The sequence below is a fragment of the Streptomyces sp. NPDC058231 genome (assembly GCF_042882275.1).
In the GTDB taxonomy this organism is placed as follows: Bacteria; Actinomycetota; Actinomycetes; order Streptomycetales; family Streptomycetaceae; genus Streptomyces.
On record NZ_JBHVWN010000060.1, the window covers coordinates 1 to 44,776 of the forward strand.

The window sequence follows — 44,776 nt, forward strand, 5'->3', positions numbered from 1 at the left end:
GAGTTGGTCACGGGTCTCGTCCGGGATGCGCATACCAGACCAACGAGCCCCAGGTCGGGAAGCAACACCTTGATGATCTGCAATCCCTTAGGCCTTGGCCGCCTCGTCCAGCAGGAAGTACAGCAGGCCGATCAGGGAGCCGCTGGAGACGATCTCACGCCGGTCGATCATGCCCCGGATTTCCGCGATCGGGATCCACTCGATCCGGTCGGTCTCATTGACCTCCGTCGGCGGGCCCCCATAGATGCCTGCCTCAGCGCGGAACACGTAGTGCTCGGAGTCGGTGATGCCGTTCGCCGGCTGCCCGTAGATCAGTGGCTCCACGGCCTTGACCTGCCAGCCGGTCTCCTCTTCCACCTCGCGGATCGCGGCCTGCTCCGGCGTCTCCCCAGCCCCGTCCTCGATCAGGCCCATGGGCAGTTCCCATGCCCACGTGTCGGTAATGAACCGGTGCCGCCACATCATCAGCACCCTCTTTTGGTCATCAACCACGACGGCGACCGCCAGGTGCCGAAGCTTGACCACATGGTGCTCCCAGCGGCGGCCATCCGGCTGCTGCACATCCGTCAGCCAGAGGCTGACCCACGGGTTCTCGTAGATCGGCCGTTCACCGTGGATCTGCCACTGCATGATGCTGCCCCTCTCGCGCCCTGTGATCGACCCCCAGCATGTCAGCCGAGCATGGCCGCTGCCCCAACTCCAGCATGCAGGAGCCGGATCAGGCCCGTGTCGCCTCCTGCGCATCTGGGCGGGGCCCGAACGCCCGCCCGCACCGCGGGTGGGAGATCGGCCACGCCGCGGCGTCCTCGACGGTGCGCAGCGTGCCTGTCGCCTTGTCGGGGTCCTTGTGGCTGGTCCAGCCGCACCCGACGCCGTCGAAGACCTCCATGTACTGCACGCCAGCCTCCCGCGCCCGGTTCAGGGTCCCCGAGTTGTAGGCCACCGCCGACTTGGCGAGGACCGCCGACTCCGCCCACGCCTGCACCGGCATCCGGGCGCCGCCCCGGTAGATGACGTACAGCAGCTGGTGCTCGGCGGCCAGCCGGTCGGCCAGCGACCTGGCGGCCTGCAGCGCCGTGGTGTTCCCTGCCGCGAGCAGCGGCACCTCACGGCGCGCCGCCTCGCGCACCGCCCGGTAGAACGCGGCCGCCATGCGCTGCTCCTCCTGTGAGCGGCGCAGGAAGTCGGCGTACGAGTCGGCGGCGAGCGACTGCAGGGCCTCGGTGTGGAGCAGCGTCCACGTGAACCGGCCACCCACCGTCTTAGCGGCCTGCTGCGCCCCCTGCTCGTACAGCAGCGGCAGCTGGCGGGTGACGAACGCGCGGGCTTCGGCGTCCACACGCTGCTGGAAGTCGACGATGGCGGCCTGGAACTCCGCGAGGCGGGCCACAACGTGAGGGGCGCGGCCCGACTCCGACAGGGCTGCCAGGACGGCGGCCTGCTGGTCGGCGAGGCGCTGCCAGGCGTCCTGCAGGACGGCGGCGACCCGGGCCGCAACGGTCTTCGCATCACCGGGTGTCAGTGGCGGGAACTCGTAGGCCACGGCTTACCGGTGCCAGCGGTGGGCGCGGCGCAGCGGCGCAATGACCAGTTCGGTGCCTCCGGTGGGGTCGTCCGGGGCGGTGGCAGCCTCGACGGATGCGATCTGCCGTTCCAGGCCGGTGAGGTTGTTGCTCTGGTCGAGGGTGACGACACCGTTGACGGTCAGCTGCAGCGGGTCGGCGAGCAGCCTGGCACGCCGCTCGCCCAGCACCTCCAGGGCGACGGCCTTCGCCGCACCGAGGCGGGTGTACCGGGCCTGCAGGTCGGCCGGGTCGGTGGCTGTGCCGAGCTGTGCTTGGAGCCAGGCGAGGACTGCGGGGTCCACGGGTGTCCTTCCGGGTAGCAGGACCGGCCCGGCACCCCGCAGCGGGCGCCGGGCCGGACCTGGCTCTGGGTTACTGCTCTCCGGTGGCCTTGCGGACCCGGGCCTTGGCGGCCGGCTTGGCCGGGGCCTCCGGCTCGCCCTCGGGCTCCGGCTCGGGGGCCGGTTCCGGTGCGGGCTCCGGGTCCGGTACCGGGTCGGGGGTCCGGCCGGCGTCCGGGTCCTGGTCGCCGCCGCCGTCCTCCTCCGCGTCGTCTTCCCACGCGTCGGGGTTGGTGATGGCCGCGGCCACGTCCTCGTCCGGCTCGTCGCCGGGCTGCAGGATCAGCAGCTCGTGCGTCTTGGGGTGCTCCAGGTGCACCGCTGTTGCCAGTCGCCGCCCCATGTCACAGCACCTTCGCGACGATGTGGCAGTCCGGCGCGAGGAGCACCGGCATGGCGACGGCCGCGCCCTTGGTCCACACCTGCGGCGGGTCGTCCTGCGAGCCCTTGGTGATGATCAGGCCGGGCGCGTCCTCGCGGATGATCTCCGGGTTGCTGCCGCGGGACAGCACGAGGGACTCCGCCGTGGTGCCGTACATGGTCTGGCCCCACTTCGTGCGGTCCGGCGGCACCATCACCCACCGGTCGTCCGGCAGCGGGCGCACCGTGGAGCCGTCGACGCGGACCTGCCCCTTGTACAGCTCGATCGGCGGCAGGCTGTAGTTGCCGCGCACCACGTTGACCTGCTGCGGTGTCAGGGTCGCCGTTGGCGTGGTCGACGGGTTCACCGACCCGTAGTAAGCGGCCCGGTAGGCGTTGTTCCTCCCCAGGTAGGAGAAGGCGCGGCGGCTGGTGACGACGAGCTCGGGGAACGGGGCGCTGATGGAGTCGAGGTAGTCCAGCCACCCCAGCTCGTCCTTGATCGGGTCCGACGTGGGGTCGGACCAAAGGACGGGTGCGGTCGGCATGTTCGCCGCCGGCACGAGGAAGTCGACGTCCGTGGTGAGGGCGTTCTCCGCCGCCAGGGAGAACTTGCCGTCGGTGAGAACGTCACCGGCGGCCAGCTCCAGGCGGGAGTTGACGGCCTCCACGTGCCGCTCGACGTCGTCGTACAGCAGCTCGATCAGTCGGTCCTGGTCGGCGCCGCGGGACGCCTCCTGCAGCAGGATCTCCATTTCGCCGACCAGCAGCTTCTGCCCCAGCGCGGGCAGCATGCCCTGGGTGCTGGTCGTCCACGCCTGGCGGTCGGCCAGTACGACGCTGGCGTCGTAGCTGCGGTACTTCGCGGCGTTGACGTAGCGGCCCTGGTTCTTGATCCGCCACATCACGTCGTGGACCTCCACCTTCGGGAAGATCGACTGCGTGAGCAGGAAGTCAGCCGGGGTGGGGATCTCGCGGGCGAACGTGGTCAGGTCCTGAACGGTGACGCCCTTGATGAGGTCTGCAATGGTCATGTTCGGGCCTCCTTCCTTAGACGAAGCGGATCTGGCAGGTGGCGGACGGCACGACCGGGGCGACGACGACGGGGAGCTTCGCGGTCTTCACCGAGCCGTGCCACAGCAGCGCGGCCGGAACCTTGGTCTGGGTGGGGTTGAACAGCACCTCGGCGAACACGAACCCGGCGAGGTTCTGCCGGCCGTCGGTGGCCCCCGTGGCGTACAGGCCATACAGCCCCGAGGCGGTGATCTTGCCGACGGGCACACCGGACAGAAACCGGCTGTACGGCACGGTGCTGTCCGTCGACGCGAAGAAGTGCGTGCCAGCGGCGAACGTCGTCATATCGAGGGTGATGGAGTCGGTCTGGTCGGTGCCGTGCAGCGACGCCAGCCAGGACCGGTCGGCGGTCAGGCTCTGGGTCGTGGTGACCGGCTGAAGCATGAGTCCTCCGTGGACGCGATCAGGCGGATGATCGTCCGCTCACCAGGTGGTGGCGTCGTCCACGGAAAGGGGCGTGGTCCCCTCAGTCCGGCCTTGTCCCGCCGGTGGGAAGTTCAGGTGGTGGGCTTGGTGTAGCCGCGTCGGCGGGCCATCTCCGCGCCGGCCGCGCCCCGCTTGGGGACGTTGCTACCGCGCTGCGGGGGCCCACCTGCAGGTGAACCACCGGGCGCAGGCGCCGGGGTGACTGTTTTGCCGAACAGCTCCGGGCGCCGGGCCTTGAGTGCGGTGGCCGCACCGGTGACGGCCTGCTCGTCGGCGTCGTCGTCGACGGTCAGCAGACGTTCGGCGTCGGCAAGGTCCACACCGGTGGCACCAAGCGCGACGAGGGCAGCACGGCGCACCGCGGCCTTCTCGCGGGCGGCAGCAGAAGCCTCACGGGCGGCAGCTGCAGCAGCAGCGTCGTCGGCGGCCTTCTCCCGGCGCTGCACCTCCGTCAGCTGCGCGTCCTGCGCGTCCTGCTGCGCCTTGACGAACGCGGCCAGGTCGTCAGTCTTGGCGAACCCCAGCTGCTCCACGAGCTTGCGCACCGCAGCACGTTCGCCCTGCTGCTTCTCGCGGGCCAGCAGCCTGGTCAGCGTCTCCTGGTCCAGCGTCTGCCCCGTCTGGGGAGCAGGCTGGTCGGGGTCGGGCAGCTGGTCGTTGGACGGGTCGGTGGGATCCGCGCCCACGATCGGGAAGATCGGGCGGCCATCACGCCGGCGACCGATGGGGGTGTGGGGGTCGGGCAGCGGGCGGGCCATCACGGTGTCGTCCTCCAGCAGCAGCGCCCCCGCGCCGTCGATCAGTGTAACTGCGTCGCCCGACGCTCTACCGGTGAGAACATGGGCAGTTGTCGATGAAGGCACTTCGGCCGCGCTCACTGGCCGCCGACCGGAACCTGAAAGGCACGAACATGGCCATTTCCGACCGGACGCGAAAGATCATCTGGATCGAGGCCGGTGGCCGTTGTGCCATCTGCAAGGAACAGGTGATGACCCCCGGGACCGACAGCGACGATCCCTCCATATTCGGCGAAGAGGCGCACATCGTGGGGCGGTCGAAGAGCGGCCCCAGGGGAGGCGGTCTCGACGAGGATCTTCTCGACGGTCATGCCAACTTGCTTCTCTTGTGCAGCAAAGATCACAAACGAGTTGACGACCAGACCAGCCACTTCACGGTGGAGCGGCTTCGAAGCATCAAAGCGGAGCACGCAGCATGGGTCAGATCTACGGGTGATCAAGAAGGCGGCCGGCTGAGACTCGTACCGGATCCGACCTTCCCGCAGCCCTTGGTCTTGCAGGTCATCACGCGCGGTAACCCCCTGTGGAACATGATCAAAGAGAGCATGGCGTTTGAGTACGCCCTCCCTGATCATCTTCCTGACGGCGACGAAGACGCCATCGTCGAGTTTCTGGACCTACTGCGGGATTACCTGGACATCGCGTCGGAGCTGGACAGCGTCCGAGACAACCGTGATGCCGAGAAGGCGATCCAGAGGTACGTTGGCCAACTTGCCGAAAGAGGGTTCGTCGTGGGTGCGTATGTGCGCCACTTGCTTCTGAGCGGTGGCGCTCGCCAGGAGGCCACTCCATGGCCAATGCTGCGAGTCGAGGTTCAGCACCACTCAGAGGCCGTCCTTGCCGATAGCAACGGCAAGCCGTACCCAGGCGCGGCTGAGAGCAGCAACGACGGCTCGGCGGACCACCCCATGCCTTAACGGGGCACCTGCCTCGTGCTGCCGGGCGGCAACAGCACCGACGCCTTAGAGGTGCTGGCGGGAATGAGCGGCACCGGCGGCACACCGGGGTCGGCCTTCGGTAGCCCCAGGTACTCGCGGACCACCGCGTTGTCGCCGGTGGCGTCCGCGAGGCGCGCGGCCTGCTCGAACGCCCGCTTTTGGATGCGCTCGACCTCCTCGGCGACGTCCTCGACGGGATATCCGGCTTCCTGCAGCATCCGCACAGCCGTCTCCAGTGAGAACACACCCGCCCCGTAACCGGCCACCACGTCAGCGAGGACGGTGGTGCGGTCGGTCGGGGTGTGCGCACCCCACACCAGGCGTGCGGGCAGCGACTCGCCGGCGGGCCATACCTGTCCGGCCTGGTGCAGGCGCTGCACCATGCGCAGCATCAGCACGTACTTGTGGGTGCGGGCCAGACGCATCGCGGCGATCAGCGAGTCCAGCGGCCCCAAGGCCAGCTGCAGCGCATATCCCGACGGCACCGACGACGGGTCGAGGCTGCCCAATCCAGCTGTGGTCAGGCGGGTGTTCGAGGCCAGCCGGTCAAGCATGTGGTCGATGCGCTGGCGCAGTTCGGCGAGCTGCGCCGAGGTGTCCAAAGCGTCCATGCGCCCGCTGTCGGACAGCTGCCACACCGTCCCGGCTTCGACGCGCACCGGCAGCGGCTGCCCGGTGGTGCGGTCAATGGGAAGGCGGGCCCCGGACAGGGCAACGATCGGGGTACCGGTCGTCGCCGACGCGGACGCACTGTCGGTGTCGGTGGCGGCCAGCTCGTCCAGCAGCTGCAGCACGGTACCCAGCGACGACTTGCCCCAGTGCTCGCCGCCGTCGGGGATGGTGTTGGGGACGTGCACGACCGGGATGAAGTCACACATCAGGTCGAGGCGGTCCAGGACCTGCGCGTCGGAGCGAACCCTGTAGGACGCCTTGTCGGCGGGCAGGGAGTACAGGTCGTGGGCTGCGCCGAGGTCTTCCAGCAGCCATTCGGCATCTGTCAGGTAGCACGTGGTGCCCGAGGGGCGGCCCGGAGCCCACGGGTAGGTGCGCTGCACCATGCCGGTCACCGGATGCAGGGTGTCGCCGACGGTCAGCGCGGGGTCGCCGTCAGCGCCTGCGACCTGCTCACGGATGGTGCGGCCGTCCTCGGTGATGCCGGGCGCAGTCGCCGCACCGATCGGCCCCAGCTCGTAAGTGATGCGTCGCACCCGGGCTTTCAGCCCGCGCACCGGGTCGGCGGGCAGCTCCCACGCGAAGTGCACCCGTGAGGGGTATTCGGAGCTGTCCTGCTCGCCGTCGTCCCACTCGGGGAAGTAGAACCCGGGGTCGTAGGTGCGCAGCAGCACGCGTTGCTTGGCCGGTTCCCACGCCAGGGTGTACACGGCGTCGCCGCAGCGCACCGCGCACCGTTCGGCCTGCTGGATCCGCAGCGGCCAAAGCTCCTTGTCCGCCCAGGCCCGCAGCCGCTCCTGCACGTCGGCGGCCTGAACAGCACCGGGCGGCGGGGCGCCACCCTCGTCACGCCCGGCCCGATCGGCGCCGGCGGACCCGTGGTGCTGCTCGGCGTGCTCGGCACCGGGCACCACGATGGTCTGCTCCGCGCCCAGCAGATAGCCCAGCGTGGTGTCGATGAGCTTGGCCGGGTCGCCCAACTCGCGGCGCTCCAGGCCGTGATGGTCGCCGGTGGCGGCGGCGAGCTGCCCGGCCTGGTTGTTGTCGTACGCGGCCAAAAGTTTGTACACGGCCAAACGCCGCCGGTCCGGCTCGGGCACCCACGAGTGGTTGATCTCGGGGAAGGCACGGTGGCCGGGGCGTTGCGGGTCGGCCATGGCCGGTTTGTAGTTGATCCACGACCAGGCGTCGATGACCAGTTCGCGCAGCCTCAACGGATGCCTCCAGGCATGCAAGGCCCCGCGCCTGCGCCGCCCAGGATACGGGCAGGACCGTTCCCAGGGTCTTCGGGACACCGAGGGGCCACGTGTACGAGCCGGGCCAGACCAGCCACGTGATCCGCATGGTGCTGCGGGGCCCGGACTCGGTGCGCGTTGTGAAGCGCGAGGACCGCATTAGCCTGCGCAGATATCAGGTCTGCTTCCACAGGGTCGCAGAGAACTCGATGCGCTCGGGGGGAGCCGTGCGGCGGTCCCTGTCGCCGCCCACCAGACGGGAGATCTTCAGGCGTACAACGCTGCCTTGGTCAGTGACGAGACAGAATCCGCTTCCCACTTTGAGGGGCCACTCCGCCATCTCCACTCCAGTGAAAGCGCCCAGCTTGGCATCAGTGGCGCACTCCTCCGGCGTATCGGGCAACGTGTCGAGCTGAGCCACAGGGCGGTCCTTACCGATGAAGAGGTTGCCCCAAATGTCATTGGAATAGCCCAAGTCGGGTGCGTAGGGCACGCCCTGTTCCTCCGCGTCCTGCTTGAGAGCCGCCCAATCGTCCTCTGTGTAGATCTTCGAGATCGGTTCATCGAAGTCCAGAGAGCCGACGCTGGGGAAGGCTGGCAGCCCCACGCTCATCTTCTGATCGTCGTAGAACACGACGTACGTCTTCGTCGCCGAACTGGTCTCTGGGCTGGAGGGAGCCGAGGCGGAGGGGCCAGGCGCGCCGTCGTTAGGGGCCCGGCTGGGGCTCGGCGACGAGACCGCCGGATTCGGTGCTGCCGGGGTCTTGGGCTCATCGTCGTTGACGAAAAGCGCGGCGAGTGCCACAACTGCAGCAAAAATCGCGGGGATGGCCGTGATCACCGCTGCAATCACGCCTCCCCTGCCCTCCCCCAACCCCCGGTAGTGCCTGCGGGCACGTTGCGTAAGGGATAGGCCACCTGCGGGCGGTGGGGGAGGAGTCGGAGTGGGATTACCCGGAGTGGGGGGTGGTGGCGGGTTGGGATTACCCGAAGTGGGGGGTGGTGTCGTAGACACGCTCGGCGCCTCTCTTTGTCTCGGCCCGGAAGTGATAGAGCGCCCCCGCCTACGAAGTAGGGCCGGCGGCCTTGCGCTTATCGTCCTCGATGTCGAGACGGCGCATGAGGAAGCTGGCGAAGATCAGCATCTCTTCGGCCTCGTCGCGGTCGTCCTTCTCGTCCGGCCCGTGACTGCGAGGGTTGCGTAGCGCGCCCATCGCACCCTTGAACAGGAACTGCATGCCGGTCTGCTCGCTCTCCAGGGAGCCGCCCGTGGACCGGGTCACTGTCAGCATCGGGGGTCCTGGTTTGGTGTTGAAGGCAATGCCCATGAGCCTGTCGCCGACCGCGCTACTGTGGCCGACCAGTGTGTCTACCCGGTGCTCCACCGCCTGGAACGCACTCCTTACCGCGTCGTTGTAGGCGCCGCGGTTGTACCTCTCCTCAGCAACCTCCGCGATCAGCGGATGCAGATTGCAGGTGACAGACATGGGCTCCGGAGATCCCGCGGCGGGGGCGGGCTCGGCGAACAGCGGTGGCTGCAGCATCACCTCCGGCTCACGCTTGGAGAACGGGCGCAGATCGGCCTCAGTGCGCTCGGTCCCCAGGGCTTGTGTGCGAACCCACCAGTACTGCTGAAGGTTCGTAACGGCGGCGAACGGCCGGATGTCGCGGTTGAAGTACAGGCGCGCCGCTTCCAGCCTGTCCGGGTTGCTGCCGCCTCCCTGAAAGCACGGCTCTTGAACGGCGAGCCGCATGACCGCGAAGATAGAGCGCACGGCATTTGGGTGACTGTCGCCGGGCGCCGCTCCCAGGTCTTTGTTCGTGAGCTGCGGCATCTCTCCAGGGTTCGGGGGACGCCAGGTCCTCTCGATCAACGCCGCTTTGCGCACCATGACTAGAAACGCCGCGAGGATTGGGCCTGCCCCGGTGCAGTTCGCCGCGCCGGCGACGGTGAGCGAGAGCTGCTGGTCGGGCTGCGGGGTGTGCAGCACATTCGGGTCCAGGCCACGTAGAAGCGCAGGACACAGCTGCTGCACCGCGCTCTCCCACTCCCACCCCTGCCCGTACAGTGCGCGGTCGATGTCGTCGAAGACGGGCCACACCAAACGCTCAGTGAACAGTGACCAGATGGCGTCGAGGAGGACTTGGCCTGCTTCTCCCGTGGGGCGCGGCAATCCCTCTGGCGCGATGGTCCGTTCAATCACGTGCTGCCCCCGGCGTCTGACCCTGAACGATGCCCGCAGGCTACTACTGGGCAGGGCTACGGGGTGGCGGGGTCAGTGCAGGCGTGCATCCACGTCCCGTGCAGCAGGCCCTTCTGCTCCGAGTCGAGCAGGTTGTCCCACGCGGACTGGCACGACTCGTCGTCGGGCGTCTTGGCGGTGGCCCGCAGGTTCGCCCGGGCGTAGCGCCCAGCCTCCACTGAGGCATCCTCATGGGCCTGCGCGGAGGCTTTGATCTGCTTCGAGATCTGCTCATGCGTCGGTGCTGCGGGCGTGGGCCACAGCATGACGGCGGCGGCAACAGCGCCCGCCAACACCACGGTTGCGGCACCGATTCGGACGTCGGTTCTCCCCCAGATTGTCATGGCCGGGAGGCTAGCAGTCCGATACGGCCAGGGGCGTTTCCCCTTATGGGGCCGTTTCCGGAGGTCTAACGGCGTCCGCCGAGGCGGTCGTCGTGGATGTGTCCGGCCACTGCGGCGAGCTGGTCGGGGTCGGCGAGTTCGGTCAGTCCGTGGACGGCGGCGTCCATGCGGTCGGGGGAGTCCATGCCGACGACCCAGGTGGCCATCTGCTCTTCGAGGCGGACGTGGGCGCCGACGTGGTGGATGAGGCCCTGCTCGTAGAGCTGGGCGATGGGTTCGGCGCGCAGGCGTTTGCCGACCTTCGCGGTGACTTCGAGGACTCTGGGCATGAGCTGTCCGGCGGTCGTGCCGTCGCGGCGCAGCTGCTCCCATGCCTGGGAGAGGACCTGTCGGGCCATGTCGCCGCCGTAGTTGGACTCCACGACGATCGCGTCGGCTTTGAGGGCGAGGGCGAGGCGGCACGCGCTGAGGCCCCAGTCGTTGGCGCCCATGGAAGCGGAGCGGTCCTCGAGGACGTACAGGTGACCGTCGAAGCCGCGTGCGGCGCCGATGATGCCGGTCTCGTCGCCGACTGAGGACTCTCCGCCGGCGGGGTCGACGGCGACGATGACGCGGGCCAGGTCGAGGCCGCCGAACTCGACGGTGGTGATGCGGTTGTCCGTGATCCAGGCGCGCTGCCACACACCGCCCTCCGGGGGGCGGGGCTTTTGCTGGTAGAGGGCGGCCCATACGCGTTCGCCGACGCGGCGGCGGGTCGTGGCGTGGTGGTCGGCGTCGAAGCGTTCGGGCCACAGGGGTTCACCGTTCGCGCGGCCCAGGGGGTCGTCGGGGGAGTCGGCGAGGGCGGGCAGGTCGATGACGTGCCACTCGTTGGCCTGTGCGTCGGCGAGGATGCGGCCGGCGAGGTCGTCTTCGTTCCATCGGGTCTGGATGACGCAGATCGCCCCGTCGGGTTCGAGGCGGGTCTGCAGGACGGACTGCCACCACTCCCACGTCTTGCGGCGCATGCTGGGCGAGTCGGCGGAGGCCATGTCCTGCACGGGGTCGTCGACCAGGGCGATGGTGGCGCCCTTGCCGGTGAGGCTGCCGCCGATGCCCGCGGCGACGAGGCCCCCTTGGTGGCCTGCGATGTCGAAGCGCATTGCGGCCCGCGAGCTGGGGTTGAGGTGGATGCCGAGCTCGTCGCCCCACGTTTCGATGGCGTCGCGGATCCACCGGGAGTGTTCCTCGGCGAGGTCACCGGAGTAGGAGGTGATCATGATGCGGCGTTCGGGGTGCTGGCGCAGGTACCACAGGGGTGCCCAGCGCGAGGCCCGGCGGGACTTGCCGTGACGTGGCGGCATGGTGATCATCACGCGGTCGGCGCGGCCCTCGGCCATGTCGATCCACGCCTGGTCGATGAGGTGGAGGTGGCGGGCCTGCATCTCGCGGCGTTCGGTGAGGACGGCGGCCATCGCACCGGGTGAGGCGTCCATGGCGATGTGGCGTTCGATGCGGGCGAGCTGGACGCGCAGCTCCGGGGAGGCCTTCGCAGCCATGGCGCGTCGCAGTGCCGGCGGCCTGGTGCGGTATGCGGTCAGCAGCTTGGTTTCGCGGTCGCTGCTAGTCATCAGAGCCATGTGCGGCCTCCTCGGATATGCCGATCAGGGCTTCGAGTTCGTCGAGAGCGATGGCGGTCAGGTCGCTGCCCGAAGCGGCCGGGGTGACGATCTCCGTCTTGTTCGGCTTGTCGAGGCCGTTCATGCGGGCGCGGCGCTCCATGATGCGAAGGGCCCGGTCGATGGCGGGCAGGTCGCCGTCCTTGACGGCTTGGCGGTACGCGACGAAGAACAGCCGGTCCAGGCGCAGGTTCTCCACGGCGCGCAGCTCGTCGGCCTTCTCGTCCTGCTCGGTCGTGCGCTCCTTGAGCGCCTGGCGCACGTCTTTGCAGGCGGCGTTGATGAGCTGGTCGTCGGCCGGTGGCTCCAGGCCCTTCTTGTACCGGTCGATGCCGTAGCCCTGCGGGTAGGCGATGCGGTCGGAGTTGATGGCCGGGTCGGCGGCGAGTTTCCGGCCGACGGTGAGCCAGTCCACACCGGCGAGGCGTAGGTCGATGGCGTCCGCTCGCCGCTGCGCGATAGCGGCGCGCGCGGCCTTGTCGGGGCGTCCCACCAGCCGTGGTCCTCTCGCTGCTGCGCGCCCCCGCGCCAGGAAACATGATGGCATTACGGCCCGGCGACCTGGTGTGGCCGCCGGGCCGTAGTGCAGGTGGTGCTACAGGAAGGTCAGCTGCTCGGGTGCGTCAGGGTCGTGCGGCAGCTGGCCGGGTGGTGGTGCGTCGGGTGCGTTGCGGTTGGCGCGCAGCCACCATGCGAACTGCCAGTTGCGGCAGGTGCGGTACAGGTACTGGTGGCGGCGCGGTGCGGTGGCGGGGATGGAGTGCTCGCCCCATCCGGTGATGGGGCGGGCGTTGTCGAGCGTCACGTGCAGGCCCGGCACCAGGGCCGGGCCTTCCCAGTGGTGGCCTTCGGCGTAGTCGAAGGCCAGGTGTGCGTTGGAAGCCCAGTCCCACGGGTGGGGCAGGGCGCACAGGTACCAGGCCAGCGGCCGGTTCTCCGCCGGCAGCGTGACTTTCTGTTGAGGTGCCCGCGGGTTGAGCGGCGCCCGGTCGGCTTCCCCGAAGGTTTCCAGGCAGTGCTTGTCCAGGTTGATGTGACGGACCCCGGCCAACCACATGATCAGGTACGGTGCGGCGGCGGTGATCCCAACCCGTACGGGCGGTTGCGGCATTACGGTATTTCCCCCTCTGAATAGGGCCGTGAATTACTCGGCCCGGTTATTCCTTTCTTTAACCAATTTTACCAAAATTTCCACAAGTCGCTTATGGCGCCCGTGTCTGAAATCGTTCGGATAGGGCATGTTGAATTCCTCGTCGAGAGCTCTCTCGTAATCGAGGTCGGAAAGCGGCAGAGGGTCCTTGCAGATGGCCCGCAGCGTCGCGTTGGAGCGGCCGGCGACCGTCACGTCACCGAAGTAAGCCCCCAGCAGCTCGGCCAGCGACTCGGGGGTGTGGTACCGGATTCGCATCCACTTGCCCTGCATGAACCGCATGTCGACGTTCTCGCTGTCGAGGAATGACAGCCGGGTGGCGTCATTGGCGCTGGTGGCGTGCTGCTTGTTCTCAAAAGCCTGCTCGGCCAGCAGGTTGCGGGTGCCGATGCACACCGTTCCGTCGGCGGCGACGAGCGCGTTGACGGTGGTCAGTACCCAGTGCTGGTAATCCAGCGACGTCGTCGCGTTGATGACGGAGTCGAGGACGACCATTTCGTACAGGCCGTGCTGCGCCACCCGCTTCTCGACGGTGCGGATCATGGACACGACGCCCCTGATGTCCACCGCGTACTTGCCGGGGGTGGTGCGGAACGGCTCGTAGTCGTCGATCTGGTAGCCCTCGGGGCGCAGCTTCTTCGCGTAGTCGCCGTGGCCCGCACCGAAGTCCACCACCCGCGTCTCGGGGCGCTTGCGCAGCCGGGGCAGCGCCAGCTTCTCCCACACCTCCGACTTGTAGGCGAGCTTCCCGGCCTTCTTCAGCGAGGTGTACTGGCGCAGCCGCTTGGGCTGGATGATGTGCTGGTTGTAGACCGGCGCCTGGTCCTCCAGGCCGGTCCAGTCGTACACGCCGTACTCGCCGGTGAGGTCGGCGACCAGCACCGCGGCGTCCGAGGACGCGCAGGTCCATGCGAGGACGTCGAAGTGGTTCGCGGCCGCGACCACCGCGTACTCGGCGTTGAGCGCGATCTGCCCCTGGTCGTCGATGACGACGGACCCCCACGGGCCGTGACCGCCGGTCATGTAGTTGATGGCCTGCTGGAACGGCTTGTTGCGGGAGACAGCCACTTCGATGGTCTGCCACGGGATGTACGACCAGGCGCCGATGGGGCCGGGCTGCGCGTACACCACCGACGCCTCGGTCTCGACGCGGTTGTGCAGAAGGTTGAACTGGATCTCGTCGGTGAGGCGGACCTTCGTGCCGAGCATGACCGCTGGCGTGTGCGTCATCCCCAGCGCGGTCATGGCCTTGGTTCTCTGGTGGCCTGCGACCAACGTGCCGTCCGCGTTGAGGATGACCGGCTTGACGACGCCGTGGCGGCCAATGGACTCCTGCAGCCGGGCGAACGCCTCGTCACTCAAGTGCCGCGGGTTGTAGTCGGCCGGGCGCAAGTCCTTGAGCGGGTACGCCTCGTGGAACGTCGTGGTGGGGGCGCTGCTCATGCGTCGTCCCCGTCCTCGTCCTCGGTGTCGCCGGCGTCGGCGTCGGCCTCTTCGGCCTGGTCCTCGTCGTCGGCGCTGGGCGCTTCGGCGGTGTCGGAGTGGGCCTCCTGCAGCAGGTGCCAGCCGAAACCGAGATCGGAGCGGGCCTCGGTGAGGAACTGCTCGTAGATGCGGTTCAGGGTTTCCACCTCGGCGGCCGTGATTTGCACGCGGGTGGTGGACCACTGCAGGTAGCCCCACTGCAGGTACTCCAGCTTGGCCATCGCCCCGGTGCCTGCACCGTCGGAGGGCAGGTCGATCGTGTCGGGCAGGGACCGGTGGTCCAGCAGCTTGTCCAGGGCGCCCTGGTCGTAGCCGGTGCCGTCCAGGTCGGGCAGCTCTTCGAGGATGTCGGCCAGGAGCTCGCTGTCGTAGCCGGCCAGGTCCGAGGTGCGGTTGTCGACGACGACGATGCGGGCCGCGTCCTCGTCGTGGACGTCGACGAACGTGGCGGCGATCTGGTCCCAGCCGAGCTGCTGGGCGGCGGCCCAGGTGTGATTGCCCGCCAGGATCTCGTTGGGCCGCCCGGTATGGGTGCCGCGGTTGACGACGATGGCCTTGTACTGGCCGTTGACGCGCAGCGACTCGGCGATGGCGTCGACGTCGCCGGTGCGCGGGTTGCGGTAGTACGCCACCAGGTCGTCGACCGGGACCGCAAGCGGCAGCAGCGACTCGGGAATGCGGGCGGGCGCAGCACTCACAGGAGGAGTCCTTCGTGTAGGAGCGTGCCCCCGCGCCCTACGCCCGCCCACGATAGAGGATCAAGCCCGCGCAAGCTCCAGCTGTGCCTCGGCGGCGGCCGGCTTGCGGGCCGCGCGCAGCAGCACCCGGGCCCGCGTTTCGCCCTTGCCGATGTCCACCGCCCACTGGGGTGCTGTCAGCTTGCGCCGGTCTGCGAGCGCACCGCGCGTCAGGTCGATCCGCTCGTCCTCGGTGATGCACTCCTCGTACAGCACCGCCCAGGCCCTGCTGCTGTCCGGCTGCAGCGGCGGCCGCTGTCGCTGCTGGCGCTGCTCCTCGCCGCCGCCGCCCTGCTGCTCCTGCTGTTCCTCCTGCTGCTCCTCGCCGCCGCGCTGCTGCTCCTGCTGCTGCTCCTCCTGCTGCTCCGGCTCCTCGGACTGCTGCTCCTGCTGCTGTTCGGTGCTGGCTGCCGCTGGAGCAGCAGCAGCGACGGCAGCCGGTACGGCGGGGGCAGGCAGCACTGCGGCAGGTGCCGGTGCAGCAGCCGACAGCACCGGCGGGGGTGCTGCTGCTGGTGCTGGACCAGCGGCAGCAGGCTCGGCCGGGGCGGGCAGCACTGCTGCAGCAGCCGCCAGCACCGGCAGCGGGGGTGCTGGTGCTGGTGCTGGGGTGGGCTCCTCGTCGGTGTCGGCCTGCGGCAGCAGCAGGGCGCGCAGCTCCTGCATGCCCATCTCCAGGGCGACCATCTGCGCGAGCGGCGCAACGGTGGCCACCGCCCACCCACCGGCCGTGCGGGGGGCGTTGGACACGTTGAAGGCCCAGGAGACCAGGGTGAAGCCGAACGTCACGGTCCAGTACGGCCTGGTGGAGCGGCGGGCGGCCAGGGCACGGACGACGCCGATGGAGCCCATGACGATGCCGCCGTCGACGAGGACGGGGAACATCCACGCGGAGCCGTCGGTGACACCGTTCTCGACCGCGACGGTGTGCAGGGCCTCGTACGACAGGCGGAAGCCGACGGACTCGAACGCGGCGACTGCGGCGAGGAATACGGCGGTGACCAGCACTCTGGTCACCCTTGTACGGCCGCCGCCGACGGCCGCGATACGGTACGGATCAGGCACGGGAGGTCACTCTCCTGCTGCTTAGGCCCGCGGTCGGTGTTGCATCACCAGCCGTGGGCCGCCTCGTTTTTGGGGTTGTGCTGCCCACCGTAGTCGCTGCTGCTCAGGTGCTGCAGCAGCAACAGCAGCACCCCCGACAGGAGTTGACTGCTGCCCGGGGTGCTGCTGGTAGGTGCTGGCCGCTGCTGGTGGCGGGTCAGGTGCTGCTGCTGACGCGTGCTGGTTGCTGCTGGCGTGTGCTGGCCGGCGCTGGGCTCCGCTCGTTGGTGTCGGCGGCCGCGGTGAGGCGCGGGCGGTGGAAGCCCTGCATGGGCTGGCCGTAGCGGCGGGTGCAGGGGGATCCGGCGGCGGCCTGGCAGGTGGCGCAGCCGAAGTCGAGGGCCGGGCGGGTACCGGCGGCGAGTCGGCGGTTGAGGTCGTCGACCTTGGCCTGCTGGCCAGCCTGGCTGGCCACCAGATGCTCGAAGCCCGCGCGTAGCCGTGCGTGCTCGGCGGCGCTGAGGACCCGGTGGTCGGTGTGGCCGATCAGGTGCCGCATCTGTTCCACGGTCGGCCGCTCGGAGCGGGGAACGTTCACCGGCCTGCCTCCCGGTCGGCCTGGGCCCAGCGGCGAATCAGGCGGTTGCGCTGGCCGGGGTTGAGCTGAACGGCCCGGTCGTAGACGGAGATCACGCGGGCCTCGGGGGTGCACCAGGAGGGGAACGGGTCCTCGTTCGAGGGCTCCGGCTCGCCGACCGGTTCGACGGTGTACAGGTCGCCGTACCAGCAGAGGGAGGCGTAGAAGCGTGCGTACTCGCGGTCGGTGGTGATGTACACGCGATCGGCACGGCGGGTGGGCGGGTCGACGGGGTGGCCGCCGAGGGTGGCGGTCAGGCCCCGTGCGCGGGCGGCGCAGACGGGGCAGCCGTCGAGGACCCTCGGAGGGTGCGGGATGACGAGGTCCCCGGGCCGCAGCCCGGGGACACCGCCGTGGAAGTAGCGCAACTTTCCCTCGCTTACCGGTTGTTGCAGCGGCACATGCCTTGCGACGTGCACCAGCTGTCGCAGGACTTGCACCAGGTCGCGCCGGGGAACGGCGGGGTGCGCTCCGCCTTCGCGATGCGGGGGCGGCCGATCCCGGCCTCCTCGATCCCGGCCGCCAGCTCGGCGTAGTGCTCGTCGGCCTTCGGGTCGGGGTTGGGCTCATGGATGGTCGGTGACAGCGCGGGCATCTTCGTTCTTCTCCGGACGGGTGGTTCGGGCCTGGGCCGGGTCAGTTCGGCCAGGAGCTTCGGCAGCGGTCCATAGCGTTCGCGCATGAGCCGCTCGTACAGCTCAGGGTCGGCGGCATCGTGGGTGCGATAGGTCGCAGTCGTCACGATGTCTCTCCTGAGTACGCGGCGACCCGCCCGGCCTGGAGGGCCGGGCGGGTCCAATCGCGGGTGCGTGGTGCGGCGTCCCCGTGTGGCTCCGCATGGGCGGCGCCGGCGTCTGGCGGGTAGGGCGCGGGGGGGTTGCCACCCGCCAGACACCGAGGGGGGATGCCGCATGCCACGGCGTTGTTGATGGGCCGGTCCCGCGGCTGCAGCCGTTCCCGATCAACGCGCAGAACGTACCACGATCCAGTGTTGTGGCACATCTAGGCGTCTGGGCTGGTCGGAGGGGTGTCGGGCTGCTCGGCCCACAGGGCGGCGCCGAAGCCGAGGCCGGCCAGGGCCTCGGTGCCGCAGGCGTCGGGCTCGTCGACGAGGAACAGGGCGTCCTGGTTGGTCTTGGTGCGGCCGGTGAAGTCGCCGCGCTTCATGCTCAGCCAGTCGCGGCCTTCGATGCTGTCGCTCACGGGGTTCTCCTCGGTTGGGTACGGGCGGGCAGCCCGCCCCCGGGGCGGGGGCGGGCCGTGGCGGGTCAGGCGGTGGGCACGAGCTCCGGCTTGGCCGGGGGAGCGGGCTTGGCGGCGGCGCGCTTGACCGGCGGAGCGGGCTTGGGCTTGGCCGGGGCCTTCGGCTTGGGTGCGGCGGGCTTGGCCTGGGCGGCGGGCTCGACCGGGGCCTGCGGCTCGGCGGGGGCCTTGGGCTTGGCCGGGGCGGCGAGGCTCTGGTGTTCGACGTCCGGGTTCAGGCGGGCGATCTCGCGGGCCTCGGCGTGCGCCTTGGCCTGCCGCATGTTGAAGCGGGCCTTGGCGACCGCGTCGGCCACGCGGTCCATCTGGTCCAGGCGCTTTTGGACCTCGCCCTCCAGGGCCAGGGCCAGCTTCATCGGGTCGGCCTTGGCCAGCTCCTCAAGCAGGCCCATGACCTGCTCGATCCGGTCGATGCTGTTGCGGGTCTTGGTGCGCTCGCGCTGCCGCTCCGTGCGCTCCTCGGGGCTCATGTCCTCGATGAGCATCGCGACGACCTGGCCCTGCTGCTGCTTGAGCGCGTACGCAAAGTGGACGAGCTCGTTGTCGCCGGCGAAGGCGCCCTTGGCCCACTTGGCCATGACCGCTCGCTGGTTGCCGGGGGTCAGGGCCGCGATCTGCACGGCGGCCTGGGTGCCGATCGCGCCCGAGTTGACGTGCTGCTGCACTTCCTCGGTCAGGTCGAGGAGCGCGAGGCGCAGCATCACGTACTGCGAGGACTTGCCGAACTCCTTGGCGACGTCCTTGGCTACGGCGCCCTCCTGCTCGTCGAGGATCCGGCGGAACGCCCTGGCCTCCTCCATCGGCGTCATGTCGGCCCGGTTGATGTTCTCGGCGACCGACCGCTTGAAACGCTCCATCTCGCTGAGGTCGTCGTCGGTGATGATGCACTTGATCTGGGAGATCTCGGCGAGCTGGTGGGCGCGCCAACGGCGCTCGCCCGCGACGATCTCGAAGCCGCCGGCGTCCTTGTCGCGACGGACCTCGATCGGCTGCATGAGGCCGAACCGCTTGATGGAGTCGGCGAGTTCCTGCAGGGCCACCGGCTCAAAGAACTCGCGGGGCTGACGCTCGTTGCGGTGGATCTTGTCGATTGCGATGGTCCGGATCGCCACGACTTACTCCAAGAGGCCGATCGGGAGGGGGGCCACCCCCCTCCTCATGCCTTTATTCTACCGCTTTTCCGGGTTAAGGCCACAAAAATTTGGGCCATAACCCCAGGTCAGAGCATGCGTTGGGGCGGGCACCAGCAGATGCCCGCCCCAACGCATGTGCGGGCCGATCAGCTCGCCTGCACCAGCGGCGCCGCCCTGCAGCTGCACGGTTCTTCATGCGGCCCCCCGTCCACCACCACGGCCAGCACGCACAACGCTGCGCGAGCCTCCTCGCTCCCCAGAGCGCGTCGGCCGGACTCCTCGGCCTCCACCATGCGCCTGCGGATGCGTGCCGGATCGATCGCCACTTAGATCCTCCCCCTGGGGCAGGGTCCCCGCCCCAATCGCCGTCCCCTGACACCTCGCCGCGCGTAGACGCCTAGCGCGGCAAGGCCGTGCAACTTCCCCCGAGGGTGGCCGACTTGACCCCTCCCGGGCGCCCATAGGTCCCCCTGTGGCGCCCGGTCGGCCACCGCCGTTGGGCTACCAGCCCCAGGTCGTGTCATTCGGGGTGATCGGAATCGGGCCGCCGCCGAGCCCGCCGTCGACAGGGGGCTTCGAGGTGGTGCCATCCGGAGCCGGGGCGGTGTCCGCCGAAACCGACCAGGTGGTGTCATCCGGCGCCGGGGTGGCGTCCGCCGGAACCGACCAGGTGGTGTCATTCGGAGCCGGGGTGGTCTCCGCCGGCGGAGCCGGGATGGTGTCCACGGGGGCGGACCAGGTGGCGTCCCCGGCAACGATGTCGCCCTGCGCGTGAACCTGCCCGGCCGCGAAGAATCCGGCCAGTACGGCCAGCCCACCAGCAGCCACGATGCGGACAGTTCTGGAAATATCCATTTGGGAACCCCTACTTAGCAATGATGAGAGCAAAGCGGGCGCGCGACGGCAGTAGCGACAGCAACTGGGCTGCCCAACCCCCCGGTTGGCTACGTGCGACGTATAACGGGCGCCTACGTCGACACTTTGTAGTGGACTTGTGAAAAGATCAAGAACAGCCAGCGCGGTATTTTCACCAGTCGCACAAATCAGGGGTCGTTAGGTGCCACATGCTCCCCACCTGCCGGATCTGTCCGAACCCGCGGTCACCACGTACCAGCGAATACTCAACGGCGAGACAATCCCCCCTGAAACTCCGGGACTTGAGTCTCTTGTGACCGCCGGCCTGGCGGTCGCCTATCCGTTCACGCCTGACACCTACACTCCCGTCCAACCGCGCCACGCCGCAATGCAGATGATGCAGATCATGCACACACACCTGTCGGCGCTGACCGCGTACACGGGCGCGATGCCGGAATTCCTGGCGGCCCTCCGGGACCGCTACCAGCAGACCCGGTCGCCCGACGACTTGGTGCAGCACCTGGTCGGCCGCAAGCTCATCAACGAGCGCATCGCCGCCGAACACAGCGCCGCCCGCAAGGAGATCGCAGCTGCCCAACCCGGCTCCCGCAAACCCGCGGACCTGGCGCTCTCATTCGAACGCGACGCCGGCGGCCTGCGCCGTGGCCTGACGATGCGCACGATCTACAACGACTCCGTACGCCGTGTGCCCGCCATCGGCAGCTGGGCGAAGGACATGGCCGCCCTCGGCGGCGAAATCCGCACCTTCCAGGGCCGGTACCCGCGCAGCATCATCTTCGACCGCCGCGTGGCGTTCATCCCCGTGTACACCGACGAGGGCGAAGGGTCCCCCGACGAAGCCGTAATGATCACCGATCCGCTGGTGGTCGGGCGGATCGCGCACGTCTTCGACCTGCTCTGGGAGCGCGCCGATCTGTGGCTGGGCCCCCGTGCGAGCTGCCGGGATCAGGGCCTGACCACCAACCCCACCCAGCGGTCGATCCTGCGCGAACTGTGCCTGGGCCGCAACCAGAAGCGGGCGGCGAAGAACGTCGGTATCAGTGCGGCCTGGCTCAACACCCAGCTGCGCGAACTGCGCATGAAACTAGGCGTCGAGACGCTGAACGAGGTCATCTACTGGTGGGCCGGGTCCCCGGACCACGACGTGCACGACTGACCGTCAGGCGCACCGTCTACGAGGCAAGGGCGGTGCGCCAGATCAGCGTCACCCGGTCGTCCACAGCCCGCACACCCCGGGCACGCGCCGGGTGCACCTGGATCTTCTCCACCAGCAGCATCACCAGGCCCCGCTTGGAGGCGAACGGCGCATGCTCCCACCAGCGGGCCAGATCCTCGACCCCGCCCAACGGCACTTCGGCGGCCTGTTCCAGGTAGCGCAGCCGCGCCCGCTCGGCCTTCAAGTCCCGGCCGATGAGCCGGTCTGCTGCGACAAATGAGTCCCGCGAGAGATGCCCCTCTGCGTAGGGCGCGGCCAGCTCGGTGCGCTTCCCCTCCAAAGCAGCGATCCGCACGACCGCCTGCTGCGCCTCCGCAGCCATCGACTTGCGGGCCGCCTCCAGCGCGGCCTGCGCGCCAGGCCGCGACAGTTCACCGAGCACGTACTCGGCGACGTAGTCCTCGAGGCGCGGCGCGTTGATGCGGACCTTCCCGCACCCGCCGCGCCCCTCGAAGTTGGACTGGCACCGGTACGACGGCGTCCCCGCCCCCGTACGGCTGCCCGCCATGCGCTGCCCGCAGTCGGCGCACACGGTCAGCCCCTCGCTGAGCAGGTACTGATAGTCACCCTCACGCGGCTCGACGCTGCGGATGCTGCCGCGCCGGCCGGGGCGCTCCTGCAGCCACCGGAACTCCTCCGACGTGATCAGCGCCTCGCGGCCGGTCTCGACCAGCTCGCCAGTGTCGGGAATGCGCTCAAGCCCGGCGATCGCCGGGTTGTCCAGCAGGCGGCCGAGCGTCATGGAGGTCCACTCGCCGCCCATGGTCCCGCGGTGGCCCTCGGCCGTCATCCAGGCTGCGACCTCCGCCTGCGACTGGCCGGCGCGGATACGGCCGACGGCTTCGCGCACGACCTGCCGCTCCTGGGCGCGAACACGCGTCAGCGCCTGGTTGTCGAAGCCGTACAAGCGCGGCATGCCACCGATCCCAACTCAACTCAGCGGCCCTGCAGACGTCAACGTCTCAGCGGGCCGACACCCAGCGCCTCCCACAGGGCTGCCGTGGGAATGCGCACTCTGCCACCCATTGACAGCGTACGCACAGGAAACTGTCCGGCTTTGATCAGGTCGTACGCCTTGTTGTGCCCGATGCCCAGTGCGCGGGCCGCGGTCACGACGTTGACCGTCGCGGGCAGTGCCAGAACCTCGTCGAGGCTCATCCCACGCTGATCGGCGTCCGGAGTGCTTGTCGTCGCCATTTCGTTGTCGCGATCTCCCCCGCGCCAACATGTGCCACACCATACACGGGACGTCTCGTAAGGAGCAGCCCTCATCTGCCCCGTTAGGGAAGAATGTGCGCTGATAGTGACAACCCGGTATTGGGGTGGGGGGACTGGACGGTGTTTGAAGACAAGACGTACAAACGGTGCTCTTGTAAGGGCCCGATGGTGGACAAGGATGGCAGACCGGTCCTGGACAGTGACGGCAACCAGAAGATCGGCTACCTGGAGAAGACCTGCCCCAAGCTCACGCGCCGCGACCACGGGTCCTGGTACTACTCCGTCGAGCTGCCGCCCGGCCCGGACGGCAAGCGTCGGCCCCGGGCGAAGCAGGGCGGTTACCGCACGAAGAAGGACGCGGCCACCCAGGCCGAGAAGGTGTGGAAGCTCGCCGAGGGCGGCGTGGACGTCCTCAGCAACGAAACCGTGGCCGACCACCTGCACCGCTGGTTCGCCAAACGCGTCGACCTGAAGAAGTCGACCCGCAAGGGATACGAGGACTACATCGACCGGATCTTCATCCCCTACCTCGGTGCGATCAAGCTCCTGTCGCTGCGCACCCGCCACATCCAGGCGATGTTCGAGAAGCTGTGGGCCGACAACGAGGTCCACGCAGCCAACCACGTGAAGGCCCATCAGGCCCTCGCGGCCGAACGCGCCGCCCACGCCGCTTGGAAGGACAGCATGGAGCGGCCCCGGCCCAAGGAGCTGCGACAGGCGTGGGAAGATGCCAAGGCCGCCCTGAAGGAAGCCCGCGCCCAGCCCTGGCATGTGACCGGCCCCGGCACGCAGGGGAACATGCTCAACACCCTCTCCGGCGCCCTGGAAGACGCCGTGAAAGAGAAGCTGATCGCTGAGAACTGGACGAAGCACGTCGTCCTGCCGAAGTACCTCCGCCCCAAGCCGCTCGTATGGACACCGGCCCGGATCGAGGCGTGGCGCCAGACCGGTGAGAAGCCCGGCAAGGTCATGGTGTGGATGCCTGAGCAGACAGGGGAGTTCCTGGACGCTGTCGCCGAGCACCGCCTGTACCCGATGCTCCACCTGATGGTCTTCAGAGGGCTGCGCCGCGGCGAGGCGGTCGGCCTTCCGTGGGCGGAGACCGACCTGGCGCAGGGCACCGTGCATATCGGCGAGCAGCTGGTGGCCTCGTCGTACGACGTGTGGGAGGACACCCCCAAGAGCGAGAGCGGCGAGCGGACGATCAAGCTCGACTCGGAGACGCGGAAGCTGCTGGAACTGTGGCGCGAGCGGCAGGACAAGGAGCGTGCCGACTGGGAGGCGAACGCCAAAACCTGGAAGCACACGGGCCTGGTGTTCACCTGGGAGGACGGAGGCGCGTACCACCCGGAGTATCTGTCGCAGGTCTTCATGCGCCTGATGAAGAAACTCGGACTGCCGCCGGTGCGGTTGCACGACCTGCGACACTGCGCGGCAACCCTGTCTCTGGCCGCCGGCCTGCAGATGAAGGCCATCCAGACTCTGCTGGGGCACTCCTCTTATTCGCTGACCGCTGACACGTACACCTCGGTGCTGCCGCAGTTCGAGGAGGCTCAAGCCGAGGCCCCGCTTGCTCTGGTTCCGCGCAAGTCGCCAGCACGGCGGGACGTCGCCCAGGAACCGAAGGTGAAGCCCGACGTTCCCACGGAAGGCGAAGGCGACGTTCCCACGGAGGACGCTGCCTGACGGCTCGTTCCCATGGCGTTCCCATGGAAGATCAAAAGGCTCCTCGGAGATCACTCCGAGGGGCCTTTCTGATGCTCCGTGCCTGGTCAGGCGCTGTTCACCCGGAAGGATTCGAACCTGCGGCATCCGGTTTTGGAGACCGGCGCTCTGGCCATCTGAGCTACGCCCCTTCGGTACGCGTCAGCTTGCCAGGCACGGCGGACCCGGATCCACGCAAATTGTGCCGTCGGTCTCGGGCCACGAGCAGGAAGACGGTTTCAGCCTCCTGGCACCAGGTCGCCGCCGGCTCCCTGGCCGCGGCCGCTCGATCCGAAGTGGTCGCAACTGCCGGGCAACCGGGTCACCGCACCGACGTACGCCTGTGTCAGCCACCGTCCGTCGGACGCGGTGGTCGCCACCGTCAGCGAGAAGCTCGGCGCGAGCTCGCCGCTCCACTCAGGACGAGGCTTCGATCCAGCGATTGAGTGTCGCGCTCCGACCGTCGTAGGTGAGCCAGGTCCCATCTCCGAAGGGGCGCACACAACTGTCGGCGGGGCCCGTCGGATACACGACTCTTCCGCGTACCTGCAGGGTGCGGACATTGAGCACACAGTGGCGGACCCGCTCCTGGTCGCCGCCGGATCCGCTGTCCCGGCTCCCACTGACATCGATACTCGCAGCGGGTTCCGGTGGTCGTGGCCCTGCCACTGACTGACACCCTGACGGGCTGTCTTCGGGCCGTACCGCCCGGCTGCCGGGGCCCGCTCTTCATCGGCCAGAGCCCAAGGAGTCGTAGCCGACAGGCTGTTCGTCGGCGGCAGCCGGCAGTACGTCTACGGAGTCACGTCGGTGAGTTTCCATAGTTGGTTCGCCCCGGAATTGGGCTGCCAGGCGCTGACGGCGGCGCCGTCGTTCGTGGCCTGACCGCCGACTTCCAGGAGCTTGCCGGTCCCGGCGTTGACGAGCGTCCAGGTGCCGTCGCCGGTCGACGACGCGATCCACCGGGTGGCCGCGTCACGCCGTCCGCTGTCGGGTTCGACGACCGGGACGTCGTCGCGTACGGCGAGACGCCTGCCGCTCGCCGCGCTCGTGAACACGTACCGCTTACGGTTGTCCGCGCCCTCGCCGCTGGTCTGCCGCAGCCGCCACTGTTGGCCTGCGGCGGAGGCGTCGGCCTTGATGACGAGCTTGCTGCCGTCGTCGGCGACGGTCAGGTCCTTCCCGCTCTGCACGCCCGTCAGCTCGTACGTGTGCCCCTTCCGCAGGGGCGCCGCGTCCTTCGCGACACCGGACACCCCGTCGACGACGAACGAGGTCACCGACTGCGCGGGAACAGTGAAGGTGGCCTTCTTGTCACTGACCGGGACGGCGTCGTGCCGCGCCAGCTTGCCGTCGGCACTGGTCACGACCGGGGTGACAGTGGCGCCTTGGCGGATGTGACCGAACTTCGACAGATCAAGGCTCACGGTGCGGGCGTCGGTGGTCTTGTTGACGTGGACGACCGTCGCACCCTTGCCGTCCTCGGAGACGGCCGCTGCGCTGCTGGTGTCGTCGGTCTTGATCAGACTGTCACCGGGCTGGATGTAGTGCGTGAAGTTGCGCGCGGTGTCGAACTTGGTGTTCGTGTAGACCGGGCAGCTCTCGAGGGTGTCCTTCGATGTGCAGCTGAACGGGACCTGGATGCTGCCCCAGTTACCGCCCTTGGCGGACTCTCCGCCCGGTTTCATGTTGTCGTAGTCCTCGACCGGTTGCCAGAACACCCAAGCGGTGGGCTCCAGTTCTCGCAGGTCGTCCACGATCTGCTGGGCGAGGCCGAGGCCGGGCCGCATGTCGGTGAAGGACTGTCCGTCGCCCCAGTCGCCCTCGACCTCGCTCATCCACAGCGGCTTGTCGGCCGCCTTGGCGAGGTCGCGGACGGTGGTACGGCCGCCCGTACCGTACGTGTGGACGTTCATCTGCCCGACGAGGTTCTTCACGTCGGCCGGGTAGCTGTTCCAGTTCGTCGAGAATATGCCCGGGTTGGTCTCGTCCATGGCCGAGATCTCCGCACCGGTCTTCGCCTGCTTCAGCGCGGGGGCGAGGGCGCGTATGACCTTCTGCTGGAGCTCGGGGCCTATGTGTGCGCCTTCCTGACGGCCGCCGGTCGGCTTGCCGTCGGTGCCGAGCGTGGTCTTCCAGTAGCCGGTGTTGGGCTCGTTGAACGGGTCGACGGTGTCGACCTTGATGCCTTCCGCCCTCTCCAGGCGCTTCGTGGCACCTGCCATGTACGCGGCGAAGTCGTCGACCGAGTCGGCCTTGAGCTGGTCCTTGGTCGCGTCGAAGCCGCCGGAGACGTAGCCGCTCTCCGTCATGAAGTACGGCGGCGAGTTGCTGAACGTCTCCCAGTGGTCGATGTCGTCCTTGATCCGGCTCACCCACCAGCGCTGCGTCGCGTCGGCGTCCGGGTTCCAGACCGCCGGGTCGTCGGCGCTCCACCAGTCGGTGTCGTCGTGGGTGGTTCCCTCGGGGGCCTTCCACCAACCGTCGACCGCTCCCCCGGCCCTCAAGTAGTCCTTCACATCAGGTGCGTTGCCACCGCCGATGTTGTAGCGGGCGATGTTCAGGGCGAGTCCGTCGTCGCCGAAGAGAAGGTTGGCGAGCTTCTCGCGGATCTCCTTCGGGTAGCCGCCGGTGACGTTGGCGAACCAGGCGAGGCTGGTGCCCCAGCCTTCGAACTTCTGCTGCCGGTACGAGGGGTCGAGGGTCACCGTGACGGCGGCGGCGGTCGATGTTGCGGCCGTCACGGGCGGGGCGGTGGTGAGGGCGGCTCCGGCGACCAGGGCGGCGGTGCCGACGAGGCCGAGGAGTCGTCCGGTGCGGGTACGGCGTGCCAACGTGTGCTCCTCAATTGTATGTATCGGCGGACAGTCGGTACTGCTGTGGTGCGATTCAGAGGGCGGGTTGCCGGAGCACGGCGACGTCCCGCGGTGGCAGCACGAGGACGCCCTCCGTCGCGGGACCCACGAGCAGCTCACCGGTCACGCCGGGAAGCGGCACCGACACGTTGCTGCGGTTGACCAGGAAGAGGTAGCGGCTGTCGGCGTCGCGGCGCACGGTCAGCTCCACCGACCCTCGTGCCTCGTCCGGGAGTTCGCTGGCCACGCCGGCCGGCGCGAGCAGGTCCGGCAGCAGTGCGGCGAGCCCTTCGGCGCCGAGTCGGGTGGAGACGTACGCGGCCGAACCGCCGCCCGCCGTACGGCGTGTGACGGCCGGGCGGGAGGCGTACGCTCCGCCGCGGTAGCTGGCGAGCACCTCCACGTCCGGCCCGGTGACGGTGATCCGGTCGGTCCACAGGCTGCCGGTCGTCGCGTTGTCGAGGTCGACGGTGGCGCCGTCGAGCAACGGACCGAACTCCTCGATGCGGATGCCGAGCAGCTCGCGCAGAGCGCCGGGGTAGCCGCCGAGCCAGATGTGGTCGTTCTCGTCGACGACGCCGGAGAAGTACGTGGTGACGAGGTGTCCGCCGCCCTCGACGTACCGGGTCAGCTCCTTACCGAGCGGCTGGGGCACCACGTGCAGCACCGGTGCGATCACCACGTCGTACGAGGAGAGGCCGGGGCGGTGCGCGGGCACCACGTCGGCGCGGATGCCGAGCCGCAGCAGCGCGGAGTACCAGTCGAGGGCCTCGCGATGGTAGTCGAGCCGCGAGGTGGGGTGGGAGTCCTGCTCGCTGGTCCACCACGAGTCCCAGTCGAACAGGACGGCCACGCGCCCTGGTTCACGCTCGGTTCCGGCGATGGGGGCGAGCGCTTCGAGGGTTCGGCCCAACTCGGTGACGGAGCGGAAGAGTTCGCTGTCGGCACCGGCGTGCGGAACCATCGCCGAATGGTACTTCTCGGCTCCGGCCGCCGACTGGCGCCACTGGAAGAAGCAGACGGCGTCGGCGCCGTGCGCCACGTGCAGCAGCGAGTCTCGCGCCAACTCCCCCGGTCTCTTCGCCAGGTTGACAGGTTGCCAGTTCACGGCGCTGGTGGAGTGCTCCATCAGGAACCACGGGCGATGGGCCGCGATGCCGCTGGTCAGGTTGGCGGCGAAGGACAGCTCGTCGCGGTCCTGCGGGCCGGGGACGACGTAGTGGTCGTTCGCGACGAAGTCGATCGCTCCCGAACCCGCCCAGTCCGCGTAGTCCATGCCCTTCGTGCCGCCCATCACCATGAAGTTGGTGGTCACCGGCACGTCCGGGGTCAGCTCGCGCAGCACCTCGCGCTCCGCGAGCAGATGGTCCTTGAGCGCGTCCGACGAGAACCGCTTGAAGTCGAGCTGCTGCGTCGGGTTGGGATGCGAGGCGGCGAGGCGCGGCGGAAGGATCTGGACCCAGTCGCTGTAGCGCTGGGACCAGAAGGCCGTTCCCCAGGCCTGGTTGAGTGCGTCGAGAGTGGTGTAGCGGCGGCGCAGCCAGGCGCGGAAGGCGTGGGCGGCGTCGTCGGAGTAGTCGTAGACGTTGTGGCAGCCGAGCTCGTTGTTGACGTGCCAGGCGACCAGGGCGGGGTGGCCGGCGTAGCGCGTCGCCAACTCCCGTACCAGACGGAGTGCGTGGGTGCGGAAGACCGGTGAGGTGGGTCGCCAGTGCTGGCGCGCGCCCGGCCAGAGTGTCTCGCCGGTCGCGGTCACCGGCAGGATCTCCGGGTGGGCGGTGGTGAGCCACGGCGGCGGGGACGCGGTCGCGGTGGCCAGGTCGACGCCGATGCCGCCCGCGTGCAGCAGGTCCATGACCTCGTCGAGCCAGCCGAAGTCCCAGGTGTCGGCTGTGGGCTGGATCCGGGCCCAGGAGAAGATCGCCAGGGAGACGATGTTCACGCCGGCCTCGCACATCAGCCGGACGTCCTCCTCCCACACCTCCCGCGGCCACTGCTCGGGGTTGTAATCGGCGCCGTAGCCGAGGCGTCGGCTGCCGTCGCTGCCCGCCGGGTACGGGAAACGGGAGGTGAGGGGGGCGGTCATGCAGGTCCTTTCGAGGTCCGATGGCGCGAAGGAGAACTTCGTAGGTCAGGTGCTACTTCTCGACGGTGAAGCCCTGCTCCGTGCCGTACTTGACGGACGCGTCCTGCCACGCCTTCAGGCCCTGGTCCAGCTTCGTGCCGGAGATGTAGGCCTTGCCGACGGTGTCGTTGAAGATCGAATTGGCGTACACCTGGTACGGCAGGTACTTCCAGTCGGCGGGCACGTTCTTCGCGGACTCGGCAAAGACCTTGTTGGCCTTCTGGCCGCCGAAGTACGGGAACTCGGTGTTCTGGAATGCCTCGGAGTTCAGGTCCTTCGTGGTCGCGGGGAAAGCGCCGTTCTCGATGCGGGTCTGCACGCCCGCGCCTGAGTTGGCGTACTCGACGAAGGCGTACGCGAGTTCCCTGTTCTTGCCGAGCTCGGGCAGCGCGAGCGAGCTGCCGCCGTTCTCCGAGCTGTCCGTCGCCCCCTTGGTCCACTGCGGCATCGGGGCCGCGCGCCAGTCACCGGAGGCGCCCTTCACACCGGAGGTGAAGTTGGCGGGCATCCACGCACCGGTGGGCAGCGTGGCGATGGTGCCGTCGCCGAGGCCCTTGTACCAGTCGTCGCTCCACCCGGCGATCGGCGAGACGAGCTTCTCGTCGATGAGCTTCTGCCAGGTCTCGGTGTACTTCTTCGCGCCCGCGTCGGTGAAGTCGATGCCCACCTTGGTGCCGTCGACCTTGTACGGCCGCGAACCGGCCTGCCACAGAAGGCTGGTGGTCAGGCCCGCGTCACCGAGGTCGCTGGTGATGTACGCCTTCGGGTCCGCCTTGTGCAGCTTGCGGGCCGCCTCGACGTACTCGTCCCACGTCGTCGGCACGGCGATCTTGTACTTGTCGAAGACCTTCTTGTTGTAGAAGAGCGCCATCGGGCCGGAGTCCATGGGCAGGCCGTAGACACCGTCGCCGGACTTCACCGAGTTCCAGGGGCCGGGCGAGTACGAGTCGGCCAACTTGTCGGCACCGTACGCCTTGAGGTCGGTCAGACCCTTCGTCAGGGCGTACTGACCGAGCGCGTAGTACTCGATCTGCGCGACGTCCGGGACACCCTTCTTCGCCGAGATCGCATTCTGCAGCGCCTTGTACTGGTCGTTGCCGGTGCCCGCGTTGACCAGCTTGATGTCGACCTTCGGATACTTCTTCTCGAAGTCGGCGACGACCTGCTTCAAGGTGGGCTCCCACGCCCACACGGTGACGGTGCCTCCCTTCTTCAGGGCGGTCTGGATGTCAGCCACACCGACCTTCTTCTGGCCGGAGTTGTCGTTGTCGGAGCCGCCGCAGGCGGTCGCCCCGAGGGCGAGGGCACAGACGAAACCTATGCCGCGCAGCAGGCGGCGGGGGTGCTTGGGCATGGCGATGCTTCCACTTCGTCGTGGTCCTATGGAGGTTTTTCGGGAACGGTGAGGACTGAACTGCCCTGCCGGGACTACTCCTTGACGCTTCCGGCAGCGAGACCGGACTGCCAGTACTTCTGGAGCAGCAGGAACGCGGCGATCAGCGGCACGATGGTGATCAGCGAGCCGGTGATCACCAGGTTGAACACGACCTCGCCGCCGGCCGCGTAGGCCTGCTTGTTCCACGCGTCGAGTCCGACGGTCAGCGGGTACCAGTCGGGGTCCTTCAGCATGATCAACGGCAGGAAGTAGTTGTTCCACGTCGCGACCGTGGTGAAGAGCAGAACGGTGACCGTGCCGGGCGCGAGCAGCGGCAGCGCGACCTGGAAGAAGGTGCGCACCTCGCCCGCGCCGTCGATGCGGGCGGCCTCCATCAGCTCGGCGGGGATCGCCTCGGCGGCGAAAACCCACATCAGATACAGGCCGAACGGCGAGATCAGCGACGGGATGATGACCGCCCACGGAGTGTCGGTCAGGCCGATCTTGCTGAACATGAGGAACGTCGGGACAGCCAGCGCCGTCGTCGGCACTGCGACCGCGCCGATGACGACCGCGAACACGCCCCGCTTGCCCGGGAAGTCGAACTTGGCGAGCGCATATCCGCCGAGGACGGCGAGGAAGGTTGCGCCGCCTGCACCCACCACCACGTACAGCAGGGTGTTGAGAAGCCAGCGGCCGAAGACGCCGTCCTGGTACGTAAAGGTCTGGGTGATGTTGTCCCACAACGCGAAGTCCCCGTCGAACCACAGGCCGAACGAGCGCGCCAGGCCCTGCTGTGACTTGGTGGCGCTGATGAGCAGCCACAGCAGCGGTACGAGGCTGTAGAGCAGGACGACGACGGTGAGCACGGTCAGCAGGACACTCCGCTTGGGGCGTCCAGGGGTGTGGCGGCGCGGGGTGCGCAGGCGCGGGGCAGTGGGCTTCGGCGGTGCCGCGGGCCGGGCAGCGGTGGTGGTACTGCTCAGTCCAGTCATTGGGCTCACGCTCCCTTGCGCATGCCGCGCAGCTGGACGACATAGGCGACGACCATGGTGATCACGCCCATGACGATGGCGACCGTCGCGGAGTAGTTGTGCTGCTGACCGGAGAAGGACAGCGAGTACGTGTAGTAGTTCGGGGTGTAGTCGGTGGTGATCGCGTTCGGTGCCAGCTTCTGGAGGATGGCCGGCTCGTTGAAGAGCTGGAAGCTGCCGATGATCGAGAAGATGGTGGCGATGACGAGCGCGCCGCGGATGGCCGGCAGCTTGATCGCCGAGATGACGCGCCACTGTCCCGCGCCGTCGATCTCCGCCGCCTCGTACAGCGAGTGCGGGACGACACGCAGCGCTGCGTAGAAGATCAGCATGTTGTAGCCGACGAACTCCCAGGTCACGATGTTGCCGATGGACGCCAGGATCAGGTCGGAGGAGAGCGGGTCGGGCAGCGTCACGCCGAACGCGTCGTTGATGTCGCCGACCAGGCCGAAGCGGGTGCCGTAGATGAAGCCCCACATGAGGGAAGCGACGACGGCGGGCACCGCGTATGGCAGAAAGACGGATATCCGGAAGAAGTCCTTGCCGTAGAGGCGGCCGCTGTCGAGGGCCAGCGCGATCAGCAGGGCGAGGCCCAGCATGATCGGCACCTGTATCAGGAGGAACAGGCCGACGCGCCCGACCCCGTCCCAGAACTGACCGTCCTGCAGGGCCTGTCGGTAGTTGTCGAGGCCCACGAAGTGGGTGCCGCCGATGAGCTGGGTCCTGAAGAGGCTCAGATAGATCGAGTACCCGAGCGGCGCCAGGAAGACCAGCGCGAAGACGAGGACGAAGGGGCCGATGAACCCCCATCCCGTCCACGAGCGGCGCGCCCGTCGCGCCGGTGGTCCGGCCGGGCGGCGCCCTGTGGCCGCCGACGGTTGAAGCGTCGTCATCTCGCGTCCCTCGCTCGTACATCCCTCACGGGTGGTGACCCTGATGTTTGCGTAACCATTCCGACGTGCAGGGGCCCGGCGACTGTTATGGTTACGTAAACATTCGGTGGCGGCATGTCTACACCGCCCCGTTGATCACGGTCAAGAGTCCGTCTCTCGGTATACGAACGAGACAGCTGGTGAGGGAAGACGGTGGGAGAAACGGACAGCACCCCGGCACGAGGCAGGACCGGTGGCCGTCGCCGTACACAGAACGCGTCGATGGCAGACGTCGCCCGGGTCGCGGGTGTCTCCTCGCAGACGGTGTCCCGCGTCTCGAACGGCTTCCCCGGTGTCAATGAGGAGACGCGGCAACGGGTCCTCGCGGCGATGAAGGAGCTCGGCTACCGGCCCAACAGCGCGGCTCGCGCGCTCAAGCGGGGCGACTTCCGCACGATCGGCGTGATCACGTTCACGCTGTCCACGACGGGCAACGTGCGCACACTGGAGGCCATCGCGACATCGGCGGCCCAGGAGGGGTACTCGGTCACCCTGTTGCCTGTCGCGGTCCCCACCCAGGACGAAGTGCGCGGCGCCTTCTCCCGGTTGGGCGAACTGGCGGTGGACGCGGTCATCGTCATCATGGAGGTCCATCTGCTCGACTCGGCGAGCCTGTCGCTGCCGCCGCACGTGAAGATCGTGGTCGCGGACTCGGACGCCGGTGACCGGTACGCGGTCGTCGACACGGACCAGGCGGGCGGCACGCGGGACGCCGTGCTGCACCTGCTGGATCTCGGGCACCGCACGGTGTGGCACCTCGCCGGACCGGAGGCTTCGTACGCGGCGCAACGGCGAACGGACGCCTGGCGCAGGACGCTTGAGGAGGCGGGCCGCGTGCCGCCACCCCTCGTCCGCGGCGACTGGTCGGCGGATTCGGGCTACCGCGCGGGCCTCCACCTGGCCGCACAGGCCGACTGCACCGCGGTGTTCGCCGCCAACGACCAGATGGCACTCGGTCTGCTCCGCGCCCTGCACGAGCGCGGCCGCAAGGTTCCCCAGGACGTCTCGGTCATCGGCTTCGACGACATCCCTGAGTCGGGATCATTCCTTCCCCCGCTGACCACGGTCCACCAGGACTTCGCCGAGGTCGGCCGCCGCTGCGTGGAGAGCGCCCTGCGCCAGGTACGGCAGGGCGAGGCGGAGCGGGGAACGACGCTGGTGCCTACGCGGCTCGTGGTGCGGGACAGCACGGCGCACGGACCCGGCTGACGATGTGCCGGTGGCCGGGGAAAGGTGGAGGCGGCCACTGAAGCTCCCCCTTTGACCTGGACAGCTTGATACCGGGACGGAAGGTCCCGGAGGAAGCAGCCACAGGTAGTGAGTAGGAAGAGCAATATGAGCAAGCGGTACACGGCGGAGTTCAAGCGGGATGCCGTCGCGCTGGCGCTGTCGTCGGACAAGGCGGTCACCGAGGTCGCTCGGGACCATCCCCTCGGTAGGACCGTGGACGGCCGCGGGTGAGTACGGGACCATGGACTGCATGCCAACTTGGACTATCAAGGCGGAGCCTGTCATTGGCACGGGTGTCGACGTGGTGATGCGTCAGTATTTCACCGAGATGGGTCGGCGTGTGCTGCGGCGTCCGGTCACAGAGGCAGAGCTTCGTGCGGTGCTTGTTGAGGACTCTCACCATGACCTCGGCCCGCCCGCCGGCGAGTTCCTCGTCGCGCGCGGTGGTGAGGGAGAGTTCCTGGGCTGCGCAGGATTGCGACTGCTACGGAGCGATCCCGAGACTGCGGAACTCAAGCGGATGTATGTGCGTCCCGCCGGGCGGGGAGCGGGGTTGGGCCGTGGCCTGCTTCTCGCCGTCGAGGAATCCGCCAAGAGGCTGGGTGCTGTCCGGATCGTGTGCGAGACCAACACCGAACTCACTGAGGCACGGGCCTTGTACACGAGGCACGGCTACGAGGAGACCGCCCCGTACGAAGGTCATGGCAAGGCGGATCACTGGTTCGCCAAGGCTCTCGGCTAACGGCTCGGTCCGCGATTGATGGTGGGTGTAGCTCCGTCTCGGGGGTAGCTGATCTGGGGTGTTGCGACGAGTGTTGACCAGCCCGAGGTGTTGTGATGGGCGGTGCTCGGTCGGGGATATTCGCTGGTCGCCGCTTGTTGATGGTGGTCATACTGCCGCGATGGATCCAGTGACTCTCGAGACCGACCGTCTGCTGCTGCGGGCCTTCACACCTGCCGACGTGAATGCGGTGTACGAAGCCTGCCAGGACGAAGACATCCAGTTCTACACCCCGGTGCCGGTGCCGTACCGGCGTACGGATGCGGAGACGCTCGTCGGCGAGAAGCTGCCCGCCCAGTGGGCCGGGGACAAGGACTACACCCTCGGCGCGTTCCGCAAGGACACCGGTGCTCTGGTCGGCTCGTACTGCCTGACCCTCATCAGCCGCGGCGTCTGGGAGCTCGGTTACTGGGCGGTCAACGAGCAGCGCGGACGCGGGTACTCGGTCGAGGCCGCTCGGGCCCTGTGCGACTGGGGCTGGGCCACGCTCGACGTGCACCGCATCGAGTGGTGGGCCATGGCCGGGAACACCGGCTCCCGTGCCGTCGCCGAGAAACTCGGCTTCACCGTCGAAGGGACACTGCGCAATCGCAGCATCGCCAACGATGGCAAGCCGCACGACTGGTGGGTGGGCGGACTGCTGAGGCCCTGATGCTCGGGCCGATGCTTCACTGGCTGCGTTTGGAGCACGCCGACGCCGAATTGCGGCAGTGGCGCCTGCTCCAGCGCTACACCGGCCCACGCGAGGACTACGCCGCGACCCACCAGGCGATCCAAGGCACGAGACCCCTGCATCGACCGAACCAACTACAAAGCCACCACAAGCATCGCCAACCCAGTTGCTACCGGGCGCGACTCGTCACGGCTGTAGGCGGACCAGCCGCCGACGAAGAGACGGCCGTGGCCGAGGCCCGTGTACTCCAAGGTCAGAAGGTTATGACAGGCCGTCACTCCTGAGCCGCAGTAGGAGACGACCTTCGACGCGACACCTTGGTCCACTCCGGCGGCGGCGAAGTTGTCCCGGATCTCCTGCACAGGCAGGAGGCGTCCCTGACCGTCCAGGTTCTCCCGGCACGGAACGTTCACCGCACCGGGGACGTGGCCCGGACGCGGGTCGACCGGGTCCTGCTCTCCGCCGAAGCGGTCCCGGTTGCGGGCATCGACCGTCAGGACGTCCGACCCCACTACCTCATCGGCCTCCGCCAGGACTTCCGCCGGCCAGGGGCGCACGGAGAAGTCTCCGTGGGCGAGCACCGGTTCATCCGCTGTCAGGGAGTCCGGGTGCGCCTTGACGTAGGCGGAGAGTCCGCCGTCGAGGATCGCCGCGCGACGTCCGGTGGTCCGGAGCATCCACACCAGCCGGGCGGCGATGACCCCGCCCTGGTCGTCGTAGGCGACGACGATGTCGCTGTCGTTGATCCCCAGGGCCCGCATGCCCTCGGCGAACACCTCAGGTGACGGCAAGGGGTTCCGGCCACCCACCAGCGTGGCGGGCCCCGTCAGCCAGCGGTCGAGGTCCACGAACACCGCGCCCGGCAGGTGCCCTCTTTCGTACGCTGCTCGCCCGGAACGGCCGTCCAGATACCACCTCATGTCCGCCAGGACCACCCGCCCCGGCAAGGCGCCCAACTCTTCAACCCGCGCGAACGGCGGGACATCCACGAGTTCACTCATGGCGCGACCCTATCCATCCGTCCAGAATGTGAATCAAAATGTTTCACATCATGAGACACCTCAATTGCTCACCCCGCCGGGGCCGGCGACTTGCTCGCCGGCGCTGCAGAGCATTTCCAGCGCTTCGGGCGTGATTTCGTGGGCGCTCAACAGCGTTGCGTAGTCGAAGGCGCGGGTGCCGCTGCCCAGCGCTTCGATGTCGATGACGCCGCTGACGTGGTCTCCGTGGAAAAGGATGTTGCCGGGGCGGAAGTCTCCATGGACCAGGTCACCCGTGGGCAGAGCTACAGGCCCGTGGGCAGCGAGCAGTCGCTCGCAGACGTTGACCAGCTTCTGTCCGGTTGGGCCGGTCTCGGCCGCTCCCTGAAGCAGTCGGCGGGGTGCACCTTCGACCGCCGGTCAAGCCGGCGGCATGGGAGATCGAGCCACGTGCGGCACGTTATTGCGCCCGAATCGTGAATCGCAACTCCATTTCCGACCCGCCGGTGGGGTGCAGAGTCAGAGGGCGCTCTTCGGCTATCAGCACCGGATGTCGGAGACACCCGTATCGCGCGCCCGAAGTCCCAGAACGCCGAGCTGAAGGACCGTTTCATCGCCACGGGATTGGGTCGCTTCGGCCGCAGGGTGCCAGCGCGCCGCGAAAGAGCCGGTCCATGGGCGGCCCGGGCCTGTGCGTGGACGACTCCTCAAGGGCGCGCGAGGACAGCCGTGTGTGCGGGTGCGCATGATGCCCGACACCGCCTCACAGGGTTGCCCGCGCGCGCCAACTGACGCTCTTGCTCCCCCGCTCGACCGCGCACCGGGCGGCGTGGAGTCACGGCTGCTCGGCTGCCGCCTGTACCCCGAGGTAGCGCCGCAGCGCCTGGCCCGCTTCGCGGACATGGCGGCGGATGTGCTGCTCCGCGGCGCGCGGGTCGCCCTTCCTGATCGCCTCCAGAATGGCTTGGTGCTCGTCGATGGCGACCGGCAGTCGGCCGGGCGCCTGCGCGGAGAGACGGTTGCCCAGGCGCACCTGAGCAACGAGGTTCTCCGCTACGGGGATGAGCCGTCGGCTGCCCGAGCCCTCCCAGATGAGGCGGTGGAACGCGAGGTCCAATTCCCCGTAGGTGTGCAGGTTGTTCGCCTCGATGGCCTCGCGCTGCTTGGCCAGCAGCTGGTGCAGCTGTGCGGCGACCTGGTCGTGATCGGGCGCCGCGGCCGTCCGGCGCGCGGCGATTCCGTCGACGGCCTCCCGCAGCTCGTACAGTTCCAGCAAGTCGTCGGTGCTGGCTTCGGGGACGAAATAGCCGCGGTGCGGGACGGCGACGAGGAAGCCTTCGCGTTCGAGCGCGGCGAGGGCGGCCTTGATGGGGGTTGGGCTGAGGCCGAGCTGTTCCGTCAGGGGGCGGACGGTGACGCGGGACCCCGGGATGAGGGAACCGTCGAGGACGGCGGCCCGAAGGTGGTCGTAGGCGGCGTTAAGCAGGGTGTGGCGCGGGACGGTCATGGTCGCGGGTGCCCCCTTTTCTCGGGAAGGTGTCGGTACCGAGGACGCTGTCCGTGCCCGACTCGGCTCCGTTGCGGCCGGGCGCGTCAGTGAAGTCTGCGCTCGTACCAGCGGGACAGCATCGTCAGTGGCAGGCAGATGACGAAGAATACGGCGAGTACGGCGCCGAGGATCGGTACTGCGTGCGAGGAACCGCCGGAGAGGGTGAGCCGTTCGATGGAGCGTTGCGATGCTTCGAGGATGTCGAGCAGTCCGATCACGGCGGCCAGTGAGGTCTGTTGGATGAGGTTGACGACGAGTCCGATCAGCGGGGGGAGCGCTCGCCTGGCGGCCTGGGGCAGGAGGACGTGTCGCATGCGTCCGGTCCAGGAGAACCCCAGCGCCGCGGCGGCCTCCGCCTGGCCGGCGGGTACCGACTGGACGGCGCCGCGGACGACTTCGGCCATGTTGGCGCTGCCCCATAGGGACAGTCCGATGGCGGCGGCGGCGAAGGTGTCCACCCGTACGCCGATGATGGGCAGGACGAAGAAGATGAAGAACAGGATGATGATGATCGGTAGGCCTCGCCAGATTTCGACATAGGCCCGGACCACCGCCCGGACCGGCCTGCTGGGCAGGGTGAGTACGGCGCCGAGCAGGATTCCGACCAGGAGGCTGGCGGCGATGCTCACCAGGGCCAGCAGGGCGGTTTCGCGCAGGCCGTCGGCGAGGTAGCTGGCCACGGGCCCGACCCATGGGGGCATCAGTGTCCTCCTGATATCGCGAAGCGCCGCTCGACGGCCCCGGCGCCCAGTGATATGAGCCAGACCAGTCCCAGGTAGACGATGCCGATGGCGAGAAACATCTCGAACACCCGGAAGGTGACGGCGACGACGTTGACGGCGGTTTCGGTGAGTTCCGGGTAGCTGATGGCGACCATGAACGATGAGTTCTTGAAGACGGAGATGAGGGTGTTGGTGACCGACGGGATTGCGGTGCGGGCACCGAGGGGGAGGGTGACGTATCGGAAGGCGGCCACGCGGGGGAATCCGAGGGCTCGGCAGGCTTCGACGTGGCCGGCCTCGACGGCCTCGAAGCCGGCGCGGAAGTTCTCCACGTTGTAGGCACCGCCCCACAGAAGCAGCGACAGCCAGCCGACGGTGAAGCCGTCGAGCTGCAGCCCGGTTTCGGGTAGCGCGAAGTAGAGGAAGAAGATCTGTACCAGGAGTGGTGTGTTGCGGAACACCTCGACGTAGACCGTGATCAGCTGTCGGGCGATCGGTATGCGGAGCGTGCTTGTCGCGCCGAGCAGCATACCGACGAGCAAGGCGCCGGCCATGCCGATGGCGCTGATCGCCAACGTGCGCAGCAGGCCGGAGCCGAGGTCGTCGAGATGGTGGACGATGAAGCCCGGGTCGAAGTGGTAACCGGAGTCGGGCATGCTCAGCACGTCAGGGTGGAGCCGGACGGGTAGGTCAGGTTGCTGCTCGGCCGGGGCAGGTACTTGGCGAACTGCTTTTGCACGGAGGGGTCGGTGACGGTCTTCTGGAAATCGGTCCAGAAGAAGTCGGCCTGCTGCATGTGGGCCAGGGCGCCGTTGATCCAGGCCAGCATCTTCGCGTCGCCCTTGCGGACGCCCATTCCCCACGGGCTGTGGGCCTTGGCGTCGCCGACGACCTTGAGCTTGGGGTTCTTCGCCGCCAGGTCGAGCAGAAGGGTGTCGTCCTGGGCGAACGCGACGCCGCGCTTCTGGTTCAGCGCGGTCAGTGCCTGGCTGGTCTGGGTGAACAGTGTCTGCTTGACGTCCTTCTTGCACTGGGTCAGCCAGAGGCTGGCGGTGGCGCCGCTGGTGCTGATGACCGACTTGCCTGCCAGTTGGTCGAAGCCGGTGACCGGGGAGTCCTTGGGTACCAGCAGTTTCACGCCGCTCTGGAAGTAGGGGGTGGAGAAGTCGATGGTCTGGGCGCGCTCCGGGGTGTAGTTCATCGTCGCTTCGATCAGGTCGATGCGCTTGGAGGTCAGGAACGACACACGGTTGGCTCCGGTGACGCAGGTCAGGGCCAGCGCGTTGGGGTCACCGAACGCGTAGGAGGCCAACTGGTGGGCGATGTCGATTTCGAAGCCCGCGTTCTTGGACGATTCGTCGATGTATCCGAACGGCGGGTAGTCGCACTTGACGCCGACGGTCAGCTTGCCCTTGCTCTTCACCTCGTCGGGCAGCGGCGCCCCTACGTCCACGGGGTCACTGGAGGTTGCGGTGGAACTGCCCGAACCACCGCCGGACGAGGAGGACCCGTCGGACGAGGAGGAGCAGCCGACGGCGAGGGCCAGGATCATCGCCGTACCGATGACCATGCCAAATTTCGATCTCATGACTCAACTTTCCTTCTGCCCGCTGGTGCGGACTATCTGAGAACCTTGTGCAGGAATTGGCGGGTACGTTCGTTCCGAGGCCGGTCCAGCACATCGGCCGGGCGGCCCTGCTCCGCGATCACGCCACCGTCGACGAACACCAGGCGGTCGCCGAGTTCACGGGCGAAGCCCATCTCGTGGGTGACACACAGCATCGTCATCCCGGAGCGGGCGAGGTCACGCATCACGTCGAGGACCTCGCTGACCAGCTCCGGGTCCAGTGCGGAGGTCACCTCGTCAAACAGCATCACGTGCGGGTCCATCATCAACGCCCGGGCGATGGCGACCCGTTGCTGCTGCCCGCCCGACAGCTGCCTCGGGTACGCGTCGGCCTTGCCGGCCAGCCCCACGCGGGCCAGCAAGGTGACGGCCCGATCCTGCGCCTCGTCCTTGGGCATCCGCAGCAGCTTGCGCGGCGCCAGGGCGAGGTTGTCGATGGCGGACAGGTGCGGGAAGAGGTTGAACTGCTGGAACACCATGCCGATGCGTCGGCGTACCGTGTTCAGGTCGACGCCGGGTCCGGTCAGGTCCTCGTTCTCCAGCAGCACCTGGCCGGAGGTCACCGGCTCCAGCAGGTTGACGCAGCGCAGCAGGGTGCTCTTGCCGCCGCCGGACGGGCCGATGATGGCAACCACCTCACCGCGGGCCACTGTGAGGTCGACGCCCTTGAGCACCTCCACGTCGCCGTACGACTTGTGTACCGCGCGCAGCTCCACCATCGCCGTCTGCGGGTCGGCGGGTGGCTGGGCGGGCGGACCGTCCGCACTCGGCGACTCCGTCATCGCGGAGTCCTTGCGGCCGCGGAGGTCGCCTCCTGCGGGAGGTCCGCGTCGCGCAGCAGACGGGGCGGCTGGCCGACCTGGAGGGTGTCGGCGTACTTCAACGCACTGCCGGTGTTGAGCACCAGCACCTCCTCGTCCCCGTCGAGCCACCCGTCGGCGCGCAGCCGGCGTACCGCGGCCAGCGTCGCCGCCCCTTCCGGGCACATCAGCAGACCGTCGGAGGCCGCGCAGGCGGCCTGCTCCTCGAGGATTTCCCGGTCGTCGACGGCGATCGCCGTGCCCTGGCTGTCGCGCAGCGCGGACAGGATGAGGAAGTCCCCCAGCGCGCTGGCGACGTTGATACCGAACGCGACGGTGCGTGCCTGGTCCGACGGCCACGGTTCGGCGGTCTCGGCCCCCGACTCGAAGGCCCGCACGATCGGTGCGCAGCCGCTGGACTGCACGGCCACGAACCGGGGCAGCCGCCCGGTGATCCAGCCCAGCGCGGTCAACTCGTCGAGCGCCTTGCGGATACCGATCAGGCCCACGCCGCCACCGGTCGGGTACACCACGACATCCGGCACCCGCCAGCCGAACTGTTCGGCGATCTCCAGGCCCATCGTCTTCTTGCCCTCGATGCGGTAGGGCTCGCGCAGCGTCGCGGCGCTGAACCAGCCGTCCCGTACCGCCTGTCCCGCGATGCGGCCGGCATCACCGATCAGGCCGTCCACGATGTACACCCGGGCGCCGGCCGCCAGACACTCCTTGCGGGTCACCTGCGGAGCATCCTCAGGCATCACGACCAGGCATTCCATACCGGCCCGCGCGGCATAGGTGGCCCAGGCGGCGCCGGCATTGCCGTTGGTGGGCAGGGTCAGGCGTTGCACCCCCAGTTCGTGCGCACGGGAGACGCCGACCGCCGCGCCCCGCGCCTTGAAACTGCCGGTCGGCAGCATTCCCTCGTCCTTGGCCAGCAAGCCCGGTACCCCGATCCGCTTGCCGTATCCGGGTAGCGGCACGATCGGTGTCCAGCCCTCGCCGAGGGCGATCACGTTCGCGGGATCCCGTACCGGCAGCAGCTCCCGGTACCGCCACAGGTCCGCGCCGCGCGACGCGATGTCCGCTGGTCGGACCGAGGCCCGGACCTGGTCGAGGTCGTAGCGGACGAGCAGCGGCGCACCGCAGCGGCACACGTTCTGGGGAACCTCCGCGTCGTACTGCTCGGCGCATCGCCCACACTCCAGGTGGGTCAGCGCGCTGGTCCACGTTCCGTCGTCGGGGTACAACCGGTGTCTTCCTCTCTGTCTGGCACGGGATGGTCGGTGGTGGGGGCGGGGAGGACCCGCCCCCACCAAGCGATCTACTTTCCGAGACGCTGGAACTGGTCGGCGGTGAGCTTCGTGGACGGCCCGTAGTACGCGGCGTTGAAGAGCATCCGCTGCTCGGAGCGATTCCAGGTGCGGAACCCGATCTCGTTGCCGAAGGTGACGACATAGCCGTCGCCGATCGTCCAGGACAGGCCGTTGACCGCCGCGTTGAGGTGTTCGCCGCCGATCAGCCAGCCGCTCTGCAACTGATCGCCGCTGTCGGGGTACTTGGCGATCACGTCCACCGGGTAGGTGCTCGTACTGGTCAGCTTGTACGCGTCGTCCGACACGAACCACACGGGGTTGTTCGCCGGCACTCCCCAGGCCGCCGGGTTGTTCGTGTCGAACTCCTGGCTCAGCAGCGATCCCGGGCAGTAGAAGTCCGAGGAGGAGCCGCTGGGCAGGGCGGAGGTGATGGGCAGGCTGAACAGCGACTGCGCCGTGTCGGTCCCGCTGCCGTAGCTGACCAGCGTGCCGCCGCCGGTCACGAAGTCGTGCAGCTGGTTCCAGCCGGTCGTGCCGACGCCGAACGCCCAGGCCCAGTCGGACGGGTACTTCGTCGCGTTCAGGCCGTTGACGACGGAGTTCTTGCTGACCCCGTCAGGCATGATGATGGCGTCGTACTTACCGGCGAGGTCGGCGTAGTCGCTCGCCTCCACGACGGAGTAGTTCACTCCGTACTGGTCGAACACCCACATCAGCCAGCCGGACGGCATGTTGTCCGGGGGCTTGAGCAGACCGATCCTCGTGCCCGCCTTGAGCTGGACGCCGGCCACGGACGGCACCGCGCCGACGGCTGACACCGGGATGCCGGTGCTCTTCGACTCGGTGTCCAGGAGCTTCCGGGCCGCAGAGGTCGGCGGGACGAGGAAGGTGCCGACGGGGAAGGTGCGACCGCCGTCGGTGAACGGGGCGGCGGCGCGGAATGTGGGGATGTTCTGCTTCTGCAGCGCGGCGACGATCCGGAACACCCCGTAGGACTCCGGTCCGATCGCATACGCACCGGTGCTCGGCGGTGCGGAGGGCGTGGTGACCACCGGGGGCTTGATGGAGCTCAGCAGCTTGGTGTCGGCCGAGAAGGACGTGGTGACGAGCTCTGCCTCGAAGCCGAGCAGCATCGGCAGGGTCTGCGCGGTGGTGTCGTACGGCCGCTGCGGCGGGCCACCGGGGTACTGCAGCAGCTGCGGGTACTCCTGCACCTCCAGCAGCGTCTTGGCGAACGCGGCATAGGGCTGCTGCATGTAGATGATGTACGACCCGGCGGGGTACTTCTTGCCGTCGGCGGTGAACGTGGTCTGTGCCTGGCGGATCTCCACGGCACCGAGGTGGAAGATCTCGAGGGCGTCGTATACCGCCTGCGGGTCACGCTGCCCGGCTGGGATGACGTAGGCGTACGGGCTGGTCCGGGTCACCGCCTTGACCCCGACGCGGTAGGAGTTGTAGAGCCAGTTGTAGTTGTCGTACGCGACCGCCTCGATGCCTGAGTAGAAGGCCTGGGAGACCCAGTCGATGATGTTGCGCAGCGTCCAGGTGTTGGAGTCGTACGGCTCGATGAAATTGATGTCGGTGGTCTGCTGGCCGAGCGGCTTCGTGCCCACCTGGGGGTAGGCGAGGTTGGCGGCGGACGCCGCCTCGGTCAGGATGCGCGCCGCGCCATGGTAGACGCAGTACTGCCGGGACGGGGACCAGTAGTCGTAGGTCGAGCCCCAGCCGTTGCCCTTCATGCCGGCGACGGTCATGCCCCGCTGCATCGCCAGACCCACCGTGTCGGTCTGCTGCACCAGGATGGTGTCGATGTTGGGGTCGTACGGTGACAGGTACGGCGGCGTGAACAGCCGGGGAGCGCTGGCACCGGCGCCGTGGGAGTCCTGGAAGACCTGGGGCCGGTACTTGTTCAGGATCGAGACGTTGTGTCTGCTCTCGATCTGGGTCAGCATGATCCAGTCACGGTTGTCGTCGTGGCCGGTGTACTTGTTGTACAGGTCCGGGTAGGTGCGCGAGTAGTCGGTACCGGCCGTGGCGGCGAAGTAGTCGTTGACGAGGACTATGCCGTCCGGGTTCTGGCACGGCTGAAGCAGGATGACCAGGTTGTCGAGAATCTTCTCGATGTACTCGGACTCCTCGGTGGCCAGCCGGTAGGCCCATTCGATGGCGGCCTGGGAGTTGCCGACCTCGGTCGAGTGGATGCCGGCCTGCACGAAGTAGAACGGCTTGCCCTCGGTGGCCAGCTTCTTCGCCTCGGCCTCGGACAGTCCTCGCGGGTCGGCCAGCCTGGCGTTGGTGGCGACCAGCTTGTCGAGATTGGCCAGGTTCTTCGGCGAGCTGATGGTCAGCAGGACGTAGGGGTATCCCCGGGTGGTCTTGCCGATCTCCTCGAAGTGCACCCGGTCGCTGCGGGCACCGATCAGCTCGAAGTACGGGACCATCTTGTCCCATTGGGCCAGGAAGCCTTCGGTTCCGATCGACTTTCCGAAGTACTCCGCCGGGGTCGGGATGTGCCCCTTCTTGTGAGTGCCGGCGGAAGACTGGTCGTGGCCGGTCCCGGCCAGGGGTATCGCCGGCGCCCCCCAGGCGGTGCCCCCGGGGCCCAGCGGCCCCCCCCCCCCGCCCCCGCGCAACCCCCCCGCGCACCCCAAAAAACATCGGCGG

General features: G+C 68.4%; 46 protein-coding genes. 7 read left to right on the top strand and 39 right to left on the bottom strand.

Annotated features, from left to right (window positions below; all coding sequences use genetic code 11):
* Positions 1 to 87: 87 nt before the first annotated feature.
* The 7 genes from ACFVXE_RS29730 to ACFVXE_RS29760 form a co-directional block, all read right to left on the bottom strand.
* The gene (locus ACFVXE_RS29730; protein ID WP_389675778.1) at positions 88 to 630 is read right to left on the bottom strand and encodes an NUDIX hydrolase; all 543 of its coding nucleotides are present in this window, start codon (positions 628 to 630) and stop codon (positions 88 to 90) included.
* Between the two features lie 88 nt (positions 631 to 718).
* Positions 719 to 1,543 carry a hypothetical protein gene (locus tag ACFVXE_RS29735; RefSeq protein ID WP_389675780.1) on the bottom strand — a complete coding sequence of 275 codons (825 nt, stop codon included), beginning with the start codon at positions 1,541 to 1,543 and terminating at the stop codon, positions 719 to 721.
* Positions 1,544 to 1,546: 3 nt separating this feature from the next.
* Positions 1,547 to 1,867, bottom strand: coding sequence for a hypothetical protein (locus ACFVXE_RS29740; RefSeq protein WP_389675782.1), 321 nt, complete (start codon positions 1,865 to 1,867; stop codon positions 1,547 to 1,549).
* Between the two features lie 70 nt (positions 1,868 to 1,937).
* Entirely contained in the window at positions 1,938 to 2,249 is a 312-nt protein-coding gene (locus tag ACFVXE_RS29745) for a hypothetical protein (RefSeq protein ID WP_389675784.1), read from the bottom strand.
* Between the two features lies 1 nt (position 2,250).
* On the bottom strand, positions 2,251 to 3,300 hold the full coding sequence (locus ACFVXE_RS29750) for a major capsid protein (protein ID WP_389675786.1): 1,050 nt from the start codon (positions 3,298 to 3,300) through the stop codon (positions 2,251 to 2,253).
* Positions 3,301 to 3,316: 16 nt separating this feature from the next.
* Positions 3,317 to 3,724 (bottom strand): head decoration protein, encoded by a 408-nt coding sequence (locus tag ACFVXE_RS29755; RefSeq protein ID WP_389675788.1) that lies wholly within the window; start codon positions 3,722 to 3,724, stop codon positions 3,317 to 3,319.
* A 113-nt stretch (positions 3,725 to 3,837) separates the two neighbouring features.
* Positions 3,838 to 4,629: a hypothetical protein gene (locus tag ACFVXE_RS29760; RefSeq protein ID WP_389675790.1), complete on the bottom strand. Its 792-nt coding sequence runs from the start codon at positions 4,627 to 4,629 to the stop codon at positions 3,838 to 3,840.
* On the opposite strand from ACFVXE_RS29760, the gene ACFVXE_RS29765 reads away from it, so the two are divergent.
* Complete coding sequence (locus ACFVXE_RS29765) at positions 4,620 to 5,480, top strand: HNH endonuclease signature motif containing protein (RefSeq protein WP_389675857.1); 861 nt, start codon at positions 4,620 to 4,622, stop codon at positions 5,478 to 5,480. The two genes, ACFVXE_RS29760 and ACFVXE_RS29765, sit on opposite strands and share 10 nt — an antisense overlap.
* Here ACFVXE_RS29765 and ACFVXE_RS29770 read toward each other — a convergent pair.
* The 16 genes from ACFVXE_RS29770 to ACFVXE_RS29845 all read right to left on the bottom strand — a co-directional run bounded on the left by ACFVXE_RS29770 (position 5,477) and on the right by ACFVXE_RS29845 (position 19,957).
* Positions 5,477 to 7,387, bottom strand: coding sequence for a hypothetical protein (locus ACFVXE_RS29770; protein ID WP_389675792.1), 1,911 nt, complete (start codon positions 7,385 to 7,387; stop codon positions 5,477 to 5,479). The two genes, ACFVXE_RS29765 and ACFVXE_RS29770, sit on opposite strands and share 4 nt — an antisense overlap.
* A 196-nt stretch (positions 7,388 to 7,583) precedes the next feature.
* On the bottom strand, positions 7,584 to 8,261 hold the full coding sequence (locus tag ACFVXE_RS29775; protein ID WP_389675794.1) for a hypothetical protein: 678 nt from the start codon (positions 8,259 to 8,261) through the stop codon (positions 7,584 to 7,586).
* Positions 8,262 to 8,472: 211 nt separating this feature from the next.
* Complete coding sequence (locus ACFVXE_RS29780; RefSeq protein ID WP_389675796.1) at positions 8,473 to 9,612, bottom strand: TIGR02391 family protein; 1,140 nt, start codon at positions 9,610 to 9,612, stop codon at positions 8,473 to 8,475.
* A 56-nt stretch (positions 9,613 to 9,668) separates the two neighbouring features.
* Positions 9,669 to 9,995, bottom strand: coding sequence for a hypothetical protein (locus tag ACFVXE_RS29785; protein ID WP_389675798.1), 327 nt, complete (start codon positions 9,993 to 9,995; stop codon positions 9,669 to 9,671).
* Positions 9,996 to 10,060: 65 nt separating this feature from the next.
* A complete protein-coding gene (locus ACFVXE_RS29790; protein ID WP_389675800.1) occupies positions 10,061 to 11,614 on the bottom strand; it encodes a terminase large subunit domain-containing protein in 1,554 nt (517 codons plus the stop codon).
* Positions 11,598 to 12,146: a hypothetical protein gene (locus ACFVXE_RS29795; protein ID WP_389675801.1), complete on the bottom strand. Its 549-nt coding sequence runs from the start codon at positions 12,144 to 12,146 to the stop codon at positions 11,598 to 11,600. The genes ACFVXE_RS29790 and ACFVXE_RS29795 overlap by 17 nt, the downstream gene beginning before the upstream one ends.
* 102 nt (positions 12,147 to 12,248) lie before the next feature.
* Positions 12,249 to 12,764 (bottom strand): hypothetical protein, encoded by a 516-nt coding sequence (locus ACFVXE_RS29800; RefSeq protein WP_389675803.1) that lies wholly within the window; start codon positions 12,762 to 12,764, stop codon positions 12,249 to 12,251.
* 33 nt (positions 12,765 to 12,797) lie between these two features.
* Entirely contained in the window at positions 12,798 to 14,246 is a 1,449-nt protein-coding gene (locus ACFVXE_RS29805; protein ID WP_389675804.1) for a ParB N-terminal domain-containing protein, read from the bottom strand.
* The gene (locus ACFVXE_RS29810) at positions 14,243 to 14,986 is read right to left on the bottom strand and encodes a ParB/RepB/Spo0J family partition protein (protein ID WP_389675806.1); all 744 of its coding nucleotides are present in this window, start codon (positions 14,984 to 14,986) and stop codon (positions 14,243 to 14,245) included. Before ACFVXE_RS29810 ends, ACFVXE_RS29805 begins: the two co-directional genes overlap by 4 nt.
* A 60-nt stretch (positions 14,987 to 15,046) precedes the next feature.
* The gene (locus tag ACFVXE_RS29815; protein WP_389675808.1) at positions 15,047 to 16,090 is read right to left on the bottom strand and encodes a DUF2637 domain-containing protein; all 1,044 of its coding nucleotides are present in this window, start codon (positions 16,088 to 16,090) and stop codon (positions 15,047 to 15,049) included.
* Between the two features lie 196 nt (positions 16,091 to 16,286).
* Positions 16,287 to 16,667, bottom strand: a complete 381-nt coding sequence (locus ACFVXE_RS29820) for a hypothetical protein (protein WP_389675810.1) — start codon at positions 16,665 to 16,667, stop codon at positions 16,287 to 16,289.
* On the bottom strand, positions 16,664 to 17,074 hold the full coding sequence (locus ACFVXE_RS29825; RefSeq protein ID WP_389675811.1) for a hypothetical protein: 411 nt from the start codon (positions 17,072 to 17,074) through the stop codon (positions 16,664 to 16,666). The genes ACFVXE_RS29820 and ACFVXE_RS29825 overlap by 4 nt, the downstream gene beginning before the upstream one ends.
* Positions 17,075 to 17,085: 11 nt before the next feature.
* Positions 17,086 to 17,448, bottom strand: coding sequence for a hypothetical protein (locus ACFVXE_RS29830; RefSeq protein ID WP_389675813.1), 363 nt, complete (start codon positions 17,446 to 17,448; stop codon positions 17,086 to 17,088).
* Positions 17,449 to 17,708: 260 nt separating this feature from the next.
* Positions 17,709 to 17,909: a hypothetical protein gene (locus ACFVXE_RS29835; protein ID WP_389675814.1), complete on the bottom strand. Its 201-nt coding sequence runs from the start codon at positions 17,907 to 17,909 to the stop codon at positions 17,709 to 17,711.
* A gap of 65 nt (positions 17,910 to 17,974) precedes the next feature.
* A complete protein-coding gene (locus ACFVXE_RS29840) occupies positions 17,975 to 19,081 on the bottom strand; it encodes a ParB/RepB/Spo0J family partition protein (RefSeq protein ID WP_389675816.1) in 1,107 nt (368 codons plus the stop codon).
* A 522-nt stretch (positions 19,082 to 19,603) separates the two neighbouring features.
* Positions 19,604 to 19,957: a hypothetical protein gene (locus ACFVXE_RS29845; RefSeq protein ID WP_389675818.1), complete on the bottom strand. Its 354-nt coding sequence runs from the start codon at positions 19,955 to 19,957 to the stop codon at positions 19,604 to 19,606.
* Between the two features lie 406 nt (positions 19,958 to 20,363).
* Here ACFVXE_RS29845 and ACFVXE_RS29850 point away from each other — a divergent pair, with 406 nt between their 5' ends.
* Entirely contained in the window at positions 20,364 to 21,134 is a 771-nt protein-coding gene (locus tag ACFVXE_RS29850) for a hypothetical protein (protein WP_389675820.1), read from the top strand.
* 16 nt (positions 21,135 to 21,150) lie between these two features.
* Here ACFVXE_RS29850 and ACFVXE_RS29855 read toward each other — a convergent pair whose 3' ends face one another.
* Both ACFVXE_RS29855 and ACFVXE_RS29860 read right to left on the bottom strand, forming a co-directional pair.
* Positions 21,151 to 22,110 carry a recombinase zinc beta ribbon domain-containing protein gene (locus ACFVXE_RS29855; RefSeq protein WP_389675822.1) on the bottom strand — a complete coding sequence of 320 codons (960 nt, stop codon included), beginning with the start codon at positions 22,108 to 22,110 and terminating at the stop codon, positions 21,151 to 21,153.
* 38 nt (positions 22,111 to 22,148) lie between these two features.
* Positions 22,149 to 22,391, bottom strand: a complete 243-nt coding sequence (locus ACFVXE_RS29860; RefSeq protein ID WP_389675823.1) for a helix-turn-helix domain-containing protein — start codon at positions 22,389 to 22,391, stop codon at positions 22,149 to 22,151.
* A gap of 186 nt (positions 22,392 to 22,577) precedes the next feature.
* Between ACFVXE_RS29860 and ACFVXE_RS29865 the strand changes: the two genes are divergently transcribed.
* Positions 22,578 to 24,098 carry a tyrosine-type recombinase/integrase gene (locus ACFVXE_RS29865; RefSeq protein ID WP_389675825.1) on the top strand — a complete coding sequence of 507 codons (1,521 nt, stop codon included), beginning with the start codon at positions 22,578 to 22,580 and terminating at the stop codon, positions 24,096 to 24,098.
* Between the two features lie 812 nt (positions 24,099 to 24,910).
* On the opposite strand, the gene ACFVXE_RS29870 is transcribed toward ACFVXE_RS29865, so the two are convergent.
* The 5 genes from ACFVXE_RS29870 to ACFVXE_RS29890 form a co-directional block, all read right to left on the bottom strand.
* Complete coding sequence (locus ACFVXE_RS29870; protein ID WP_389675827.1) at positions 24,911 to 26,950, bottom strand: RICIN domain-containing protein; 2,040 nt, start codon at positions 26,948 to 26,950, stop codon at positions 24,911 to 24,913.
* Between the two features lie 55 nt (positions 26,951 to 27,005).
* Positions 27,006 to 29,057 carry a beta-galactosidase gene (locus tag ACFVXE_RS29875; RefSeq protein ID WP_389675829.1) on the bottom strand — a complete coding sequence of 684 codons (2,052 nt, stop codon included), beginning with the start codon at positions 29,055 to 29,057 and terminating at the stop codon, positions 27,006 to 27,008.
* A gap of 52 nt (positions 29,058 to 29,109) precedes the next feature.
* Positions 29,110 to 30,450: an ABC transporter substrate-binding protein gene (locus ACFVXE_RS29880; protein WP_389675831.1), complete on the bottom strand. Its 1,341-nt coding sequence runs from the start codon at positions 30,448 to 30,450 to the stop codon at positions 29,110 to 29,112.
* A 74-nt stretch (positions 30,451 to 30,524) separates the two neighbouring features.
* Complete coding sequence (locus tag ACFVXE_RS29885) at positions 30,525 to 31,466, bottom strand: carbohydrate ABC transporter permease (RefSeq protein ID WP_389675833.1); 942 nt, start codon at positions 31,464 to 31,466, stop codon at positions 30,525 to 30,527.
* A 5-nt stretch (positions 31,467 to 31,471) separates the two neighbouring features.
* Complete coding sequence (locus ACFVXE_RS29890) at positions 31,472 to 32,398, bottom strand: carbohydrate ABC transporter permease (protein ID WP_389675835.1); 927 nt, start codon at positions 32,396 to 32,398, stop codon at positions 31,472 to 31,474.
* Positions 32,399 to 32,659: 261 nt separating this feature from the next.
* On the opposite strand from ACFVXE_RS29890, the gene ACFVXE_RS29895 reads away from it, so the two are divergent.
* The 4 genes from ACFVXE_RS29895 (at position 32,660) to ACFVXE_RS29910 (ending at position 35,100) form a co-directional block, all read left to right on the top strand.
* On the top strand, positions 32,660 to 33,646 hold the full coding sequence (locus ACFVXE_RS29895; RefSeq protein ID WP_389675837.1) for a LacI family DNA-binding transcriptional regulator: 987 nt from the start codon (positions 32,660 to 32,662) through the stop codon (positions 33,644 to 33,646).
* 126 nt (positions 33,647 to 33,772) lie between these two features.
* Complete coding sequence (locus ACFVXE_RS29900; protein WP_389675839.1) at positions 33,773 to 33,898, top strand: transposase; 126 nt, start codon at positions 33,773 to 33,775, stop codon at positions 33,896 to 33,898.
* Positions 33,899 to 33,908: 10 nt separating this feature from the next.
* Positions 33,909 to 34,409 carry a GNAT family N-acetyltransferase gene (locus ACFVXE_RS29905; protein ID WP_389675840.1) on the top strand — a complete coding sequence of 167 codons (501 nt, stop codon included), beginning with the start codon at positions 33,909 to 33,911 and terminating at the stop codon, positions 34,407 to 34,409.
* A 160-nt stretch (positions 34,410 to 34,569) separates the two neighbouring features.
* On the top strand, positions 34,570 to 35,100 hold the full coding sequence (locus ACFVXE_RS29910) for a GNAT family N-acetyltransferase (RefSeq protein ID WP_389675842.1): 531 nt from the start codon (positions 34,570 to 34,572) through the stop codon (positions 35,098 to 35,100).
* Positions 35,101 to 35,255: 155 nt separating this feature from the next.
* Here the strand turns inward: ACFVXE_RS29910 and ACFVXE_RS29915 are convergent, their stop codons facing one another.
* The 9 genes from ACFVXE_RS29915 to ACFVXE_RS29955 form a co-directional block, all read right to left on the bottom strand.
* A complete protein-coding gene (locus ACFVXE_RS29915; RefSeq protein WP_389675843.1) occupies positions 35,256 to 36,122 on the bottom strand; it encodes a sulfurtransferase in 867 nt (288 codons plus the stop codon).
* A 60-nt stretch (positions 36,123 to 36,182) separates the two neighbouring features.
* A complete protein-coding gene (locus tag ACFVXE_RS29920) occupies positions 36,183 to 36,494 on the bottom strand; it encodes a phosphotransferase (protein WP_389675859.1) in 312 nt (103 codons plus the stop codon).
* Positions 36,495 to 36,936: 442 nt separating this feature from the next.
* Positions 36,937 to 37,608, bottom strand: coding sequence for a GntR family transcriptional regulator (locus tag ACFVXE_RS29925; RefSeq protein WP_389675845.1), 672 nt, complete (start codon positions 37,606 to 37,608; stop codon positions 36,937 to 36,939).
* Positions 37,609 to 37,694: 86 nt separating this feature from the next.
* A complete protein-coding gene (locus ACFVXE_RS29930; RefSeq protein WP_389675847.1) occupies positions 37,695 to 38,351 on the bottom strand; it encodes an amino acid ABC transporter permease in 657 nt (218 codons plus the stop codon).
* On the bottom strand, positions 38,351 to 39,028 hold the full coding sequence (locus ACFVXE_RS29935; protein WP_389675849.1) for an amino acid ABC transporter permease: 678 nt from the start codon (positions 39,026 to 39,028) through the stop codon (positions 38,351 to 38,353). Before ACFVXE_RS29935 ends, ACFVXE_RS29930 begins: the two co-directional genes overlap by 1 nt.
* Before the next feature lie 2 nt (positions 39,029 to 39,030).
* Complete coding sequence (locus tag ACFVXE_RS29940; RefSeq protein ID WP_389675851.1) at positions 39,031 to 39,960, bottom strand: transporter substrate-binding domain-containing protein; 930 nt, start codon at positions 39,958 to 39,960, stop codon at positions 39,031 to 39,033.
* A gap of 32 nt (positions 39,961 to 39,992) precedes the next feature.
* On the bottom strand, positions 39,993 to 40,718 hold the full coding sequence (locus ACFVXE_RS29945; RefSeq protein ID WP_389675861.1) for an amino acid ABC transporter ATP-binding protein: 726 nt from the start codon (positions 40,716 to 40,718) through the stop codon (positions 39,993 to 39,995).
* Positions 40,719 to 40,777: 59 nt separating this feature from the next.
* On the bottom strand, positions 40,778 to 42,046 hold the full coding sequence (locus ACFVXE_RS29950; protein ID WP_389675853.1) for a threonine synthase: 1,269 nt from the start codon (positions 42,044 to 42,046) through the stop codon (positions 40,778 to 40,780).
* Positions 42,047 to 42,120: 74 nt separating this feature from the next.
* The gene (locus ACFVXE_RS29955) at positions 42,121 to 44,553 is read right to left on the bottom strand and encodes a M14 family zinc carboxypeptidase (protein ID WP_389675855.1); all 2,433 of its coding nucleotides are present in this window, start codon (positions 44,551 to 44,553) and stop codon (positions 42,121 to 42,123) included.
* Between the last annotated feature and the right edge of the window lie 223 nt (positions 44,554 to 44,776).

Bases quoted from the DNA above. Each gene is read 5' to 3' on its own strand.
- ACFVXE_RS29860 (WP_389675823.1), bottom strand. From the start codon at position 22,391: ATGGCGACGACAAGCACTCCGGACGCCGATCAGCGTGGGATGAGCCTC.
- ACFVXE_RS29895 (WP_389675837.1), top strand. From the start codon at position 32,660: ATGGCAGACGTCGCCCGGGTCGCGGGTGTCTCCTCGCAGACGGTGTCC.
- ACFVXE_RS29905 (WP_389675840.1), top strand. From the start codon at position 33,909: ATGGACTGCATGCCAACTTGGACTATCAAGGCGGAGCCTGTCATTGGC.
- ACFVXE_RS29940 (WP_389675851.1), bottom strand. From the start codon at position 39,960: ATGAGATCGAAATTTGGCATGGTCATCGGTACGGCGATGATCCTGGCC.
- ACFVXE_RS29845 (WP_389675818.1), bottom strand. From the start codon at position 19,957: ATGGATATTTCCAGAACTGTCCGCATCGTGGCTGCTGGTGGGCTGGCC.
- ACFVXE_RS29945 (WP_389675861.1), bottom strand. From the start codon at position 40,718: ATGGTGGAGCTGCGCGCGGTACACAAGTCGTACGGCGACGTGGAGGTG.
- ACFVXE_RS29805 (WP_389675804.1), bottom strand. From the start codon at position 14,246: ATGAGCAGCGCCCCCACCACGACGTTCCACGAGGCGTACCCGCTCAAG.
- ACFVXE_RS29900 (WP_389675839.1), top strand. From the start codon at position 33,773: ATGAGCAAGCGGTACACGGCGGAGTTCAAGCGGGATGCCGTCGCGCTG.
- ACFVXE_RS29745 (WP_389675784.1), bottom strand. From the start codon at position 2,249: ATGGGGCGGCGACTGGCAACAGCGGTGCACCTGGAGCACCCCAAGACG.
- ACFVXE_RS29880 (WP_389675831.1), bottom strand. From the start codon at position 30,450: ATGCCCAAGCACCCCCGCCGCCTGCTGCGCGGCATAGGTTTCGTCTGT.
- ACFVXE_RS29865 (WP_389675825.1), top strand. From the start codon at position 22,578: ATGGTGGACAAGGATGGCAGACCGGTCCTGGACAGTGACGGCAACCAG.
- ACFVXE_RS29765 (WP_389675857.1), top strand. From the start codon at position 4,620: ATGAAGGCACTTCGGCCGCGCTCACTGGCCGCCGACCGGAACCTGAAA.
- ACFVXE_RS29800 (WP_389675803.1), bottom strand. From the start codon at position 12,764: ATGCCGCAACCGCCCGTACGGGTTGGGATCACCGCCGCCGCACCGTAC.
- ACFVXE_RS29885 (WP_389675833.1), bottom strand. From the start codon at position 31,466: ATGACTGGACTGAGCAGTACCACCACCGCTGCCCGGCCCGCGGCACCG.
- ACFVXE_RS29935 (WP_389675849.1), bottom strand. From the start codon at position 39,028: ATGCCCGACTCCGGTTACCACTTCGACCCGGGCTTCATCGTCCACCAT.
- ACFVXE_RS29730 (WP_389675778.1), bottom strand. From the start codon at position 630: ATGCAGTGGCAGATCCACGGTGAACGGCCGATCTACGAGAACCCGTGG.
- ACFVXE_RS29750 (WP_389675786.1), bottom strand. From the start codon at position 3,300: ATGACCATTGCAGACCTCATCAAGGGCGTCACCGTTCAGGACCTGACC.
- ACFVXE_RS29755 (WP_389675788.1), bottom strand. From the start codon at position 3,724: ATGCTTCAGCCGGTCACCACGACCCAGAGCCTGACCGCCGACCGGTCC.
- ACFVXE_RS29785 (WP_389675798.1), bottom strand. From the start codon at position 9,995: ATGACAATCTGGGGGAGAACCGACGTCCGAATCGGTGCCGCAACCGTG.
- ACFVXE_RS29875 (WP_389675829.1), bottom strand. From the start codon at position 29,057: ATGACCGCCCCCCTCACCTCCCGTTTCCCGTACCCGGCGGGCAGCGAC.
- ACFVXE_RS29930 (WP_389675847.1), bottom strand. From the start codon at position 38,351: ATGCCCCCATGGGTCGGGCCCGTGGCCAGCTACCTCGCCGACGGCCTG.
- ACFVXE_RS29890 (WP_389675835.1), bottom strand. From the start codon at position 32,398: ATGACGACGCTTCAACCGTCGGCGGCCACAGGGCGCCGCCCGGCCGGA.
- ACFVXE_RS29855 (WP_389675822.1), bottom strand. From the start codon at position 22,110: ATGCCGCGCTTGTACGGCTTCGACAACCAGGCGCTGACGCGTGTTCGC.
- ACFVXE_RS29910 (WP_389675842.1), top strand. From the start codon at position 34,570: ATGGATCCAGTGACTCTCGAGACCGACCGTCTGCTGCTGCGGGCCTTC.
- ACFVXE_RS29850 (WP_389675820.1), top strand. From the start codon at position 20,364: ATGCACACACACCTGTCGGCGCTGACCGCGTACACGGGCGCGATGCCG.
- ACFVXE_RS29915 (WP_389675843.1), bottom strand. From the start codon at position 36,122: ATGAGTGAACTCGTGGATGTCCCGCCGTTCGCGCGGGTTGAAGAGTTG.
- ACFVXE_RS29790 (WP_389675800.1), bottom strand. From the start codon at position 11,614: ATGGCTCTGATGACTAGCAGCGACCGCGAAACCAAGCTGCTGACCGCA.
- ACFVXE_RS29955 (WP_389675855.1), bottom strand. From the start codon at position 44,553: ATGGTCCCGTACTTCGAGCTGATCGGTGCCCGCAGCGACCGGGTGCAC.
- ACFVXE_RS29925 (WP_389675845.1), bottom strand. From the start codon at position 37,608: ATGACCGTCCCGCGCCACACCCTGCTTAACGCCGCCTACGACCACCTT.